The sequence below is a fragment of the Arthrobacter sp. BF1 genome, from assembly GCF_056680215.1.
This window is the reverse complement of the sequence record NZ_CM155271.1, coordinates 2,967,432-3,024,461: the sequence shown is the minus strand read 5'-3', so window position 1 is coordinate 3,024,461 and position 57,030 is coordinate 2,967,432. Positions and strand designations below refer to the sequence as shown.

Below are 57,030 nucleotides of genomic sequence, written 5' to 3'. Positions count from 1 at the left end.
TCAGCCCTGTGGCGCCGTTACAGCTACCGTATCGCCGACGGGCCGGCCCTGTGGGACCCGCTGGAACGTTACTTCACGCTTTGGCACAAGAACCCGCTGGACGTGGACCTGCTGAACGAGGGCGCCTCGAAGCTGCTCGGGCTGCAGAACTTCCTGTCCTACTGCAAACCGCGGGAGGGGGCCACCACTGTCCGTGAACTCCAGCGCTTCCAGTTTCACCGCAGTGAAGACGGCGTCATCGTGGCCACCGTCCAGGCCGACGCCTTCTGCCACAACATGGTGCGTTCCCTGGTGGGCTCCGCCCTGTTCGTGGGCGAGGGCGAGGAAGAACCGGGGTGGCTGCATGACCGGCTCATGGCCAGGAAGCGGGACGCCAAGTCAGTCCTTGCCGCGCCGCACCCGCTGGTGCTCGAGGAAGTGGCCTACCCGTCCGACGACGAGATGCTGGCCCGCGCCGAACTGACAAGGGCCGTGCGGAAGCACTAGAGCCTGGCTAGAACGACGGCGGCGGACCGTCGGCCGGCAGCGTCACCGTAAAGGTGCTGCCCTTGCCCCGATCGCTGGTGCACGCCACTTTGCCGCCGTGGCGTTCCACAATCATCTTGGTGATGGACAGGCCAAGTCCCGCTCCCGGGATGGCTGCCTCCCGGGCGGAATCGGTGCGGAAGTAGCGGCGGAAGACGCGGGCGGCGTCGTCCGTGCTCATTCCCATCCCGGTATCGCGGACACGAAGCTGCACCCAGTCCCCGCTGGCGCCCGCACTGATGTCCACCACGCCGCCGTCGGGGGAGTACTTGATGGCGTTGGACACCAGGTTGTCCAGTGCCTGCCCGATCCGCAGCGGATCCGCGTACGCCCACAGAGGTGACGGGATGTCCGCGGCGAGGCTTACGCCGGATCGGTCTGCCTCGGCCCGGGCGGAGTTGAGGCTGGTTTCCACGAGACTGGCAAGGTCGGTGCGCTTCGGGTGGACTTTCAGGGCAGCGGAGGCGGTTGCCGACAGGTCGGTGAGGAGTGCCAGCAGCCGTTCCGAATTCCGTTGCACCACGGTGAGCCGCTGGGCAGTGAGAGGGGACAGCTCGGCGGCATCCTCGAGAACGAGGTCCACATTGCCCAGGATGGCGTTCAGCGGCGTCCTGAACTCGTGGGAGACGTTGGAGATCAGTTCCTCGTGGGCGGCCAGTGCCTCCACCCAGCCGGTCACATCGCTGTACACCACCACCGCACCGGTCAGAGTGCCGTTCTCGCCCGTCAACGGCCGCGCGGCAGTGGAATAGGCACGCCGGACCGGTTCCTCCCCGGCCCAGACCAGGTAGTCGGCAAAGGATTCACCGGCGATGGCCCGGTTGATGGGCCGTTTCCCGGATGGCAGCAGGGTCTGCCTGTCCTGCCCGAAGATGAGCTGGTGCCCTTGGCCCGGCATCTCATCGGCCACGCCAGTGGCCTGCCGGAAGATGCGCTGCCGGTTGTTCGTGAGAATGTAACGTCCGGAGCGGTCGACGGCGGCAACGGCGACGTCGGTGGCGTCCAGGATGGTGGTCAGCAGTTTCTCGCGTTCCCGGCTTTCCGCGAGCAGTTCCCGGAGTTCCGCACCCATGGCCCGCAGCTCCCGCTGCTGAACGCGCATATTGACGCTGGCGAAGCGGATGGCCAGCGCAACGGCCAGCATCATGAGCGGGAAGAGAACCAGGGACGTGATGTCCGCAGCCGTGAGGTAGGGAAACCTGACCACAGCTGAGGGGAGCATGATGAGGAACGAGCCCAATGCGGTGAGCATGAGGGTGGTGCGGACCCGCATGTCCGAGGCGGCCAGCCAGATGATTGGAAATACCACCAGGATTGCCAGTCCGGGCAGATGGGGTGCGGCGCCGTTCCGCAGTAGCCCAATCGCCAGCAGGTCAAGCACCGGAATGACCAGATAGGCGCTGGCGGGAAGCTTTTCCCAGGGGGTCACGAAGCAGGCGGCGAACAGTACGAGGTGGAGGCCAAGTCCGGCCGCGTAGGCGGGGCTGCAGAGGAGTGATGGCCAGGTGAACGGTGTGGCCACGCCCAGGACGCTGACAAGCAGGGACAGGGGAAGCTGGCACAGCGCCACCTGGGTGCGGCGGCCCAGCCTCCTGAAGAACAGCGCAACGCCTCGCGGCGAGGGGCGAACAGCCATAGGGATCTCCAAATTTCCCGACGGCCCCCCTCCGTCACCAATGAATACTGCAGCCGGTCTTCTGAAGGCTGCCTCACTCCATCTCATGAATCGCAATGTGCATGTGCTGTCATAATAATTGACTTTTCAAAAGTAAACACCGGCGGGCGTGTCATCTACCGTTCATGCTTGTACGGTATAGAGAGTTGGAGTGGATAAGGGATTGGCGCTGGGCTGATGGGGGCCTTTTCCACCTGGCATCAGGGATAGCAATGGAAGATCTTGGGGTAGCAGTAGTAATTGAAGACGACGTGGATATACGCAACCTCTTGGAGGGTGTGCTGCGTCAGGCCGGATTTGTGGTCCATACCGCGGCTGGGGGACGGGAAGGCGTGGAGGTGGTCCGGAACAACATGGCCCAGGTGGTCACGTTGGACATCGGCCTCCCGGACATTGACGGTTTTGAGGTTCTGCGGCGGATCAGGAATTTCAGTGACGCCTACGTGGTGATGCTGACCGGCCGGACGGAGGAGCCGGACCTGCTTTCGGCCCTGAATGCCGGTGCGGACGACTACATTGCAAAGCCATTCCGGCCGCGCGAGCTCAGGGCGAGGGTGGCGGCAATGATGCGCCGACCCCGCCACGAGATCAGCCGGCCGCTGCAGGCTCCGCGTTCCTGGGCTGCGGCCCCGGCGGCACCGGCATCATTAAACCCGTCCTTGGGCCATATTCCATCCGGGCCGTCAGCGGTCCAGGCGGGCGTCCTGCAGCACAACGGACTGGTCCTGAATTACCGGACGCGCACTGTGGTGGTTGGCGAGACAAGCCTTGGGCTCACCCGCAGCGAGTTCGACCTGCTGCACACCCTGCTTCGGGGCGAGGGTGCTGTGTGTACACGGTCAGATTTGGTCCGGGCGGTCCGCGGTGACCTCTATGAGCCCGACGCGTACATCAGTGAGGCTGATGAGCGGGCCGTGGAGGTCCACATCGGGAATCTTCGGCGCAAGCTCAAGGAAGATTCCCAGTCACCGCGTTGGCTGCAGACCGTGCGGGGAGTTGGCTACAGGCTGGCCCCGCAGCGGACGGACGCGCCGGCGTGGCCGGGGCAGGGCTGACCGCGCTAGTTTTTGGGGATGTAGGTGGTTTGGAGCTCGGAGACGGTACTGATTCCGTGCTCGGCCACACCGGCCAAGAGCTCCTGCCCGTGGACGAAGTTGTCCTTACGGATGGCGTCCTCCAGCGATTGGGCCAGCGTGGCCAGCCGGACTCCGCCCACCATGGCGGAGGCGATCCGCAGGCTGATGACGGCGTCCAGAGCGGCCTTGTGGTCGTGGGCCTGGACGGCGGCAGCCAGGCGGCTGAAGCGCTGGTCCCACGTGGCGGCATAGTCGCGGGCGAATCCCTGGGCGAGCTCGGGGCCGTCCAGTTCGGACTCCAGCTCGGCCAGAACTTCCAGCTCAACCCACCGGGCAGGTTCCCCGCCCGCCGTCGGCACGACTGGATGCACGCCACCGTTCACGTCCGCAGCGGATCCCGGAGCCGGCGGCTCGGCGGGAACACCCCCGCTGCTGGAGGTGAGTGGTGGGCTGTCCATGCTTCAAGGCTACTTCCTGTAAACCGATGAGGGTCCATCTTCAATGGATCCTGTGGAAACCTTGAGTCATCCTTGCCCTGTTTTGATTCGCGGTTACTGGCCGCTGAACGTGACAACCGTGTTGATAACCGCGGGACCAAGAATTGCGATGAAAAGCACGGGAAAGATGAAAAACAAGAGGGGGAACAGAATCATCACGGGCAGTTTCATGGCCTTTTCCTCGGCCCGCTGGCGGCGCTTCACGCGCATGACCTTGGCCTGGATCCGCAGCACCCGGCTGATGGCAATGCCGTAGGTGTCGGCCTGGACCACTGCTTGGACGAAGCTCCGCAGCTCAGGAATGTTGGTCCGCTCAGCCAGCGCCTGGTAGGACTCCCGGCGGCTGCGGCCCACCTGCATGTCCTGCAGGGTGCGGACCAGTTCCTCCGCCAGCGGGCCCTTGCCGTTCTCGCCGGCGCGGGCCATGGCCCCTTCGAAGCCGAGGCCGGCCTCCACCGAAATCAGCATCTGGTCCAGGGTGTTGGCCAGTTCCAGCTGCATGGCTTTCTGCCGCTCCATGCCCTTGCTGTACAGGAGCAGGTCCGGGATGAAGTAGCCCAGGAAGAGGAGGAAGAGGCCGGCCAGCTTGATGATGGGCTGCGGGCTGCTGGTGCTGATGAGGAAACACAGCGCGGCGCCAACAAGTCCCAAGACGGGTTTTGCTATCAGGATGCGGCCCAGCGGCCAGCCGCCCGGTCTTCCCGCCAGCGCAAGCAGTCTGTCCAGTTTGCGGACATATGCAGGCGGCGTCAGCCGGTAGCCCAGACCTGCCAAGAGGCTTGCGGTCTTCTTTTCCGGTGTTTCGACAGCTCGCCGGCCGCGGTTCAGGATGGCAACCGTGGCCGTCCGGGCTTTCCGATCGACGGAGAGGATGGACCAGGCCAGGTAACCGATGGGCAGCGACACCAGCAGCAGCGAGGAAATCACAAGTGGACTCATGGCATCCTCAGAACTTCAGGTCGATGATCTTGCGCATCCACAGGCTGCCGATCGTCATGAGGATGACGGACGCCGCGATCATGCCCCACCCGAGCGGGTGGGTGAACATCGAGTTCATGTAGCCGGGGTTTACGGCCATGAGCATCAGGACAATGCCGAACGGCATGGCGATGAGGATGTAAGCGGAAAACTTGCCTTCTGCTGCAAGGGACTTGATGTGGCCCTTGATCTCGCTGCGCTCGCGGATTGTCTCGTTGACTTGGTCCAGGACCTCCGCCAGGTTTCCGCCTACTTCGCGGTTGATCTGGATGGCCTGGGCGATCCAGACGAAGTCCTCGTTCTGCATCCGCTCAGAGGTGTCAGTCAGCGAGTCGAGCAGGTCACGGCCCAGACTGGTCTCGGTGATGACGCGGCGCATTTCTTCGGACGTCGGGCTTTGTGACTCTGACGCGGCGGCGTCGATGGCTCGAAGGATGCTGTGGCCTGCCCGCAGCCCGCCGGACAACAGCTGCAGGGTGTCGCCCAGCTGCTGATCGAACTTCGCGCGCCTTTTGCCGGCCAGGAATCCTAGGACCAGATGGCCCACGAACGGCGCAACGATGACCAGGAGGACGGAAACAAACGGTACGCCGATCACCAGTCCCACCAGCGCGCCGACGATGGCACCGGCAATGACCAGCACCATGAACTCAGCCTGGCTGAGGCGGACGCCGGCGTTCTCCAGAGCCTCGCGGTTGTAGAGCCGGACGTTCCTGATGGCCAGGAACCGGTCGAGGGCACCTACGGTGGTGCCGGCCAGCCGGGTAAGGCCCGACGGCGGTTCCGCCTCATAGGGCCGGCGGCGGTCGAGCGCAATGTCGGGGACCTTGGGCAGCACCAGTGCGAAGCCGACCAAGATGGGGGCAAGAAAGAGGAGGGCAGCTCCCACAATTATCATCATGACGGCCTATCCCTTACCGTCACCGGCTGCTGCCGGGCTCAGGGGAGAAGCGAACACTGCAGGCGACACGTGGATGCCCAAATCCTCGAAACGGTCAATGAACCGTGGACGGATTCCTGTAGCGACAGGCTTGCCGAGGAAGCGTCCGTGGGCGTCCACACCGGCCGAGTAGTCGAAGACAAACGCGTCCTGAAGGGTCACGATGTCACCTTCCATTCCTTGGACTTCGGTCACGTGGGTGATCCTTCGTGACCCGTCGCGGAGCCTGGAAATCTGCACGATGAGGTTCACGGCGGATGCTATCTGTTCGCGGATGGCCCGCAGCGGCAGGTCCATGCCTGCCATCAGCACCAACGTTTCCAGACGGGCCACCGCATCGCGCGGCGAGTTGGAGTGCACCGTCGAGAGCGAGCCGTCATGGCCGGTGTTCATGGCCTGGAGCATGTCCAGTGATTCACCGCCGCGGACCTCGCCCACCACGATCCGGTCCGGGCGCATACGCAGGGAGTTCCGGAGGAGCTCGCGGATGGTCACCTCGCCTTTGCCCTCAGTATTTGGGGGCCGGCTCTCGAGCCGAACCACATGGTCCTGCTGGATCTGGAGTTCGACTGCGTCCTCGATCGTCACGATCCGTTCGTTGGCCGGAAGGAATGATGACAGGACGTTCAGCAGCGTGGTCTTGCCCGTTCCTGTGCCGCCGGAGACGATGATGTTCAGCTTGGCCTTGACGCACGCGTTCAACAGTTCCGCCATTTCGGGCGTCAGGGTGCCAAAATCGATGAGGTTCCGGACTGTGAGCGGTACCTTGCTGAACTTACGGATGGTAAGCGACGAACCGCCTACGGCAAGGGGAGGGATCACGGCATTGACGCGCGAACCGTCCTCGAGCCGGGCATCCACCAAGGGGGAGGACTCGTCGATGCGGCGGCCCACCTTCGAGACGATGCGCTCGATGACCCTGCGCAGGTGCTCCTCCGAGCTGAACCGGGTCTCCACCAAGGTTAGGTGTCCTTTGCGCTCCACGTAGATCTGGTCCATCCGGTTGACCATGATTTCTGTGACGGCAGGATCGTCGAGCAGCCGCTGCAGGGGGCCGTAGCCCAACACGTCATCGGCCACGTCCTGAACCAGCCGCGTCCGCTCGTCGGCCGACAGCGGCACCTGTTCGGCGTCGATGATCTTGGTGAGTTCGTCGCGGGCGGATGACTTCAATTCCTGTTCCGTGATGGAGGAGTCATTGAATCGTGCGCCGAGGTGCTCGAACAACGCAGTGGCGGCCCTTTCCTTGAGTGCTGCAAAGACGTCCACCGGCTGCTGGGCTTTCGGCCGCACCTCCTCGGGGAGGTCGACGACGGCGACCGCGGCGGCGGCGGCGGGGGGCGTCGCCGTCGTCGGTCCTTTTTCTGCTTTCTGTTCAAACCACTGCACCCGCCGTGCGGGAACGTCCGGCCGCGGCAGTTCGAGCGTGGGGGATGAGGCCCGGGCGGGCACCGGCTCGGCGCCGGGCTGGGCTCCGGACTGGACCCGCGACTGGGCAGCGCTGATGCGCTCAGAAAGTTTCATCTAGACCACTACCCTTCGGTGCAGCCGGCGCTGGGATTTCTCCCGGCGGGCGGGGTTGAAGCGTTCCACGAGTTGGTTGAGCCCCTTTGTTGCCGGATCCTTTTGCGGTTCCTGGAGCACTGGAATTCCGCGGTTAGTCGAGAGGGCGACAGCGCGGGAGCGCGGGATGCTGACGTCGACGGGTGCGCCGATGGTGGATTCAAGGTCCTGGACGGTGAGTCCGATTTTGGGATCGGCCATGTTAAGCACCACGTGCCGGGATTCGGGAAGGATGTCCAATTGGCGCAGGATTTCCAGGCCGGAGCGCAGGCCCCGCGCGCTGGGAATGTCCATGGCGCTGACCCAGACCACGTCGGTGCATTTTTCCATGGCGGCAAGTCCAATTTCGGGGAGTCCCGGGGCGGTATCCACCACAACGTACTGAAACTGTTCCGACAGTTGTTCCAGCAGCCGGCTGACCTGTTCCGGCGTGATTTCGTCTGCGTCGATAGGGCTTGGCGGGGCGCACAGTGCATAGATACTGCCCGGGTGGACCGTGAGGAAGGCTTTCAGGACGAGGGAGTCCAGGCTCGCAGCGGGGGAGACGGCGTCCGTGACCGTGTGCTCGGGGTCCAGGTAGAGCCCGGAGGCGACGTCGCCGAACTGGAGGTCGAGGTCAACGATCACCACGCTCATGGGCGCCACTTTGCCCAGCCCGATGGCGATGTTCGTGGCAATCGTTGTTTTGCCTACCCCGCCCTTGGGCGAGAAAACGCCGATGACCACGCCCTTGTTGTTCTCGGCCGGTTGTAACGGGGCCGGTGTGCGGTGGCGGCTGGCGAAGGACTGGCTGGCGCGCTCCAGGAGTACCCGCATCTGGGCGGAATCGGAATCAGGGGCGATGATGTCCCTGACACCGGCCCGCATGGCCTGGATGAGGAAATGGGGGTCAGGTTCGGCGGACAGGATGACACTGAGTTCGGGGAACCTGACGCTGATCACGGTGGCAAGGCGGAGGGCATCATCGATAGGGACGTCGGGCCCCAGGACGAGGACCTCGGGCTGTCCCTGGTCCAGGTGCGCGAAGAGTTCGAACGGATCGGCGGGGAGCAGATTGGTGAAGAACGTCTGCACGCCGCCTTGGAGCCCGCCGGCAACGGCCTGGCGGAGCCGGGCGTCGAAGTCGACGTCGGGGGTGATGAGGACGAAGCGGCTCATTTGTACAGGTCCGTCCTGGTTATGACCCGCGGTCCGCTGTCAGTCGCGTCGAGGGGTTCCCGGCTGAGCCAGAGGGATGCGTACTCCGCGGCAAACACGATCTTGCCGGCGTTGACGTCGTTCACAGCCACGGTGACCATGAGCAGTCCCGTGGGAAGGTTCACATCGCGGGGATCCGGCTCTGCCGCCGCGCTCGCCGCCGGGGCAGGCTTGGCGGTTGCTCCTTCGGGCGCGCGCTGCACGGCTGTGACCAGGGCCTTGTGAATGGAGAGTTGGACGGCTTCCTTGTCCGCTTTCCCCTCGATGCCGCCGGTGGCGGTGGAGATGAAAATGCCGACGTTGTCTCCGGGTGCCAGCCGCCCGCCGATCACGCGCTGCGGTTCGAGCTGGAAAGAGACTTCCTGAAGGCCTGCCGGGACCGGCACCGAGCCGGAGGTCTTCAGCTCTTCGGGGGAGACGAGGCGTTCGGCGATCAGTTGCTCGCCGGGCACAAGATCGCCTGAGGTGACTTTGCCGGCCGACCCGTCCAGGGTGGTCAGCGCGGTCTTCCCGACGGCGGTGCCCGGCAGCTGCTGAAGTGCCACGGCTGCCTTGAGGGCTTCCGCAGTGGAACCGGCCGGCACCTTTTTGGTGACCACCAGGACATCCAGGGGGTCCAGGCCTTTGACGGCGCGTTCATCCGCGCCCTGGGCGTAGGACACGACGATGACCGCCCCGACGATGGCCAGCAGCACTGCCACCACTCCTGCCAACAAACGTGACTTCACTGACTGCTCCTGTTGATTCGGTTCTTGCTAGGGGGTGAGGCGGACAATTGCCGCGCCGAAGTCCGGGGTGTTGCCAAGTTCGAAGGCCTGGGCCAGAGAGACGAACTTGACGAAGTAGCCGCGGATCGATTTGTTGTCCACCTTGGCTCCGGTGGTCCAGCCGATGCTTGGAAACTGGTAACCCGTGACGTGGAAGGCGGCGAAACCCTTGATGTAGTACTTGCCGCCGGAGCCCGTTCCTGTAGCCCAGTCGTAGAGCGGCAACAGCACCGTTTGATCGTTCATTTGGCTGAAGTCGGCAGCGGTGCATAGTGAAGGTGTGTTGGCCCCGGTGTTGCTGGTGAACCACACCCCGGCATCGGTTGACGCTCCGGCCTTGAGTGTCAGGCCGCACTTTGTTGCGCTAGGAGTATCGATCCAGCCGAATCCGCCCGGTATCCCCCCGCAATCGTTGACTGCCTGTTGCAGAACCTGCACGGCGCCGGTCGGGGAACCCGCCGGGGTCAGATCCAGCCGGCAGGAGGGGATTGCAAGCGGCAGGATCACCGGTCCCTTGGATGGAACCCCCCACTTTGCTGTGGAAGTGGCAGTCACTTCCGCGGTGTTAATGCCAAGGACCCGCGCGAAAAAGAGCGACACCTGGTTCGGGGTGTGACCGGTCTCTTGGGCGCCAACAGTGACTGTCACGGTGTTGGGCGTATTCAGGTCTATCGACTTCAGGTTGCTGAGCTTGTCGTTGGCATTGCTGTTGGCCATGGTCGCTGCAAGGGTTGCAGGGCTGGTGCAGCCCACATTGGTGGGATACTTCGCACAAGTCTGCGCGACGGCCAAGGAGGCCGCATCGGCGCCATTCCGCAGCTGAGTGCGCTCGGCAAACATCATGGACACGTCTACTGCCATGGCCCCAAATCCCAACAGAACCACCAGCGACAGAGCGACTATGACACTTACCGCACCGCGCTCGCCGACGTTGTTTTTTGTCAACCGCCGCACAGCATGGCTCCGGTTCCGCTCATTTTGAAAGGGCCCGCGATGCCCGTGACGGTTGACAGGGTGTAGTTGATCGTGAGTGTCGTTTGCGGGCTTGTGCCGGGAGGAATTGTGGCTGGGCACGGTGTGCCGAAAGTAAAATCTGTGTCCTTCAACGCCGGGGTAAGGGAAGAGGCGGAGTTCTTGGCTACGCTTTTGGCGGTTGGCGCGTTGCCCGTGATGGCCAGGACCCGGACCCCTTCGCGCGCTGCTGCGGACAGCGAGGCCTGGACGTTGTAGACCCGGCTGAATTCCATAATTCCCAGAAGCAGCATGACCAGAACGGGCGCCACGATCGCAAACTCAACTGCAACGGCCCCACGCTCGGATGCCCTGGACTTTTCCATGTCTTTCAGTCCCATCCGTTTCGTGTAGGAACGCGGTGCGGCGGCAGCATGAATGCCGCCGCCGCCCTAATGCTTGGGACACAGTCAGTTTTGGGACGTATCCAAGCCCCTAGCGATAACTGGAGCAAAAACCAGCGATTGAGTTTGGGCTACGGGACGGCGGTCGGCTTGGTGGTCGGCACAGAGGTGGCCACGTTGTTGAACATGGTCTTGAGATTGTCGCCAAGGAGCGTGACTGCAATGATGATCACGACGGCGATGAGTGCGACCATGATGCCGTATTCGACGGCGGTGGCACCCTTTTCTTCACGGCGAAGTCGGATCATCAGGTTGGTGTAGAGAGAAAGCATGGGGACTCCTGAGCGAGTTTGGATGGCTGGTCCTGCACCAGCACAACCACGAAGCTAGCAACCGGTTTCTCCTCTCACGTGCGATCTGAGACTATCCTGCGCGAAGACTGCACATATACGGCGTACCCTGCGGATTTTCTCGGAAAAGGCTGCGGAAATCCTTACAAAGAAGCACTTCCGGGCAAACAAGCGGACCCCCTCGGTTCTGGGTTCCGAGGAGGTCCGGTTCTTGGGGCGCTGGATGACGCCGTGGGGGAGGCTTGAACGTATGTCTGCTGTTACGGGATACCGAGTGCAGTCTTGAGGTCGTTGCCTAGACCTGTAAAAACGTCGTTAAGGGCAAGCCCGAAGGCCCCCACACCAGCAACAATAACTAGCGCGATGAATCCAACCATGACGCTATACTCGGTCGCCGTCGCGCCCCGTTCCTCGCCACGAAAGCGCTGAGGCCAAGTCCAGGCTGGAGAAAAAAGCTTTAGCAGTAGTTTCATGGCTCCTCCTAGGAAAACGCTGCGACGATGTTCATGATTGCGGGACCGAGCAAGATGATAAACAGGGTTGGGAAGATAAAAAAGATGAGGGGAAAGAGGATCTTCACCGGGATTTTCATTGCATGCTCTTCGGCCCGTTGGCGGCGCTTCAGCCGCATCTCCTGAGCCTGCGACTTCAGAACTTTGGCAATGGCAATACCGTAAGCGTCCGCTTGGACAATGGAACGGATAAAGCTTCGTAGATCCGGAACATCTACCCGATCGGACATAGACAGGTAGGCTTCCTTACGCGAACGTCCCACCTGGATGTCCTGGAGCGTACGTATGAACTCCTCCGCGAGCGGCCCCCGTCCGTTCTGGGCAGCCCGGGCCATGGCCGCTTCAAACCCCAGCCCTGCTTGAACTGAAATGAGCATCTGGTCCAAGGCGTTGGGCAGCTCCTGCCGAATCGCGTCCCGTCGCTTCTGGGCATTGGTCCGTAAGAGCAGGTCTGGGGCAAAGTAGCCGAAGGCTATGGCCCCGAGAAGGACGGCGAAACGGCTGGGAGATGGGTCGGCCATCAAGTAGAAAAGCCCAAGCACTCCGCCAGCAAGGCCAAGGAGAGGTTTGATGGCCAGTATCCGGTTTAGAGGCCATTCCTTAGGACGGCCGATGGCGGCTAGCTGTTTGTCGAGCCATGCTTCATAGCTTCCGGGCGTGATCCGCCGAGTCAGCCCACTGAACTGCTCTGCGAAGCTTTGTTGAGTTGTCTCACGGGCACGCTGTCCAAGATTGGCCTGAATATTTCGAATAGCAGCCCGGTCGGTCCCAAAAGCAATCCAAACCAGGAACGAGATGGGAAGAACGATGGCAAGCATTGCGCTCAGTGCGATAGGTGACATGTCGCTCCCCCTAGTACTTCGGCTTAATAAGACGGCTGAGCCAGAATCCGCCGGCAGTCAACATAACGCCTGCAGCGCCAAGCATCATGAACCCCGGAACGGTGGAAGTGAAGGTCTTGGCGTACGAAGCGTTGATCAGGATAAGAGCGAAGAAGAGCACGATCGGGAGTGCCATAAGAACCCCGGCCGACATCTTTCCTTCTGCGCTTAGCGCCTTGACCTGGCGCCGTATTTGGTTCCGATCGCGGATCGTTTCGCCCACGTGGTCGAGCACTTCGGCCAGGTCTCCGCCAACTTCCCGATGGATCTCGATTGCCTGCGAGATCCAGCTAAAATCTTCACTTGATGTTCGGTCAGCAACATCCTGCATGGAGTCACCCAGATCCCGTCCGATCCTGGTTTCGTTGACGATTCTGGTTAGTTCTTCGGCCATCGGCGCGTCGGTCTCCCGGGCAGATGCGTCGATGGCCCTCAAAAGGCTGTGGCCAGCGCGCATGCTGCCGGTGAGCATTTGGATGGTGTCCGGCAACTGTTCATCAAACTTTGCGCGTCGCCGGGAAGTCAGCAGCGAAAGGTAAGTAAGCATGCCGGCCGGAACTGCAGCCAACAGCACGATTGCGAAGAAGAAGCCGCCGGCTATAAACCCAAGAATTGCTCCGACAAGGGCTCCGGCGCCCATCATCAACAAGAAGTCTGCGGGCTGAGTTTTGAGCCCGGCCCGCTCCAGCTTGTCACGATCCACCAGGAAGCCGCTGTTGCTGCCTTTGAGCCGCTTGTTGATGGCCGCCACAGCTGAATCCGTCAGCCGGGTCAGTCCGCTTGCGGCCGTGACCGCAACATCCGGCCGCCGCCTCGAAACCGGTAGGACGTTCTGGGGTTTTAGGACAACGGCGAATACGAGCACGACTGCCGCGAACACCAACACTATCCCGGCCGCAAAGAAGGTTACTGGTACCTCGGAGGCGTCCATCACCGACTCCTCGCTGGTTGAGCGCCGAAGACGGCGGGGGAGATCTGGATCCCCAGCTCAGTAAACCTGTCCGTGAAACGTGGCCGTACGCCTGTGGGAATTGGCTTCCCGAGGAAGCGGCCGTTGGCGTCTATGCCAGCCGAATAGTCGAAGACAAAAGCGTCTTGGAGGGTGACGATATCGCCCTCCATGCCCTGGACCTCCGTGATGTGAGTGACCCTCCGGGAGCCATCCCTGAGACGTGAAATATGGACGATCAAATTTACTGCCGACGCAATTTGCTCCCGAATGGCTCTGAGTGGGAGATCCATCCCTGCCATCAGTACAAGGGTCTCAAGACGGGCGACTGCATCTCGTGGCGAGTTTGCGTGCACCGTTGAGATCGAACCATCGTGGCCGGTGTTCATCGCTTGAAGCATATCCAGCGATTCACCGCCTCGAACTTCGCCCACCACTATCCTGTCTGGCCTCATGCGGAGGGAGTTGCGGACCAAGTCGCGAATCGACACCTCACCTTTGCCTTCAATGTTGGCAGGACGGCTTTCCAGACGAACCACGTGGTCCTGCTGGAGTTGCAGTTCCACCGCATCTTCGATCGTCACGATGCGGTCAGTCGCAGGGATGAAGGAAGACAAGACATTCAGCATCGTGGTCTTTCCCGTACCTGTTCCACCCGAGACGATGATGTTCATCTTGGCGAGCACACACGCCTGAAGCAGCTCCGCCATCTCCGGAGACAAGCTCCCGAAGCTGATGAGTTTCTGGACAGTGAGCGCTTCACGGCCGAATTTTCGGATGGTCAGGGAGGCGCCATTGACGGCCAGTGGCGGGATGATGGCGTTGACGCGGGAACCGTCGGCCAAACGAGCGTCCACCAAGGGGGATGACTCGTCAATTCTGCGGCCGATCCGAGTGACAATTCGCTCGATCACGCGCCGGAGGGCGTCCTCACTGGCGAACTTTGTGTCCGTCAGGAACAGTTGACCGTGACGCTCAACGTAGATTTGATCGGCGCGGTTAACCATAATTTCTGTGACAGAAGGATCATCCAGATACCGCTGCATGGGACCGTGCCCCAAGACGTCGTCAATGATCTCCCGCGTCAGTCGCTGCCGCTCTCCCGTCGACAGCGGCACTTGCTCCTCGTCGACCACCACTTTCAGTTCATCTTTCACGAACTGATGTAGTTCGGACTCTTCCATGGAGGAATCGGTGATCCTGGATCCCAGACGCTCGTACAGTGCTTGGCTGGCCCGTTCCTTGAGGCTCGAAAGGGCTTCGCTCGCGCTACCAGCTGTGACTTGGACATTCACCGGCACAGCTGCTTGCTCAGCGGCTTGAGCTTGCTGGATTGAGCTGAGTGTGGAAGGTGCACTCGGCGGCATGACAGGTATGCCGCCGGCAAATGTGCCCTCGGGCAAAGCGTGGTCGTCGTCCCCGCGCAACTTGGCAAATCGGTTAGAAAGACTCATGACACTACCGCCCTTCGGTGCAGCTTCTTGTGGGGACGCGCTTCCCAATTGGGTTTGAATCGCTCAACGAGCTGTCGAAGGCCCCTAGCGGCGGGGTCTCGGCTACCGTCCTGAAGGAGCGGTACCCCCTTGTTAGTGGAAAAAGGTACGGTCCTTGAGCGGGGGAGAACGACGTCGACCGGGGCGCCGATGGTTGCCTCGACGTCCTGGACTGTGAGCCCGGTCTTGCGGTCGGCCATGTTCAGTACCACGTGCCGGTTATCCGGCAGGAGATCTAGTTCCGAGAGAATCTGGAATCCGGTCCGAAGTCCCCGAATGCTCGGAATGTCCATCCCGCACACCCACACAGCGTCAGTTGCCTGCTCGAGTGTCGCGAGGACGTGCTCGCCTAGTCCTGGCGCAGTGTCCACTACTACATACTGGAATTCGGATCGTAACTGCCGGAGCAGATGACTAATGTGCTCGCCGGTGATCCGGTCCATCTCAATCGGGTTCCGTGGTGCACACAGCGCGTAAATGTTCCCGGGGTGCATGGACAAGTACGTCTTGAGGACCATTGCGTCCTGGCTCGCTGCACCCACCACTGCATCTGTAATGGTGAATTCCGGGTCGAGCATGAGGCCGCTGGCCACGTCGCCAAATTGGAGGTCGAGGTCGACGATTACCACGCTCATTGGGGCTATCTGTCCCAATCCGATGGCGAGGTTGCTCGCGATGGTGGTTTTCCCAACGCCGCCCTTTGGCGACATGACGGCGATGATTCTGCCACCATCCGCGCCGGTTCCCTCCCCTGCGGTCGGGGCCAGACCTCGGCGACGGCCGGCAGCAGAGAGGCTGGCTCTTTCCACCAGAGCGCGTACTGCATCGGAATCGGCCGACGGCGAAATGATGTCGCGGATGCCCGAGCGCATGGCGTTCAACGCAGTTTCGCCGTCGTCCTCTGCAACCAGAACGATACTGATTTCCGGGTACTGAAGGTCCATGACTGCAGCGAACTTGAGGGCCGCATCAAGGGGGAGTCCGGGCCCCAGGATTAGAACCTCAGGCGGCTCGCCGGTTTGCTGTCTCAGGATGTCCTCCGGGGCGTCAGGCAGATACGCCGCCTGGTAGAACTGCAGCGAGCCCCGGAGGGGTGCGATGGAGCCACGGACCGTTCGCTCATAGTCTGCTGAGGGAGAGATCAAAATGTAGCGGCTCATCGGAATACCCTTGTCTGATTGACCACGCCGTTGGTGCCTTCGGTAGCATCAGCCGGCTCCTTTGAGAGGTAGATCTTTCCGAACTCGGCGGCGAACACCAGCTTCTCGGCATCGACAGCGTTTCTCGCGAATGTAATCAAGTACGAATCGCTCGTCGTCGGTTTGGCTTCGCTGCTGGAGTTCAGCGCGCCCGTGGAGCTCGCCTGCGTGGCCTCCGCCTGGGTTTGTGCTGCAGCTCCGGAGCTGAACTGTACTGCCGTCACGAGAACTTTATGAAAAGTCAACTGAGTAGCGTTGGTGCCAGCGGCGGCGGCCCCGTCGCTGGGGGCGGCAGCGTCCGCCATGGAAATGAATACCCCGACGGTGTCGCCGGCCTGAACCCTGCCACCCACAACCCGCTCAATGCCGAGGCGGAGCGTGATCTCCTGGAGGCCGGCAGGTACTTCTACTCTGGCGGGCCCGAGGTAGGCATTTGCGTCCACAAGGCGGCTATTAAGGAGCTGCTCACCTGGAACGAGTGCCACCGAGGTGACTTTTGACCCGAGGGAGTCGAGATTTTCGACTCCCTCGGCGGCCACTGCCGTGCGCGGCACAGCCTTTGTGGTGACGTACTGTGCGAGTTGGCTGGCCGGTGTTCCGGCAGGGACGTCCTGTTTGACTACCAGGACGTCCTGGGTTTCTGTATTTGCCAAGGCACGGCGATCAGCGCCTTGGACGTAGGTGAAGAGAAGGACGGTGCCAATGATTGCTACAACCAGTGCGGCGATGCCTCCCAGTAGGCGTGCTTTCATTTCTTTCCCCTTAGATTTCTTTACTTGACCAAATGTGGCGGCAAATCGGCGCCGCCGCCGGCATAACCGCCGCCGCCATAGAGCGAAGGGTCGGCGACCCATTCGACGAACTTTCCTCGGACACCGCGGTCAGATCCCCCGAGGCCAGTCAGATCGCCACCATCCGCTCCCGGAAAGCTGTATCCGAGGAGAAGGAACGCTGCGTAGCCCTTGATGTAATACTTGGCATTACTGCCGGTTCCCACGACCGATGAGAAAACCGGGAAGAGGATGACCTTGTTGAGGTAGGTGGGAATGAGGGCCTTGCACTCATTCGGCAGGTTGAGGCCGGTGTCTGTCTTCGCGTAGGGATCAACAAGTCCAGCCGTTGCAGGATCGTCCGGATAGACGGTGGCCTGGCATTTGCCCGAATCAGGGGTCAACCATTCAAAGCCGCCCGGGATGGCCGCTCCGGAAGGACTGTCACTGACACAGTTAGCACTACCGTGAGTCAGTATTGTGTGGACGCTCCCACCTACATCGAACTGGCAGGGTGCGAAGGTGATGGGAAGCGTGGCCGGGCCCGAGCCGGGGGAGCCCCAGGCAGCAGTTGCGGTGGCTCCCACCGTTGCGGGTCCCGCGCTGGAAAGCGCACTCGCGAACATCTTCGAGAGGAAGCCGGCGCCTGTTGCACCACTTTCCGTGGAGGTGGTCACGGTCACCTGGCCGGCAACGCTGGTGTCGATTTTCTTTACTGCGGAGGCACCGTCGTTGGAATTCGCGTCGGCCAGTGGCTCGGCAATCGAACTCGGGCCGGTGAGGGCCGTTTTACAGCTTCCGTCTGCGCAACTCTTCGCTACCGCCACAGCAGCTGAATCTGCGGCGTTCTGCAATTGCGCCCGCTCGGCGTAGATCTGACCGGTGTCCACGGCCAAGGCCCCGGCCCCTATTAGTACGAGGAGCATGACTGCCACCGTCACGCCGGCAGCGCCTCGTTCGGCATGATCTGCTTCATGGCATGGTCCACGCATTAGCCACCGCATTGCATTGCCCCCTCACCTTTGATTTTGAAGCTGCTTCCGAAAAGACCGGTCAATGCGGCACCCTGGTAGGTGACCGTCAGCTTCACGGTGGTTCCAGCCGTGCAGGTCGCGGTTGAGAATGCAAACGGAGTGGGGTTGGCGCCCGAAGCATTGAACCCTGAGGGCGATATTCCAGGGGCCCCCGCCTTGGCTGCGGCCGTGGCGAGTGCCTGGTCGTTCTTGATGGCCATGGTTCGCGCTCCCTCTCGGGCCGCTTGTGTCACAGAAATTTGCATGTTGTAGAAGTTGGAGAACTCGACGATGCCGAGCACCAGCGAGATAAGGATGGGAGCAACCAGAGCGAACTCAACGGCGACGGCGCCTTTTTCGCTCCTATTGGTTCTGCTGCGGCTGCTTTTCAACGGGTCCCCCTGGACGGTTGCAGCTTGAATGGGTGCGGTGTGCCGCGCTTTGCCGCGCGGCACACCAGTAGGGTGAGGTCACCAGCCGCTTACGGTCGTACCCAGCGTGCTAAACCACTTGTTGAGTTCAGTGCCGAAGAAGCCGACTCCGACTACGAGTACGAGGGCAATAAGTCCAACGAGAAGTGAATACTCGGTGGCTGTTGCGCCCTTCTCAGACTTCAGACCTGACTTGAGCAACGTTTCGATCGTGTAGAGCGCTAGAATTATGTTTTTCATTTTGTCCTCCGAGACACGCTGTACTAGAAGCCGTTTTTGACGGTCAGGCCGAGGTTGCTGAACCACTTGTTGAGTTCGGTGCCGAAGAAGCCGACGCCAACAACTAGAACCAATGCGATCAGCCCTACGAGCAGGGAATACTCGGTGGCTGTTGCGCCCTTTTCGGAAGAGAAGCGATCCTTTACGCCGGACACAAATGCCAACATAGAGACCATGAGAGTAGTCATTTTCGTTCCTTAATTCGGTGAAATTAATGTGAGTGCATTTCAACGAATTTCCAGCTGCCCCCATAATTTCCTAGCGGCTGGACTTCGCTAAGAAGAGATTGTCATTGGCGGGTTCTGGCAACAATGCGTAGGGGTACTCGATTTTCTCATGACCATTTCAAGGACGTACTCGAAACATAATCCTGAGTACTCGCAGTAGTGGTGTAAGTACGCAGGCCACTACTTGGACGCGGCGGCGTGAGTGATCGCCCGCTGTGTCGAGTGTCTGTCGCGGCCTAAGCCAACAGGAGTGCAACGCCCGCGGCTGCGGCAAGCATCGACGGGCCGTGGGGCACCTCAGAGGTACTTACTGCGCGGTTTTTGCGCAGAACGAGGATAGTGACGACCCCATTCAAGATGAATCCCAGGAGGCCGCCGTACAGCAGGTGGCTCCAGCCTAGGTACCCCAAGTAAAGGCCGATAGGTGCAGCGAACTTGACGTCGCCCATTCCCATACCCCTAGGGGAGATAATCGCCAAAGTCAGGTAGATGAAGAAGAGAGTTACCCCGCCGGCCACTGCGCGCAGCACATCTGTCCACTGCGACCCGCCAAAAATTGCGGCCAGAAGGCAAGCGAGCCCCCCTAGTAGAAGGGATAAAACCAGAGGGTTCGGCAGAAGATGCAGCGAAATATCAATCCTGGCCAGTTGCGTCCCGACAACGGCAAGCAGTACGAAGGCCGGCAGCCCGGCGTCCGCTCCGAAGCGCATAGCAAAAGCGGCGCAGAGGAGGCCGGTGATCCCCGCCGTCGTAGTCCGTACTGGCAAAGCTGGCAGTCCACCGATGCGGGGGAGGAGCTTAGCAATCAGCAGCTCGGCGACAGGTGACAGGAGGAGGCCCAGAAGTCCGATACCAGCCAAAAACAGTGGCATCGTTGAACCGGCGTAGCCCAAAGAAGTCATCGAGTCCCCCTGCATGCGTCAGGCCGGCGGGCTGCGAATAGCGTCCGGCTCACCCATTTTGACCCTGAGGCCGGGTTCAAGCTAACATTGGTAGTCGTTGTGCGTGTCCTTTCTCGATGATGCGTGCCCGCTTGAGAATCCGGTTGCAGGATAGCTACTCAACGAGCACATTCGAGACCTCTGGATGACTGGTTACATAGAGCCCTCACCTCTGTTCCGGTAGCGCATAGATAGTAGGTGCACACGATTGAGTGACACCTAAACAAGAACGCCAGAACAAGAACGAGGCAAAAACCGTGCGTACGTACACCCCGAAGCCCGGCGATATCAACCGCCAGTGGCACGTCATTGACGCCACAGACGTTGTCCTTGGTCGTCTTGCCAGCCAGACCGCAATCCTGCTGCGCGGCAAGCACAAGGCCACCTTTGCGTCCCACATGGACATGGGCGACTTCGTCATCATCATCAACGCTGAAAAGGTAGCCCTCACCGGCGCCAAGCTGGAGCAGAAGCGCGCATACCGCCACTCCGGCTACCCGGGCGGCCTGACCTCTGTCAACTACGCGGAACTCCTGGAATCCAACCCGGTCCGCGCTGTTGAGAAGGCCATCAAGGGCATGCTCCCCAAGAACTCCCTCGCTGCACAGCAGCTGGGCAAGCTGAAGGTGTACCGCGGTGCAGAGCACCCCCACGCCGCCCAGCAGCCCAAGACTTTTGAAATCACCCAGGTCGCCCAGTAGTCCTGGCCACCAAACAACTTATCTATACAAGGAGAACCGTGGCTCAGAACGAAGAGACCACCGAAGCCGTTGAGGCTGAGGAAACCCTGACCAGCTACACCTCTGAAAGCGGAGCTGCGGAAGCTGCTGCGCCGAAGAAGGAGCGTCCGGCCCTGACCGTTGCCGGCGCAGCTGTTGGCCGCCGCAAGGAAGCTGTTGCCCGCGTCCGCGTTGTACCGGGTTCCGGCAAGTGGACCATCAACGGCCGCGCGCTGGACAACTACTTCCCGAACAAGCTGCACCAGCAGGACGTCAATGAGCCCTTCAAGATCCTTGATCTCGAAGGCGCCTACGACGTCATCGCCCGCATCCACGGCGGCGGCATCTCCGGCCAGGCCGGCGCCCTGCGCCTCGGCATTGCCCGTTCATTGAACGAGATCGATGTCGACAACAACCGCGCCACCCTGAAGAAGGCCGGTTACCTGCGTCGTGACGCGCGCATCATCGAGCGCAAGAAGGCTGGTCTCAAGAAGGCCCGCAAGGCCCAGCAGTACTCCAAGCGCTAACCGCTTGCGCAGAAGCCCGTCCCGCCATTGGCGGGGCGGGCTTCTGCCGTGTACACCTATCGTGAGTATTCTGGAGACGGGACTGCCCCCGGTTTTGTTGACTCCTTTACCTAGCGAGCTTGTGCTCGTGGAAGGATGTTGACCATGCCCACGGCTTATGGGGAGGAGTTCCGCCAGGATGTTATTGATGTGGCCCGCAAGGGCGAGGCGCCGCTGGCGCAGATTGCTAAGGATTTCGGCCTTCGGTCACGACGTTAAAGCGCTGGATTGCTATCGCTGAACGTAAGGAATCCTGGGCCGGCCCGGCAGCGTCGGAGTCGGCCGAGATGCGGGAGCTGAAGAAGCGCAACCGCCTGTTGGGGCAGGAGAATGAGATTCTGCGCTGGGCGGCTGCCTATCTGGCCAGGGACATCAACACAAAATGATCTACCCGCTGGTCACGGACCTTGCCGCCGACGGTGTTCCCGTGGCGGTGACCTGCAGGGTGTTGGGATTCAGCAAGCAAGGCTATTACCGGTGGAGGGCCAGTCCGGTGACGGAACGCGATTGGATCGATGCGCACCTCGTCAACGCCGCCCTGGACATCCACGCCGACGACCCTGCATTCGGGTACCGGTTCATCGCCGACGAACTCCCGGAGAAGGGCATCACAGCGGGCGAGAACAGGGTCCAGCGCTTATGCAGGGACCACGGCATCTGGTCGGTGTTCTCGAAGAAGCGTGGCCTGAACCGCAGACCCGGGCCGCCGGTCCACGACGACCTGCTCGAGCGGGATTTCACCGCCGCGGCGCCGAACGAGCTGTGGCTGACGGACATCACCGAGCACCCGACGGCCGAGGGCAAGCTCTACCTCTGCGCGGTGAAGGACGTCTATTCCGGAAGGATCGTCGGCTACTCGACGGACTCGCGGATGAAGTCCTCGCTTGCCGTCGCCGCACTGGAAAACGCGGTGCGGGCACGCCGCCCGGCAGGAACAGTGGTGCACTCGGATCGAGGGTCCCAGTTCCGGTCACGCCGGTTCGTGGAATCACTCCGGCACCCGGGCTCACCGGATCGATGGGCAGGGTCGGTGCGTGCCCGGACAACGCCGCGATGGAATCGTTCTTCTCGCTGCTGCAGAAGAACGTCCTGGACCGGCCACGCTGGCTCACCAGGCAGGAACTCCGACTGGCCATCACGACCTGGATCGAGAGAACCTATCATCGCCGGCGACGGCAAAGAAGGCTGGGCAAACTCACGCCCATCGAATATGAAACAATCAACCGGACCGCGCTCACAGCGGCCTAAGACCCCGAGTCAACAAAGCCGGGGCAGTCCCGACCTGCGATGGTCGTCTAGCAACTAGGTCACAGCGGGCAGACAGGGTATGACTGCCGTTGTGGGACTCGCCCTCACCCCACGCACCGGGTCCGCAAACCCGTACTGCGAACCTGCCTGAGCTCCGGATCAGGGCGGATGGCGACTACGAGTGCGTCAGCACGAACCCGGCGTGTGGCCGCCGACCAAAGCCACCATTCTCCCCTGGTCTTTGGCAGCCGATCGTAGGCAGGACAATGACTCATCTTCGTTGAGTATCACGCGATGGTTTTCAGGATCCAGCGAACCATCATATGCGATCCGCCAGTATTGGGACGGGTCCTCAAACCCGTCCCAGCTCGCCTCTTCTGATTTGTTATTCCCTCGTCAGGTGAAACACGCTAGTACTTCCGAGCTTTTCCGAACGGAAGTTGTTCTGAACCCAATTGGAAATTGCAACTACGGTTGAATCATCCGACTGAACTTCTACGAATGGTTCCTGCTCAACGAAATAGCATATTTCTCCGGCGGCTACCTTTTGCTTAAATTCGTCAAGTGTGGGTGAAGAATCGGTCCCGGCGAAGCCGCCCAGCGGCATGACTGGGCGCCCTGACTCCAACTGCAGACGCGCTGCAGTCTGGCTCGCGTAGGTGGCACCAGCCCATGTACAGCTCGTGGTATGGGCCAAAGCGTTCACGGCCTCGGGATCGGGATCCCTCCCGAATGCTATGTCGTGTGCCCAGGGAATCTCTTTATTGCGCAGTTGCTGCAGCAGTGTGCTGATCGTTGCCGGGTTTTTCGAAACAGGACCAGATAGAGGATTAGAGCCGTTGTAACCAACAGTGACATTGTGGACCGATGTGATGACTGGTCCTAGCAGAAGGGTCAGACCAAGAATTAAAGCGGCGATCGCTTCCACCTTCAGACTGGGTGGTTTCACGCTCAGTGCAGATATTGATGCTATTCCAACGCCGAGAACAGCGGTGGGCAGCCATTCTGGCCATCCCATCGTCCCAGCCAGAATAAGCCAAGATGACAGCAACGCAGTTAGCACGACAACCGCTCCACTAAGTCGAAATATTAGCGACGAGCGTCTCGCAACCAACACGTCGAGCGTTATGCCCAGGACCAAGGCGAGCGGAGGTGCTAGTGAAGCGGTGTAGTAGGTATGGATCTCGTTGCTCATGAAGCTCAGTAGAAGAAAGACTGTCAGCAGCCACAGCCCGGAACTTAGGACCAACGCTTTGGCGAGGGGCTTGTTTCGCAGCGCCCCCCAGTTCATAGCTAGGACAGCGAGTGACAAAACGCCTGCAAAAAGCAGCCACGTGGCTTCTTGATTGAAGTTGGCGTTTAGGAGTCGAAATAGGCCAGCATCGCCATCGACGGGTCGAAATTGGGCTGGAATCTGCATGCTCCCGGGAACAGTTCCGCTGCCGGCGATTCGCTCGACGCCGTTGTAGCCAAGAGTAAGTTGCCAGACGCTGTTCGTGGGGGAACCTCCCACATAGGGACGCTGATTTTCGGGAGTCAGGTCGACAATTGTCATCCAAAGCCCGCCCGTGAACAAGAGCGCGCCCAAGCTGACGGCCGCCGTGCCCAAGCGCCTGGGCCACTGCTGGGGCGCGAACAGCATGAACGCTAGCGCGGTCGCAGGGAAGCTAAGGAGTCCCTGTAGTTGCTTCGTCATGAACGCGAAACCCAGCATTCCACCAGCGAAGACCAAGTAACGACCGCGGCCAGTTTCGATACTTCGCAACATGAACCAAACGGCTGCCACCATTAGCAACAGCATGAGCGGATCCGGGTTGTTGTACCGGGACATCAGAGTCACAATTGGCGTCGTGAAGAATATCGCGGCGCCAAATAGGGCGGAGGCGCCGGAGACACAGCGTCTGAGGATCAAATAGACAAGTAGCGTGGTCCCAACACCCATGAGTACCTGGGGAAGCAGCATGGCCACGGGGCTGAACCCAAACAGACGAACCGAGATTCCCATTATCCAAAGGCTTAACGGCGGCTTGTCCACCGTAATTGAATTGCCCCAGTCGGATGATCCAAAAAAGAACGACTCTGCGCTCATGGTGCCAGCTTGAACAGCGGCACTGTAGAAGTAGTTGGCCCAACCATTGATACCTAGGTTCCAGCCGTACAGGGTAGCGTTGGCGGCCAAGATCGCGAGCAGCGCTGGACGTTCCCACGCTGGGTCTTGAGAGCGTCCACGCCAGAGCATGGAAAGAACTGACCAGCCCCTTGCGCGACCGGCAGACCGCATCTTCTGAGACGAGTTGTACCTGTTGCTAACGCCGGAGATCGTAGAGGCGGACACCTTCAACCACCTGTTCCCTAAAGTTGGCCCGGACCCATTGACTGATTTCCATAGTTTCGGCGCTAAGCTCTCCTCGATCCACCAAATCCTGTTGCCAGATGAAGTATGCGATGCGGTTTTTGGCCACGAGGTCCTGGAACTGAACCAGGGTCGGCGCCGGGTCGGTTCCTAGCCATCCGCCAAGAGGAATCACTGGACGTCCGGACGCCAGCTGATACAGTGCTGCGTTTTGTGCAGAATATGTAGCGGCAGCCCAAGTTTGGCCAATGGTCTCGCTGCGCAACAAACTGGTAACTGCCGACGTCGGGGACGCGCCTATTGCTATTTGCTGGGCCCAGGGAGGTTGCCCTTCCCTGACCGCCAGCATAAGTTGGGACATTGACCTAGGGTCCTTCCCCACTGGTCCTGACAGAGGATTCGTGCCCGTCTGGGGCGTAGAAATGGTGGCGACGTCCACTGCTACAGGCGCGGTTAATAGGGCGGCTGTCAAAACAGCGGCGGTTACGACTGAGACTTTCTTTCCGCTGGATTGAGTCAGCCAAAGGGCTGCGGCTACCAGGCCCAGGCCGCCGACTGCAAGCCGAATCCACACTGTCCATGCGTCGCTATATTCCATCACTCGGAGTGCCATATAGGCGGATGAGCCAACAAGTGTTGACCCCACTGCCCGGAGGACGATTCGGTGGCGGAGGTGCCACAAGGAGGAAAAACCTATAGCTACCACGATCGCCAAGGGCGCACCCAACGAGTAGGTGTAGTACGTATGAATCATTGTGCCCATGAAGCAAAGCACCATTAGGGCAGATGCAAACCAAATGGTCGCTAGAGCGCTTACATTACGTTGAGTGGGCGAAAAATTGACGGATCGGTTCAGTACCCACAAAACTGCACAGCAAACTATGCCAGCGAACAGTAACCAGGCGATCTCGGGCGCGAAGTTGCCGTTGAATAAACGCGTGAAACCACCGTCATAGGGCGCAGTGTCGTCTTGTGCGGTGGCCCTGCCGCCTTCTTCATTCATCGGAATGTGGACGAACCGGGCTAACCCGTTGTAGTCCAGAGTGAGTTCAATGGCGCTATTGTCTGCGGAACCGCCGATGTAGGGCCGTAGGGCGCTCGGAAATAGGTCCACGGCCACTAGCCACGCACCACCCGTGATGGTGAGGGCCGCCGCTGCTACCAGCAACTGACGGATTCTTTGCGTTAATCGGCCGGAGCCAAATGCCAGTACGACCGCGAACATGGCCGGAAGTACTAAGAGAGCTTGGACCTGTTTGGCCATGAACGCTAACCCTAGGAGCATGCCTGCGGAGGCAAAAGCTCTGAATCGACCTGAATCTATGGCTTTCAGCGTTACCCACACGGACGCCACCGTGAGCAAGCCCATGAGGGGTTCTGGGTTGTTGAAGCGGGACATCAGAACAACCACGGGCGTTGTTGCATATGCGCCGGCCGCAAAAAGCGCCGTCCGGGGACCAAATCCCCGTCGAACGATCCGATAAATCAGAAAGGTGGTTGCGACACCGATTGCCGCCTGAGGTAGCAGAATGCTCCAGCTGCTGAGACCAAAAATACGCACAGAAATGGACATAACCCAGATGCTCAGCGGAGTCTTGTCGACAGTGATCAGATTGCCCCATTCCAGGGAGCCGAAGAAAAAGGCTTTCCAATCTTGGGCCCCGGCTTGGGCCGCGGCCGAGTAGTACGGGTTGGCCCATCCGTTGGCATCCAGTCCCCACATGTACAACACGGTGGTCCCGGCCATCAAGGCGAGGAGCGCTGGACGTTCCCACCGCTCGGCTAGAGAAGGGCCTCGCCACAACCTGCGAAAAGTTAAAATGACACGGCTGCCCTCATCTGGTCGTCGGGGAACACGTGCCCGGGCACCGTGACCCGGTTTTGCGGAAGCATCCGGTGACTGCAGAGACGTGCTCATAGTGCACGGCCACTCGCCGCCAGCGTCGCGCTGACCGGCGAAGGAGAACGATCGTGAGGTCCCCGTGCACGGAATACCCAGAGGCGCAGGAGCACAAACCGCATCAGCGTGGCGAATATGTTGGCGGAGGTGAGGACCAAGAGTTCCGTACTTGGGGCCGCGTCCACGTTCACGGCGTGCAACACCAATAGCGACGACGACGTGATGATCCACGCAAGCAGGAAGACGATAAGGCCTTGGAACTGTTGGGTGAACAATTTGACTGGACCAGTGATGCCGAACGTGAACCGCCTATTGGCGGCTGTATTGCCTACGGCTGTCAGAAGCAGCGCCAAGAAGTTCGCCTGCTGTGCACCGAAGGGGGCTTGCAGGACTAGATACAACAGCGCAAATGCAAGTGTTGAAATGGCTCCAACGAGGCCGAACCGAATGACTTGGCCGAAGAAGCTGGGCCTGCCCGGGGGCACGATGGGCCGGCGGCCAAGTTCGGCGTAGATGGCCGCGACTGGTATGGATCCCTTGATCAGGGAGCCGGCCACGCGAACCATCCCGCGGATATCATCTAGAGCTGTCTGCTTGATGTTTACGCGACTGTCCGGATCATCAATCCAATCAACGGGAATTTCGTGAATTCGCAGCCCGGAACGTTCTGCGATGATCAGCATTTCCGTATCAAAGAACCAGCCGTTGTCCTCGATGTGCGGCAGCAGACGCCTTGCCACGTCAGAGCGAATTGCCTTGAACCCGCACTGTGCATCGGAAAACCTCACCTGCATGGTTCGCCGCAGCAGGAAATTGTAGGAACGCGAAATAAATTCTCGCTTCGGTCCGCGGCTCACCCGCGAGCTCTGACCAAGGCGGGTGCCGATGGAAATATCGGAATGTCCGGACAGCAGCGGTGCCACAAGTGGCAGGAGAGCGGCAAGATCAGTGGAGAGGTCAACGTCCAGGTAGGCCAGGACTCTCGCTTCCGAGGCGCTCCAAGCATCCCGTAAAGCAAACCCGCGTCCTTTGACCTCAAGACGGCGGTACTCAACGTTGGGCAGTTGCTCGCTAAGTCGAGCCGCAATCACCGGAGTCCGATCAGTGCTTGCGTTGTCGGCGATGGTTATTTTCCACGTCGAAGGCATTTCGTGCGTCAAGTATTCGGCGAGCCTTGTGATGCTGTTCTCGAGTACCGATTCCTCATTGAATACCGGTACTACAATTTCAAGCGCCAAGCCCCCAGTGCTAGGTGTCATGTTTGGAATCGTAGGTTGGGGGAAAGCCAAGGGCGAGGCTTTCTCCTGAAGTCGAGTACTCATGGGCAAAAAACAAGTAGTCTGGACCCCTGCTGGCTAGGGGAGTTGGCTGACTACCTATTCCCTGAGTGGCCTACCCGACTACCGTCGCGGTGAGCCGGCGTAGACCCACCGCGACCGCGAAGCCACCTCTCAGCTGGTTTTTCCACTAATTCATGGAGGAGTCCGGACAAGGCTACTGACACGATGACTACGAAGACTGCGACGGTACTAGTTTCAGCTACCGACAAGGCTGGGAGGACCGGTCGAGTGAGCCTTATCACCAATTCGTGGACCAAGTAGAGAGCGAACGACCACTGCCCAAGCCTGACGACAATCTTTGAACCCAGTGGAGTACGAATTCCCAAGACGTCACTTCTGGCAGCTGAGGCGATTAGCGCTAGATATCCGGGCAGCATCATGAAGTTCGCGTAAGTGACAGGCATGGGATCACCTCCGTTGAAGCAAGAGGACATCACGACTAGTAACGCACCAAGCAGCGCTGTGAGTGCGACTGCTCGGCCAAGGCTGATCGGCGGTCTCCAACCCCGCTTCATCAACATCGCGAGGCACATACCCAGCACGAACTCTCCCAGACGATATAGAGGAGAAGTCCCCATTAGGTAATCGGCTGTTCGCACCGATGTAAGCAGGGCCAGCGCGCCTCCTGCAACGAGTGAAAGCAGAACTACCATCCCGCAGAACCGGATCAGTCGCATCCTTTTCAGGTCCCTAAAAAGTACGGGAAACAGCAAGTAGAAGAACGCTTCACATGACAGCGTCCACGAAACGCCATTAAATGCATTGAGGGAGCTGCTCAATGGGATCCATGCCTGCGTGAGAGTAACTACGGGTAAGAAGGACTGCCAACCCGTCGTCGAGGCAGCGATCAGCGGCGGCATCCAGATGGCTAAAACCATAGTCAGAACATGCAGGGGCCAGATCCTGGCGAAGCGATTCCAATAGAAGCGTCGAGCACGAACGTTCGGTCGGTGCGACCAGGTCAGGACGAATCCGGACAGTATGAAGAAAAAGCTCACACCCGTGAAGCCGTGGCTAAATATGGCAAGGCCATCCGATACTGCGGGGAAGTAAAGATGGAGGTGATAAAGTACGACGGCCATCGCTGCGAAGAATCGAAGGCCGGTCAGGCTGTTCAATTGAATGCGTTGAGTTGGCATGGCGTGGGTCCCCTAGTAGCCGTCGGTCCAGATTGCTGGACCGAGCATAACTTGTGACACGCGTAACCGAATGCGGACCCTCTAGAACAGGCAAATCCGGCGGGGACGAACTCTGCCAGCCAGCCTAGGAACCCCACATCCCCTAGACTTGACCCCGATGTCTAGATTATTTGGAACAGATGGAGTCCGGGGCCTGGCTAACGGCCTGTTGACGGCGGAGCTCGCCATGCAGCTCGCCCAGGCAGCCGCCGTCGTGCTCGGGCATGACCGCAACACCAGCGGCACGCGGCCCCGTGCCGTGGTGGCACGTGACCCCCGCGCCAGCGGCGAGTTCATCGCCGCGGCAGTTGAAGCAGGGCTCTCCAGCTCCGGCATTGACGTCTACGACGCAGGAGTACTGCCCACGCCGGCTGCTGCCTACCTTGTCGCCGATCTCGACGCCGACTTCGGCGTCATGATCTCCGCGTCCCACAACCCGGCGCCGGACAACGGCATTAAGTTCTTCGCCCGGGGCGGCCAGAAGCTCCCCGACGAGGTCGAAGACGCCATCGAGCAGCAGATGAGCAAAGAACCGACGCGCCCTGTCGGTGCCGACGTCGGACGCATCCAGCGCTTCTCGGACGCCGAAGACCGCTACGTTGTCCACCTGCTCGGCACCCTGCCGCACCGCCTCGGCGGCCTCAAGGTCGTCCTGGACTGCGCTCACGGCGCCGCCAGCGGCTGCTCACCGCAGGTCTTCAAGGATGCCGGGGCTGACGTCATCGTCATCGGCGCAGACCCGGACGGCCACAACATCAACGACGGCGTCGGCTCCACGCACCTGGGCCAGCTCAAGGCGGCAGTCATCGAACACGGCGCCAACTTCGGCATCGCCCACGACGGCGACGCCGACCGCTGCCTTGCCGTGGACCACGAAGGCAACGAAGTGGACGGCGACCAGATCATGGCGATCCTGGCCGTCGCACTCAAAGCCTCAGGCAAGCTGGTGGACGACGTCCTCGTCGCCACCGTGATGAGCAACCTGGGCCTGAAGATCGCGCTCCGCGAAGCCGGCATCAGCATCCGCGAAACCGCTGTGGGGGACCGCTACGTCCTGGAGGGCATGCGCGACGGCGGCTACAACCTCGGCGGCGAACAGTCCGGACACGTCATCTTCTCCGACTATGCAACCACCGGCGACGGCGTCCTCACCGGTCTGCAGTTGGGGGCCCAGATCGCGCTGACAGGCAAAACCCTCAAGGAACTGGCCGCCGTGATGACCAAGCTCCCTCAGGTCCTCATCAACGTCAAGGGCGTTGACCGCAGCCGCGTGGCCAGCTCGGACGTCCTGCAGCAGGCCGTTGCCGTGGCTGAAGCGGGACTGGGTGACACCGGACGCGTCCTGCTCCGCCCGTCAGGCACGGAGCCGGTAGTCCGCGTTATGGTGGAAGCCGGCGACGAGGCCACGGCCCAGTCCATCGCCGAACGGCTCGCCCAGGTGGTCCGCACCGAACTCGCGCTCGAACTCGTGACCGACTAATCAAAACTTAAACAACTGTGGCCCGCCTCCGTCAGGAAGCGGGCCACAGTTGGTTGGTGCTTAGGAGAACCTAGCGTGCACGGTTCTGCAGGGAGTCGCGGATCTCGGTGAGCAGGGCGATCTGCGGGTCTTCTGCAGATTCTTCCTTGACGTCGGGGTCGATGCCGAGCCGGCGGTTGCGGCGCTCGATCATGTGGTTCATCGGGACGATAACAATGAAGTAGATGGCGGCAGCCACCAGCAGGAAGGAAATGATGGAGGAGATGACGGATCCATACATGAATCCCTCCCACTGCATTTCTGCAATGCCCTTGGCACTGAACAGACGGCCGATCAGCGGTGTGAGCAGGCCCTCGACAATTGAGGTCACGACGGCGCCGAAAGCGGCACCCATCACGACGGCGACGGCAAGGTCTACGACGTTGCCCTTCATGATGAAATTCTTGAATCCTGTCAACATAGGACCAAAGCTAGCGCACTGCAGTGAGGCCGGACATAACGGGAAAGTAATTTCTTCGCCCGTGTCGGGAACCAAACAGGCGCGTATCTCGTTCAGGCGTACCCCGGCGCCGCTTCCACCCCGAAGTATTCCTCCAGAGTGCTGATGCCCCGGTTGGCCATGTCGGTGGCGGCCTCCACTCCGATGTACCGCAGGTGCCACGGCTCGTAGTAGTAGCCGGTGATCGGGTGGAGCCACCACGGGTACCGCACTACAAAGCCGAACCGGTGGCCGTTCGCTTTTGCCCACACCGCGGCCGGCTGGTCCGCGAAGCAGGGCTCGAAGCCGCACGCCCCGCCACCGTCGCCGATGTCGAACGCCCACCCGGTCTGGTGCTCCGAGTAGCCCGGCCGGGCGCTGGCCGTGTCGGCGTCCGCCTGGCCGCGCGACGCCACGTAGCCGTTGTACGTGGTCACCTGCGTGGCGTAGGAGCGGTAGCCGCTCGCGAGCACCATGACCACGCCGTCCCGCGCGGCCGCGGCGAACATCGCTTCCGCAGCCGCCGCCGTGGTGCTGTTCAGCAAAGAAGCCTCGCCGGACACGGCCAGCGGCACGTTCGGCTGGACCAGGTCCGCCGGCGCGTAGTTTGCCGGCTGCAGCGGACGGTGCTTGTTCACCACCACCCAGGGGCTCGCCGGATCCGTCAGCGAAAACTGCCCGGGCAATGACGCAGCCGCCGACGGCGGAACGGGAACCTGCGCAGGCGTCTCAACTGCCGCCGTCGTACTTTCCACCGCGGCGGCAGAGGGGGTGGTGTATTCGGATGTAATGGTTGGAACGGGGACGGGCGACGGCGGGGCCACCGCCACCGGCGGGGGCTCCGGCGTGCACGCTGCCAAAACAGTCAGTCCAGCTCCCGCGGCGAGGAAGCGCGCGAAGGCCCGGCGGCTCGCTCCTGCGGACGAGGAGCCGGCCACGCAGTCGTGGCACACGTGGGTTAAACCTTCCGCAGGAGCATGCGGCGGATGGAGTGGTCCGCGTCCTTGGTCAGCACCAGCTGGGCCCGGCCACGGGTGGGGAGGACGTTTTCCTCCAGGTTCGGCTCGTTGATGCGCTTCCAAATGTCCCGGGCCGTGCTTTCGGCCTCGCTGGGGGACAGCGACGCGTACCGGTGGAAGTATGACTCCGGCTGCGCGAACGCCGTGCTCTGGAGCCTGCGGAACCGCTCCACGTACCACTCCTCGATGTAGGCGGTCTTGGCGTCCACATAAATGGAGAAGTCGAAGAAGTCACTCACCGCCAGGCCCTGCCTGCCGTCCTGGCGCGGGCGGGCCGGGGCCAGGACGTTCAGGCCCTCCACAATCAGCACGTCCGGGCGGCGGACCACCACTTCCTTTTCGGGGACGATGTCGTAGGTGACGTGGGAGTACCACGGGGCCCGGACCTCTTCCGCACCGCCCTTGACCTCGCTCACAAAACGCAGCAGCGCACGCCGGTCGTAGGACTCGGGGAAGCCCTTGCGTTCCAGCAGCTGCCGGCGCTTCAGCTCAGCCAGGGGATAAAGGAAGCCGTCGGTGGTGATCAGCTCAACGTTCGGGGTGCCGGGCCAGCGCCGCAGCATCTCCCGGAGCACGCGGGCAATAGTGGACTTCCCCACAGCCACCGACCCCGCCACGCCGATAACGAACGGTGTGCGCTGCGTCTTCTCACCCAGGAAGGTGGTGGTGGCCGAATGCAGCTGGCCCGCCGCCTCGACATAAAGGTGCAGGAGCCGGGACAGCGGCAGGTAGACCTCGCGGATCTCCTTCATGTCCAGGGGATCGCCGAGGCCACGCAGACGGACAATGTCCTCTTCGTTAAGGGGCTGCTCCATCTGGGCGGCGAGCCGGGACCAGGTCTGGCGGTCCAGCTCAACGAACGGGGAGACACCCTCACCGTTCGCTTCGTTGCGTTGCAAAGTCACTTTAGAGATTCTGCCCCGCGCGCGGCTGAGAGCGAAATGCCACGCCCGAGGTTCAGATCTCAACCCGGCTGCCGATAAGCTGTAGCGCATGTGTGGAATCGTGGGATATGTGGGTCATGCTGATGGCCGGGCAAATGTCGGTCACAGTGCGTTGGATGTGGTCCTTGAAGGATTGCGCCGCCTGGAATACCGGGGTTACGACTCCGCAGGCGTTGCCATGGTCTCGGACGGGGCCATCGAGTCCCGGAAGAAGTCCGGCAAGCTGAGCAACCTCCGGGCCGAGCTGGAGGAGCACCCGCTGCCGGAGACGATGACCGGCATCGGCCACACCCGCTGGGCCACGCACGGCGGACCCACGGACCAGAACGCGCACCCGCACCTGGCCGACGGCGGGAAGCTGGCCCTGATCCACAACGGCATCATCGAAAACTTCGCCGAGCTCAAGCTGGACCTCGTGGACAAGGGATACAAGTTCGCGTCCGAAACGGACACCGAGGTCGCGGCCGTACTCCTCGGCGATATCTTCCGCAACCAGCTGAACGGCAACGCTGCCGACGGCGGCCTCGCCAAGGCCATGCAGCTCGCCTGCCAGCAGCTGGAGGGTGCGTTCACCCTCCTCGCCGTGCACGCTGACCAGCCGGACGTTGTCGTCGCTGCCCGCCGCAACTCCCCGCTGGTGGTTGGCCTGGGCGAGGGCGAGAACTTCCTGGGATCGGACGTGTCCGGGTTCATTGACTACACCCGCCGCGCCGTGGAACTCGGCCAGGACCAGATCGTCACCATCACCGCCGACTCCGTGGAGATCACGGACTTCTTCGGCGCCCCGGCCGAGGGCAAGGAATACCACGTTGACTGGGATCCCGAATCGGCCACCAAGGGCGGCTTCAGCTCCTTCATGGAGAAGGAAATCCACGATCAGCCCGACGCTGTCCGCCAGACCCTGCTGGGCCGCTCGGACCTCAACGGCAACCTGACCCTGGACGAACTCCGCATCGACCCGGAGGAGCTCAAAAAGGTCAACAAGATCATTGTGCTGGCCTGCGGCACCGCCGCCTACGCCGGCACGGTGGCGAAGTACGCCATCGAGAACTGGTGCCGGATCCCCACCGAGGTGGAGCTCGCGCACGAGTTCCGCTACCGCGACCCGATCCTGGACGACAACACCCTGGTGGTCTCCATCAGCCAGTCCGGCGAAACCATGGACACCCTGATGGCTGTTCGGTACGCCCGCGAACAGGGCGCCAAGGCCATCTCCATCTGCAACACGAACGGGTCCACCATCCCGCGTGAATCCGACGCAGTGCTCTACACCCACGCCGGCCCGGAAATCGCCGTCGCCTCCACCAAGGCATTCCTGGCGCAGATCACCGCAGCCTACCTGCTGGGCCTGTACCTGGCGCAGCTGCGCGGGAACATGTTCTCCGGGCAGATCAAGGACGTCCTCGCTGACCTGGGCAAGATCCCGGACAAGATCCAGACCATCCTCGACGGCGCCGGCCCCCTGCGCGAACTGGCCCGCAGCATGGCCAACGAGCAGTCCGTCCTGTTCCTAGGCCGCCACGTGGGTTACCCCGTTGCACTGGAAGGCGCGCTGAAGCTCAAGGAAATCGCGTACATCCACGCCGAGGGCTTCGCAGCCGGCGAGCTCAAGCACGGCCCCATCGCGCTGGTCGAGGAAGGCAAGCCAGTGTTCGTAGTGGTCCCGTCCCCGCGCGGCCGCGACTCGCTGCACGCCAAGGTGGTCTCCAACATCCAGGAAGTCCGCGCCCGCGGCGCCCGCACCCTGGTCATCGCCGAGGAAGGCGACGAAGCCGTGAAGGCCTACGCCGAGTTCGTCTTCTACGTCCCCGAGACGCCGACGCTGCTGATGCCGCTGCTGACCACCGTCCCGCTGCAGATCTTCGCCGCCGAACTGGCCGCGGCCAAGGGCTACGACGTGGACCAGCCGCGCAACCTCGCCAAGAGCGTCACCGTAGAGTAACCGCGGACTGACCGGCCCAACGCCGGTTGTACCGCACCGAACCGGAAGCCCCGGCCCTGTTGGGGCCGGGGCTTCCGTCATATGCCCCGCCGCCGCCCGGCGTCACCGTAGAGTAGAGCCATGATTGTTGGCATTGGGGTAGACGTTGTAGACATCGAGCGATTCGGCCGTCAGCTTGAACGGACACCGGGGCTCCGCGACCGGCTGTTCGTCCCGGCGGAACGCGAGCTGAACACCCGGTCCCTCGCGGCCCGGTTCGCGGCCAAGGAAGCGGTGGCCAAAGTACTCGGTGCGCCGGCCGGCATGAACTGGCAGGACTGCTGGATCGGCCTGGACCAGCACGGCCCCACCATCCAGGTGAAGGACACGGTCCTGGCGGTGGCCGAGTCCAAGGGCGTCAAGCGCTGGCACGTGTCCATCAGCCACGACGGCGGGATCGCCACCGCCACGGTCCTCGCCGAAGGCTGAGCGTCCCTACGCCGGGACGCCCAAGGACCTGACCCCATGATCAGCGCCTACACCGGAACTCAGATCAGGGCAGCCGAACAGCCGCTCCTGGCCACCGGGATGGGCGCCGTCCTGATGCAGCGCGCCTCCTACGGGCTCGCCAACGCCGTGGTCCACGAACTGCGGACCCACGGCCGGCGGCTCTACGGCGCCAGCGTTGCCGTCCTCGCGGGCAAAGGCAACAACGGGGGAGACGGCCTCTTCGCCGCGTCGTTCCTCGCTGCAAGGGGAATGCGTACGACGGCGGTACTCACCGGGGACTCCGCCCACCCCGAGGCGCTGGCTGCTTTTGCGCGTGCCGGCGGGCGGGTGCATTTCCTCACCGACAGGAACGCCCACGAGCTCGCCGCGCACGTGGCGGGTGCCGACGTCGTGATTGACGCTGTGCTGGGGACGGGCGCCCAGGGCGGGCTGCGGGGAGCGGCTGCCGGCCTGATAAAGGGTCTCTCCGACGTTCGGTCCGGGCAACAGCTGGTGGTGGCCTGCGATATCCCCAGCGGGGTGGACGCCGACACCGGGGAGGCCCACGCACCGGTGCTCTCCGCCGATCTGACCGTCACCTTCGGCGCCGCGAAGGCAGGTCTGCTGGCCGACCCCGGCGCTGACCACACGGGCCGCGTCCATGTGGTGCCCATCGGCATCGAGGAGCACCTTCCCTGGCCGGCCCTGCGCCGCCTTGAACCCCTGGACCTCGCACGGCTGCTGCCCCGGCCCGGGAGGCGCTCACACAAGTACACCCGAGGGGTTCTGGGCGTCGTCGCGGGATCTGCCGACTACCCCGGCGCCGCCGTACTGGCCTGCCGGGGTGCGCTGGCCGCCGGTGCGGGCATGGTCCGCTACCTCGGGCCGCCCGCGGCGGCAGACCTGGTGCGCCAGTCCTGCCCCGAGGTGGTCTGCAGCACCGGCTCCGTGGCGGACACCCGTGTCCAGGCCTGGCTGGTTGGTTCGGGCATGGGTCCCGGCGACTCGGAGCAGCTCCAGCGCGCCAACGACGCCGTCGAATCGGGCCTGCCGGTGATCGCCGACGCCGGTGCCCTGCCGGCCCTTCCCGACGTCCTGGCGCCGCAGGTGGTGCTGACTCCGCACGCCGGCGAGTTGGCAGCGCTCCTGGACCGGCTCGGCGCTGACTACGAACGCTCCGCAGTGGAGGCAAACACGTTGGGCGCAGTCCGTCGGGCGGCCGTGCTGACCGAGGCGACAGTCCTCCTCAAAGGCGCCACCACACTGGTCGCATCGCCCTTCCAGGACTTCTACAGCCAAGCGGACGGCACGCCGTGGCTCGCCACCGCGGGGAGCGGCGACGTCCTGGCCGGGATCATCGGGGCGCTGCTCGCCCAGGTGGGGTCCGACGTCGGGCGCTTCCGGAACGCGGGCATCGATCCGGACGAGCGCTGGGCAGCGATCGCCGCGATGGGGGCCTGCCTCCACGGCCTGGCGGGGACCGCCGCGGCCGCCGGGGGACCGCTAACCGCGGGGCGGATTGCTGACGCCGTGCCGGGGGTTTGGGGCAGGCTGGTGGCCGGGCCGGACGTGTAGACCGGATGCTTGGGTGAGCGTACGATTTGCTCACCGGCCGCGCTGCTGGCCGACATCTTTGGGGAGGCGTCGTGGCCGAAACATCAGCGCAGAACGTGGCGAGTGGGGCTCCCCAGACCGGTGGTCCGCGAGTCTTGGAACTTCGCGTCCACGGAATCAAAAACACCGCCCCGCACGATCTCATCGGCTGTGACCTGGACCAGATTGTGCCGGTAGGCGACCGGGATTCGCTCAGTGGTTTCTGGACGGAGAAGAGTCCTCCGGCTGGGTCTCCGACGCGAGTCGAGGCCTACAGCTGGGGCAACTTGGCGAGGAGTTCACCATCGTCTTCGTTCCTCAAAGGCGTAGGGCGCGTGTTTGGCCAGGCTCTCTGGTTTCTTGTTGTCCCCTTCGCCCTGACCAACGCGGCTTACTGGGCGCGGAAGTTGCCGGCCCCGGGCACGGGGAAACGTGCCCTGGCTGCCGGAACTGGCGCCGGAACGGTCAGGCTCTTCGCACTGTTGCTCAGCCTTGTTTACACCACCACGTTCTGCGCTGTGGCGTTTGGACTGTTCGCTGTGGAGTGTTTCCCCTCCACCGGGCTGAGCAAGCCAATTGCCATGTGCAAGCAGTTGCCGGAAGCACTGGACTTCATGACCGGTTGGACCCGCGGTCAGCGCCTTGCCTTCGCGGCGCTGGTGCCCATCGCGGCGATCCTTGCCGTTTTCGTGACGGCGAAGCTGGCCGTGGTCAGGAACCTCGCTCCGGCCAGGGTCAAATGGAACGAGGAAGCGCCGGCATCGGGCACTGAGGACTCTGAATCGAAGCCTTTTCTTGCTTCGCCCGGCTTATGGACCCGCCCCCGTGTCTCCCCGTCAACTGGCAGAATTCACATTGCGGCATGCCTTGCCTTGGTTTGTGTGCTGCTTCTGTCCGACGACATCGAAACGCTGTGGCCCCGCGATTGCCAAACCGTGCTAAGGAGATTAGACGGCGAATGCATCCAGGAGTTGTGGGTGGAGATTGGCCGGGATGGCTTGGCGGTGTGGCTATTGATCATGTCGATCGCGCTTCTCCTGGCGTCGATGATCATGGTCGCGTTTTTCTACCCCGAGGTGCGTGCGCACACGGAATATGGGGCCGGTAATACGTGGTCACACGTCCTCTTGGTCAGTGGAGGGATCCTTGTGCTCGCCACGGCTGGTCAGCTGATTTTCGGTTCCGCTCAAGGAGGAGTTGACGGCAAGGACCGAATGTTCGCGGGAACATCAGTGGCTTCCCTCTCGTTGCTGACTGCCCTCGTGGTGCTGGCGGTTGCAGGGCTGTTCATGCGCCGCGGACGTGTGACTTATTTGGTGACTGCTGCCAGCTCGCTAAGTTCGGTGGTACTGGTCGTGTGGGCGATCGGAAAGTGGGAAGACTTTGTGTTGGTCGTTCCCCTGCTCATCACTATCATGTTGGCCTTTTTCTACTTTCGCCTGGCTTTCCTGGACGGCGCCAAGAAAGTGGGATGGGACGGCCGGGGTCCCGGCATCTTTATGTTTGCTGCAATCCTCGTTGCCTTCTTTCTGTCCAGTGCCTTGGTCCTGGGGACCAAAGAATTTTTAGGATGGCCGATGGATAAAGATCTTCCCGCACGTCAGCAAGTGTTTTGGCGGGGTCCGAATGGTGCCTCGTTGACTCTTGACGAGACCTTAGACATTCCTCCCGTTTATGGCGTGACCGGAGGATTGCTCCTTCTTGGCATCACCGTGTCACTCGCTGGGGTTCTGCCTGCGTGTCTCTGGTTGGTGCTCCGGGGAGGTCTGCTGCCTATGCGTCCTCCAGAATATTTCGGGGAGGGTCCGAGGCTTCGTCAACCACCCACTTACTTCAGTGACATCGATGTGGATCCAGGGTTGCCAGCTCAACTGCCAGGCAGAGAACGCCAGAACCTGACTTACCACCGTCGGAGGGTGTCTGCATTGGCACAGCGGGGGGAAGCCGCATTCGGGCTTCTGACGTTGCTCATTTGGCTGGCCGCCGTCCTGGCGATTGCCGCCAGCGCTTTCCGGAGTAGCAGCGAATCTGGTTCAACGTTCAATCGCGGTGTGTTGGAGGCTGTCGCAGGTTTAATCCACAACAATCTTTCCGGATGGGGCATCATCCTGGCGGCAACCCTGATCTTAGCATTTATGGTCAAGAATGCGGCAACCTCCAAAGAAGAAAGGCCTCTTGCCATCCTCTGGGACATCATGTGCTTTCTTCCCAATGCCGCCCACCCGTTCGGCGCCCCCAGTTATTCCAACCGCGTGGTTCCCGAGCTTGCACGGCGCATTAGCGACTGGATTGATCCGCAGGCGGGCGCGGGACGGAATAACAGGGTGCTGATGTCGCGCACAGCCTCGGCGCAGTTGTGGCCATCGCCGCGATCTTCCATCTCAAAGCAAGCAGACCGGACCTGGACTTCTGCCGGATCCGCCTGCTCACCTATGGCGTCCAGCTGCGCCCGTACTTCGGCCGGTTCTTCCCGGAATTGTTCGGCCCTGACGTTCTTGGCAACTGCCCAACCCGGGGACCGGGCCTGTTTTCGGCAGATCCGTGGAAGAAGGCAAGGGAACGGGAAGTGCTGGAGCCCGGGTCGGCGGATCTGACCCTCATCGCTCTCCTCTGCGGCCCAGATAAGGAGCAGACATCCCCGGTTTGGAAGAACATTTGGCGGAGGACCGACTATCTGGGGTTTCCGGCCTACGCCCATTCCGGCCAGGACAACGACCTTGACGTTTATGCCGTGGAAACTGAGCCCAAGCATTCCCAGTTTGTGGTGGCAACCCACGGCAACTACACCGCGACCACCACCTACTCCAAGGTCCGCGAGGAAATGCTCGCCGATTGGCCATGCAAACGTTCTTGGCCGGCCGCGCTTTCCTGCTCGCGGTCGCGCCAGCGCCGGCGGCGCGCTGACGGCTGATTGCTGCCATAGCAGAGGTTTGCGGTAAAGTCAGCCTGCTTAGTAAACGCGGGGCTAGAAACGTAATAGTCACACCCACCCGCTACCGTAGGCATAGGTTCTGCACCGGCTGGGTGGCGAGGCGATGATTTCGCCCGCCCCGATGTCGAACAACAATGAGGAGCACGCATGATGGAAATCTGGCCCGGAACGGCTTATCCGCTTGGCGCCACTTTTGACGGTACTGGCACAAACTTTGCGCTGTTCAGCGAACGCGCCGAAAAGGTGGAACTGTGCCTCTTCGATGACGACGGCGTGGAAACGCGGTTCAGCCTGGATGAAGTGGACGGCTACGTGTGGCACGGCTACGTCCCGCAGGTCCAGCCCGGCCAGAAGTATGGCTACCGCGTCCACGGTCCTTACGATCCCGAATCCGGCAACCGGTTCAACCCGAACAAATTGCTCCTGGACCCGTACGCCAAGGCCGTGCACGGCCAGATCGACTGGGACCCCGCACTCTTCACCTACAACCTGGGCGAAGAGCCGGACACCATCAACAACGACGATTCCGCGCCGCACATGATGATGGGCGTGGTCATCAACCCGTTCTTCGACTGGGACGGCGACCACCTGCCCCGCGTCCCGTACCACAAGTCGGTCATTTACGAAGCCCACGTCAAGGGCCTCACCCAGCTCCACCCCGAGATCCCCGAGGAGCAGCGCGGCACCTACGCCGGCGTCGCGCACCCGTCCGTCATCTCACACCTCCAGAAGCTGGGCGTCACCGCCATCGAACTGATGCCGGTGCACCAGTTCGTCAACGACGGAACCCTGCAGGACAAGGGCCTGAACAACTACTGGGGCTACAACACCATCGGCTTCTTCGCCCCGCAGAACACCTACAGCTCCACCGGCGACACCGGCCAGCAGGTCCAGGACTTCAAGGCCATGGTCCGCTCGCTGCACCGGGCCGGCATCGAAGTGATCCTGGACGTGGTGTACAACCACACCGCCGAAGGCAACCACCTGGGCCCCACCCTGTCCTTCAAGGGCATCGACAACCAGTCGTACTACCGCCTCATGGAGGGCGACGAGAAGCACTACATGGACTACACGGGCACGGGCAACTCGCTCAACGTCCGGCAGCCCCACTCCCTCCAGTTGCTCATGGACTCGCTGCGTTACTGGGTCACCGAGATGCACGTGGACGGCTTCCGGTTCGACCTCGCCTCCACCCTGGCCCGCGAGTTCTATGACGTGGACAAGCTCTCCACGTTCTTCGAACTCATCCAGCAGGACCCGGTGGTTTCCCAGGTCAAGCTGATTGCCGAGCCATGGGACGTCGGCCCCGGCGGTTACCAAGTGGGCAACTTCCCGCCGCAGTGGACGGAATGGAACGGAAAGTACCGCGACACTGTCCGGGACTTCTGGCGCGGGGAGCCGGCCACCCTCGGCGAATTCGCGTCCCGCATCACCGGCTCCGCCGACCTGTACGAGCACTCCGGCCGCCGCCCCGTGGCGTCCATCAACTTCGTCACCGCGCACGACGGCTTCACCCTCGCGGACCTGGTCTCCTACAACGAGAAGCACAACGACGCCAACGGCGAGGACAACAACGACGGCGAATCCCACAACCGGTCCTGGAACTGCGGTGCCGAAGGCCCCACCGACGATCCGGCTGTCCTCGGGATGCGCGCCCGCCAGCAGCGGAACTTCATCGCCTCGCTGCTGCTGTCCCAGGGTGTGCCCATGCTGCTGCACGGCGACGAACTGGGCCGCACCCAGCAAGGCAACAACAACGGCTACTGCCAGGACTCTGAACTGACCTGGATCAACTGGGACAGCATCGACCAGCCCCTCGTTGAATTCACTTCCGCGGTCAACGCGCTTCGCGCCAAGCACCCCACCTTCCGCCGAAGCCGGTTCTTCGACGGCCGCCCAGTGCTGCGAGGCGAAGGCGAGCGGCTGCCGGACATCGTATGGCTGGACCCCTCCGGCGAAACCATGAAGCCGGAAGCCTGGGACAGCGGCTTTGGCCGTTCCGTCGGTGTGTTCCTCAACGGCGACGGCATCCAGGGCAAGGACGTCCGCGGCCGCCGCATCACGGACGTCAACTTCGTCCTGTACTTCAACGCCCACGACGACATTGTGAACTTCACGCTCCCGAACGACGAATACGCGCCCGCCTGGGACATCATCATCGACACCGCCGGCCACAATGCCGATACAGAACCGGTCAAAGCCGGTGAAGCACTGCCGGTCGCTGCGAAGTCCCTGGTGGTGCTCCGTGCCCACATGCTGGAGGAGACCGAACCGGACCACTCCGTGGCCGCGTCGCTTGCCGCGCTGTCGCAGACCGCCACCGCGGAAACCGCCGCCCTGAGTACGCCCACCGTGCCGGAGCCCAAGAAGACAAAGAAGGTCAGCAAGCCGAAGGGTGAGGCTAAGTGAAGGCTCCGGCGTCCACTTACCGGTTCCAGATCCGCAGCAGCTTCACGCTCTTTGACGCTGCCGAAACGGTTCCATACCTGAAGTCACTGGGCGCCGACTGGGTCTACCTCTCTCCGATCCTGACCGCCGAACGCGGGTCCGATCACGGCTATGACGTGACGGATCCGTCGTCGGTGGATCCGGACCGGGGAGGCCCTGCAGGGCTGCGGGCGCTTTCCAAGGCTGCCCGCGCCCATGGCATGGGCGTGTTGGTGGACATTGTCCCCAACCATGTGGGTGTGGCCTCGCCGGCGCAGAACCCCTGGTGGTGGTCGCTCCTCCGGGAGGGCCGCGGCTCGCCTTACGCGGAAGCGTTCGACGTCGACTGGGAGCTGGGAAGCGGCAAGGTCCGCCTCCCGATGCTGGGCTCGGACGCGGACCTGGACCAGCTCGAAATCAGGGACGGGGAGCTCCGGTACTACGACCATCGCTTTCCGCTCGCAGCGGGCTCGTATTCCGAGGGCGATTCGGCGCAGGATGTCCACAGCCGCCAGCACTATGAGCTGATGGACTGGCGCCGCGCGGATGCCGAGCTGAACTACCGGCGCTTCTTCGCCGTCACCACGCTGGCGGGCATCCGGGTGGAGGACCGGTGGGTTTTCGACCAGGCCCATGCCGAAGTGAAACGCTGGTTCTCTGAGGGCCTGGTGGACGGGCTCCGCGTGGACCATCCCGATGGCCTGGCAGATCCTGCCGGGTACCTGCGCTGGCTTAAGGAAGTCAGCGGCGGCGCGTACGTCCTGGTGGAGAAGATCCTGGAGCCGGGGGAGGAGCTTCCGGGCGATTTTGCCTGCGAGGGCACCACCGGCTACGACGCCCTGGCGGACGTGGACCGGGTCCTCGTGGACCCTTCGGGCGCACCGGACCTTGACGCGCTGGACGCCGCCCTGCGGGGAACCGGCGCACCGGCCGACTACGCGGAGATGATCCGCGGCACCAAACGGATGATCGCGGACGGCATCCTGCGGGCCGAGGTGCTGCGGCTGGCGCGCCTGGTGCCCGCTTCGCACGGGCTTGCCCTGAACGTCACGGCGGATGCCATCGCCGAAATCATTGCTTCCTTCCCCGTCTACCGCACGTACCTGCCGGCGGGGGCGGAGATCCTGAAGGAAGCCTGCGGGTCGGCGGCGGAGCACCGTCCCGATCTCGCCGCGGCTGTGGAGACGCTCCTGCCGCTGCTGCTTGACCCCGCCAACCCCATAGCCGTGCGCTTCCAGCAGACTTCGGGGATGGTCATGGCCAAGGGCGTGGAGGACACGGCGTTCTACCGTTACACGCGGCTGGGCACGCTGACCGAGGTAGGGGCGGAACCCACTGAGTTCTCGTTGCCCGCGGAGGAATTCCACCACCGGATGAAACGCCGGCAGGAGGAATTGCCCCTCTCCATGACCACCCTGTCCACGCACGACACCAAGCGCAGCGAGGACGCCCGTGCCCGGATCTCGGTCATCTCCGAAGTCCCGGAGGAGTGGACGGCAACCCTGAACACCCTCCGCGAATTGGCCCCGATCCCCGACGGCCCGTTCGAGAACCTGCTGTGGCAGGCCGTGGTCGGCGCCTGGCCGGCTTCGCGGGAACGCCTGCAGGGCTACGCGGAGAAGGCTGCCCGTGAGGCGGGCAATTCCACCACCTGGACGAACCCGGACGAAAAGTTCGAAGCGAGCGTCAAGGCCGCTGTTGACGCGGCGTTCGACGACGCCCGGGTCACCCGGGTGGTGGAGGACTTCGTGGCGCGGATCGACGCCGCCGCCGCGGCCAACTCACTCGCGGCCAAGATCATCCAGCTGACCATGCCCGGCGTGCCGGACGTGTACCAGGGGTCCGAGTTCTGGGAGCGGTCGCTGACCGACCCGGACAACCGGCGGCCGGTTGACTTTGCCCTGCGGGTCAGGGAGTTGGCAGCGATCGACGCCGGCACCCTACCTGCGGCGGGTACCGAAGCCAGCAAGCTGCTGGTGACCTCCCGCGCATTGCGGCTTCGCCGCGACCGGCCCGAACTCTTCCAGGGCTACAGCCCGCTGACCGCATCCGGCGCGGCGGCGCAGCATCTGCTGGCGTTCCACCGCGGCGGGGAGGGCGCGTCCGGGATCATCACCTTCGCCACCAGGCTCCCCCTGGGACTGGAACGCGACGGCGGGTGGCGGGACACCGCCGTCGAACTCCCCACCGCGATGAAGGATGAGCTCACCGGAACCAGCTACGGGGCCGGTACCGTTTCGGTGGCCGCTGTCCTGGGTACCTACCCGGTGGCTTTGCTGGTGCCGGTGGATGGAGAAAACGCATGACCCTGATCAATGCAGGATCCGAACGGTTCGATGTCTGGGCGCCGGACACCTCAGCGGTGGTCCTGCTCGCCAACGGGCAGCAGTACCCGATGAAGCAGGTGGCCGCCGCCCCCGGCGCGGAAGGCTGGTGGTCCGCGCCGGACGCCCCCGCGGACGCCGAGGTGGACTACGGCTACCTGCTCGACGGCGAAACCGAGCCGCTGCCGGACCCCCGGTCACGGCGGCTCCCTGACGGCGTCCATGCCCTGTCCCGGACCTACGATCCCGCCGCCCACGCCTGGCAGGACTCCGGTTGGCAGGGGAAGGAACTGCGCGGCTCGGTTATTTACGAGCTCCACGTGGGAACCTTTACCCCCGAGGGGACCTTGGACGCGGCGGCCGGCAAACTCGGCTACCTCGCGGAGCTTGGTGTCGATTTTGTGGAACTGCTGCCGGTCAACGGGTTCAACGGAACCCACAACTGGGGCTACGACGGCGTGCAGTGGTTTGCCGTGCACGAAGGCTACGGCGGGCCTGCCGCCTACCAGGGGTTTGTGGACGCCGCCCACGCTGCCGGGGTGGGCGTCATCCAGGACGTGGTTTATAACCACCTGGGCCCCAGCGGGAACTACCTGCCCAAGTTCGGCCCCTATCTGAAGCAGGGCGACGCCAACACGTGGGGGGACGCGGTCAACCTCGATGGCCCGGGCTCCGACGTCGTGCGTGAATACATCCTGGACAACGCTGCCCTGTGGCTCCGCGACTACCACGTGGACGGCCTGCGGCTGGACGCCGTCCACGCGCTCCGTGACGAGCGCGCCGTGCACCTGCTGGAGGACCTCGGAGCGCTGGGCGATGCCATCTCGGCCGAGACCGGGCTGCCGAAGACGCTGATTGCCGAGTCGGACCTGAACGATCCGCGGCTGATCTACCCCCGCGAGGCCAACGGCTACGGCCTCGCCGGGCAGTGGAGCGACGACTTCCACCACGCCGTGCACGTCAACGTCACCGGCGAGACCACCGGGTACTACTCCGACTTCGCGTCCCTCGGCGTGCTGGCCAAGGTCCTCAAGGACGGCTTCCTGCACGACGGCAGCTACTCCAGCTTCCGCGGACGCCACCACGGCCGGCCCATCAATGGCTCGCTGGTCCACCCCGCAGCCTTGGTGGTGTGCAGCCAGAACCACGATCAAATCGGCAACCGCGCTGTGGGGGACAGGCTGTCCCAGTCTTTGGGGTACGGTCCGCTCGCTGTGGCCGCGGTGCTGACGCTGACCTCGCCGTTCACGCCCATGCTGTTTATGGGTGAGGAATATGGCGCCACCACGCCGTGGCAGTTCTTTACCTCGCACCCCGAACCGGAGCTGGGCAAGGCGACGGCGGAGGGCAGGATCCGCGAGTTCGAGCGCATGGGGTGGGATCCCGCCGTCGTGCCCGATCCGCAGGATCCCGAAACGTTCCGCCGCTCCAAGCTCGACTGGGCGGAAGCTGACAGCGGTGACCACGCGCGTCTCCTGTCGCTGTACCGGTCCCTGACCGCGCTTCGGCGCGAGCATCCCGAACTGGCCGGGTTGGGGTTCGCGGAAACTGACGTCACGTTCGACGACGACGCCGGCTGGCTGCGTTTCCGGCGCGGGCGCGTGGAAGTGCTGCTGAACTTCTCTGCGGAGCCGGTTCGGCTGGAGAACGCCGGCGGAACGGTTCTGCTCAGCACCGATGACACTGCGCGGCCGGAGGGCGGCTCGCTCAGCCTCCCGGCATGGAGTGCCGTCATCGTGCAGGTCTAGGGTGATTGGCCGCGGGCTGGCTTCTGTCAGCCCGCGGCGTAACACCGGCCTCCTGTCCTGTTGCCTGCGTCACAGGTGGCAGGATAGAACGTATGACTTATTCAGCCGCGGAAAACCGTTATGAATCCATGCCCTACCGCCGCGTCGGACGCAGCGGTCTGAAGCTCCCGGCCATCTCACTGGGACTCTGGCACAACTTCGGTGACGACAAGCCCTTCGAAGTGCAGCGCGCCATCCTGCGCCGCGCCTTCGATCTGGGCGTCACCCACTTCGACCTCGCCAACAACTACGGTCCGCCCTACGGCGCAGCCGAAACCAACTTCGGCCGGCACTTCAAAGACGACTTCAAGCCGTACCGCGACGAACTCATCATCTCCAGCAAGGCGGGCTACGACATGTGGCCCGGACCGTACGGCAACTTTGGCTCCCGCAAGTACCTGCTGGCCAGCCTGGACCAGTCGCTGCAGCGCATGGGCCTGGACTACGTAGACATCTTCTACAGCCACCGCCCGGACCCGGAAACGCCGATGGAAGAGACTATGGGCGCGCTGGACCAGGCGGTGCGTTCAGGCAAGGCGCTCTACGCCGGCATCTCGTCCTACACCTCGGAGCAGACCCTGGAAGCGGCGCGGATCCTGAAGGAACTGGGCACGCCGCTGCTGATCCACCAGCCGAGCTACTCCATGCTGAACCGCTGGACCGAGAACGGCTCGCCCAACCTGTATGAGGCTCTTGACCAGGTGGGCGCGGGCTCCATCGCGTTCTCGCCGCTCGCCCAAGGGATGCTCACTGACCGCTACCTCAAGGGGGTGCCCGCCGATTCGCGCGCGGCGCAGGACAAGTCCCTGGACCAGGGCATGATCACGGACGAGAACCTTGACCGGATCCGCGGGCTTAACGCTATTGCGGAAGGCCGGGGCCAGACGCTGGCGCAGTTGGCGGTTGCCTGGATCCTGCGCGAGCAGGGCAAGGGCTCTTCGGTGACCTCCGCCCTCGTTGGCGCTTCCAGCGTCCGGCAGCTCGAAGACAGCCTCGCAGCCGTCAACAACCTTGATTTCACGGACGACGAACTGCAGGCCATCGACGAGTTCGCCGTGGAATCGGACATCAACCTCTGGAAGCAGAAGTAACCTAACTGCACTTTCGACGTTGCGGGGGCCGGGAACAATCCCGGCCCCCGCGTGGTTGGGTAAGATGATAAAGCGCCGATTGGCGCACTGCCAGCGCGCCGCCGTCGTAGTTTCCGGTGTTGACCGTCCTGGCGGCTGAGGTTGTCTTCAAAGGAGTTCCGTGTCTGCAAATCCGATTCGTGTTGCCATTGTTGGTGTAGGTAACTGCGCCGCCTCGCTCGTCCAGGGTGTGCAGTACTACCGCGACGCCGACCCCCAGGCCACGATCCCGGGGCTGATGCATGTTGAGTTCGGCAAGTACCACGTCAACGACGTCCAGTTTGTTGCCGCGTTTGATGTGGACGGCAAGAAGGTGGGCGTTGACCTCGCCGACGCCATCCTGGCCAGCGAAAACAACACCATCAAGATCGCCGAAGTTCCCCCCACCGGCGTGACCGTCCAGCGCGGCCCCACCCTGGACGGACTCGGCAAGTACTACCTCGAGACCATCGAGCAGTCCACCGAAGAGCCCGTTGACATCGTCGCAGCGCTGCGCGAAGCCAAGGCCGACGTTATGGTCTGCTACCTTCCGGTTGGTTCCGAGGATGCTGCCCACTTCTACGCGCAGGCTGCCATTGACGCCGGCGTGGCCTTCGTCAACGCCCTGCCTGTCTTCATTGCCGGTACCAAGGAATGGGCCGACAAGTTCACCGCTGCCGGCGTCCCGATCGTGGGCGACGACATCAAGAGCCAGATCGGTGCCACCATCACGCACCGCGTGATGGCCAAGCTTTTCGAAGACCGCGGCGTCACGCTGGACCGCACCTACCAGCTGAACGTCGGCGGCAACATGGACTTCAAGAACATGCTGGAGCGCGACCGCCTCGAGTCCAAGAAGATCTCCAAGACCCAGGCCGTCACCTCCAACGTCGAAGCCGAACTGGCTGCCAAGGACGTCCACATCGGCCCGTCCGACTACGTCCAGTGGCTCGATGACCGCAAGTGGGCCTTCGTCCGCCTCGAAGGGCGCAACTTCGGCGACGCCCCGGTGTCCCTCGAATACAAGCTGGAAGTCTGGGACTCACCCAACTCCGCCGGCGTGATCATCGACGCCATCCGCGCCGCCAAGATCGGCTTGGACCGCGGCATCGGCGGCCCGCTGCTCTCCGCCTCCAGCTACTTCATGAAGTCCCCGCCGGAGCAGTTCAACGACGACCTCGCCCGTGACAAGGTCGAGGCCTTCATCCGCGGCGACCTGGAGCGCTAACCCGCCGCCTCCCCCGGACGCTCTCTCACTTAATGTGGGTTTTTTGGAGATCCTCTCTCACTTAATGTGGGGTTTGACGTGACGCTCTCTCACTCTGGTGGGGGAGCGTCACGGCTTTAAGCGCCATCCGCGGAGACGCACGACGGCGTCAGTCGCCGCTGCGGGGTCCCCGCCGATCGTTGTCGCGTAGTTTTCAAGCCTCAGAACCACGCGCTGAACCGCGGCGAGGAGATCAAGGCGGGGCACGCCGTCGTCGGCCATTTTCACGAGGAGGCGGATCTGCCCGATGTTCCGGCCGACGATCCGCCGGAGTGCCTGGATCAGTTCGAGGGGGAAGTGCAAAAGGGTTTCCCGAAAACCCACATTAAGTGAGAGACGATCGCCGGAAAACCCACATTAAGTGAGAGAGCGTCCGGGTTAGGTGAGGCCCACGGGGTTGCCGGCGTCGTCCACGTCCATGCGCATGGCGGCGGGGGCGGCGGGGAGGCCCGGCATGGTCATGACCGCGCCGGTGAGGGCCACGATGAAGCCGGCACCGGTCTTGGGGATGAGGTCGCGGACGTGGATGGTGAAGCCCTTCGGTGCGCCGAGCCGGGAGGCGTCGTCGGTGAAGGAGTACTGGGTCTTGGCCATGCAGACGGGCAGTCCGGACCAGCCGTTCTTTTCGATGTCCGCCAGCCGCTTGAGGGCCGGGACGGAGAAGTCCACGCCGTCGGCACCGTAAATCTCCTGCGCGATGGTCCGGATCTTTTCCTCCACAGGCAGGTCCAGCGGGTACAGGTGCCGGAAGCTGTTGGGCGCCGCAACCGCAGCGGCCACCTTCGCGGCCAGTTCGTCCCCGCCGTCGCCACCGCCGCCCCGCCCCCACACATCGGCAACCGCGGCCTGTACGCCTTCCGCGGCGCACCACTCCAGCAGCCAGTCGAGTTCCTCCGCAGTATCGGACGAGAACCTGTTGATGGCCACCACCGGCACCACACCGAACTTCTCCACGTTGTGCACGTGCCGCCGGAGATTGGCGACGCCGGCCTGCAGCGCCTCGAGGTTGGGTTCGGTGAGCCGGTCCTTGGGTACGCCGCCGTGCATCTTGAGCGCGCGGACAGTTGCCACCACCACGACGGCGGACGGCGCCACGTCAGCAATCCGCGCCTTGATGTCCATGTACTTCTCCGCACCCAGGTCGGCACCGAAGCCGGCTTCCGTGACCACAATGTCGGCGAGACGCCGGGCCGTCTGGGTGGCGATCAGCGAATTGCAGCCGTGTGCGATGTTGGCGAAGGGGCCGCCGTGAACCAGGGCAGGCGTGCCGGCGATGGTCTGGACGAGGTTCGGCTTGATGGCTTCCTTGAGGAGCAGGGTCAGCGCGCCCTGGACGCCGAGGTCCGCAACTGTGACCGGAACCCGGGCGTAGGTGTAGCCAAAGGTAATCCGGCCCAGCCGCTCGCGCAGGTCGGCCAGATCCGTGGCCAGGCAGAAGACGGCCATGATCTCCGAGGCCACCGTGATGTCGAAGCCGTCCTGGCGCGGCACACCCTGGGTGGGGCCGCCGAGCCCGATGATCACCTCGCGGAGTGAGCGGTCGTTCATGTCCAGAACCCGCTTGAAGGTCATCCGGCGCGGGTCGATGTTCAGCTCGTTGCCCTGGTAGATGTGGTTGTCCACGAGGGCCATCAGGGCGTTGTTCGCTGAGGTCACGGCGTGGAAGTCGCCCGTGAAGTGCAGGTTGATCTCGTCCATGGGCAGCACCTGGGAATAGCCGCCACCGGTAGCCCCGCCCTTCATGCCCAGCACCGGACCGAGCGACGGTTCCCGCAGCGCGATCATCACCTTGTGTCCCGCCCGTGCCAGCGAATCTGCAAGCCCCACCGTGGTGGTGGACTTCCCCTCCCCGGCCGGAGTGGGCGACATGGCGGACACGAGAACCACCCGCCCGAAGGGCTCAGGGGCCGTCAGCCGGGACGGATCAACCTTGGCTTTGTACCGGCCATACAGTTCCACAGCTGCGGCGTTAATACCCGCTTCGGCCGCAATTTCCTCGATCGGCCGGATGACGGCCTGCCTCGCGATTTCGAGGTCGCTCAGGGGAATCAGGCCAGTCATTCCAGCTCCTTAGGTCGCAGCGACAGCCGCGGCCGCCGCAATCGGTGAAACCGCCGGGGCCGGCCGTCCGGCCAGTTTTTCTTCGACCGCGGCGTGGTACGTCTCCAGCGTGATGGCGACGGTGCGGTTCCACCCCAGGTTCTCCGCCCGGATGGAGGCCGCGCGCCCCATGTCGGCGCGCGTGTCCGGATCGTCGTACATGGCTTCGAGAGCGTCAGCCCAGTCCTTGGCGTGGTGGCCATCCACCAGGAGCCCGGTCCGGCCATGCTGGATGGCCCGCGACAGGCCACCTACCCGCGTGCCCACCACGGGGGTTCCGCACGCCTGCGCTTCAATGGCCACCAGCCCGAATGACTCGCTGTAGGAAGGCATGACCACAACGTCGGCAGCCCTGAACCAGGACGCCAGCTCGGCCGCGGTGACAGGCGGAAGGTGCGTCACGACGTCGTCCATTTCAGACTCGGCGATCAGCTGCCGGAGGTTGAAGTCCTTGTTGCCGCTCAACGCCCCAAGGATGGTGAGCCGGAGGTCGATCTCCGGACGCCGGGTGCGCAGCAGCGCCGCGGCCTTGATCAGGACCTGCGGGCCTTTCAGCCGCTGGATGCGGCCGGCGAAGACCAGATGGAAGGTCTCCGGCGGGACGCCGCGCTCCGCCCGGGACCGCGCGCGGAAGGCGGGCGTGAAGGTGCTGAGGTCCACGCCCGGCGGGGCCACATCGATCCGGTCGGGATCGGCACCGTAGTGCGAGACCAGTTCCGTGGCTTCGGCGCTGGTGTTGGCGATCAGGCGTGTGGCGCCGTCGACGATCAGGTGTTCGCCTTCTTCTCGGCGCCGCGGCTCGGGCTGTTCGCCTGACTCCAGCAGGAGGTTCTTGACCTTGGCCATGGTGTGCATGGTGTGGACCAGCGGCACACCCCAGAGTTCGGCGAGTTCCAGGCCGGCGATCCCGGACACCCAGTAGTGCGAATGGATGACGTCATAACGGCCGTGCGGCTGGCGCTGGCGGATCTGCTCGATTTCGGCCACCATGCTGTGCAGCAGCGCGGGCAGTTCTTCCTTGGGGATTTTCCGCGGCGGCCCGGCGAGCACGTTGTGGACGCACACACCCGGGTCGGGGTGTTCGACGGCGGCCTGTTTGGCTGAGGTGGAGCGCGTGAAGATCTCCACTTCGACGCCGGATTCGGCCATTGCGGACGCCAGTTCGCGGATGTAGACGTTCATTCCGCCGGCGTCACCGGAGCCCGGCTGCTCCATGGGGGAGGTGTGGAGGGAGAGAAGCGCGACCCTGCGGATCGGTGTCATGGCCCCTCCTTCCCGCCGCCGGCGCGGCTCCTGGCCCGGCTGTTGTTCACTCGGTAAAACACTACTCCTGCCGCCAGAGTGCACCCAGCGCGGGGAAGTCGCGCTCATACCCGGTCAGCAGCGCCGCCCCGAGTTGGGCCGAGTCCACCAGCGGATGCCGGCTGAATGCTTCGCCGGCGGCAGCCCGGTCGCCGTGCGTCGCAGCGCGGACGGTGAGCTGCTCCACCTCCTTGACCCGGCGCAGCAAGGCAAGTTCCTCCGGGCCCGGCGCTTCCTGGGGAAGCGGCACCGCGCCATCGGGCGTCACCGTGCAGGGGACCTCGACGACGGCGTCCGCGGGCAGTCCCGGAATGGCCGGCCTAGGTGAGGCTTCTCCCGCCGGACTTGCCCCGGCGGGGCCGGGCGGAAGGGTGTTCGGGGTGTTGAGGATGAGTTGGGTGTCGCGCTCGCCGGGTTGGGCGCCCGGGGAAGTTCCGGGTGAACCGCCGGCCAGTGCACGCATCACGGCAAGGGCGACCCGTTCGTAGCCGCCGCCGGCGAGATCGGCCTCGTCGCGCTGCTCCCCGTGGGTCCGGGCCTCGGCGAGGTAGCCTTCCTCGCGGGAGCGGCGGGCGGCGTCCCACAACCGGTAAGCGTCAGGTCCGGAAGAAGCGAGCCGCGGGTACAGCTCGGCCTGCTGGTGGTGGATGGACTCGCCGCGGGTGACGGCCATGGCCCGCATGGCCGCAGCCGCACCGTCCCGCTGGTAGTAGTAATAAAGGTATTCATTGGGCAGCGCCCCGAGCTCCGCGAGGAAGGGTTGAGGGAAGAGCCGGCCTTCCTCAAAGGATGCAAGGGCCGCCGGGTCGGACAGCAACCCGGGCAGCAGATCACGGCCGCCGGACTCCAGCCGGTAAAGCCAGCCGAGATGGTTCAACCCGTAGTAGCCCACGCCGTCGAGCCTTCCATCGCGCAGGGACAGGCCGGCTGCGCGGGCCGCACGGTGAACCAGCCCGCCCGCGGAATCGCAGATCCCGATGACCTTGCGGCCGAGGACGGGCACCAGAGCCTCCGTGACCATGCCCGCCGGGTTGGTGAAGTTGATCAGCCAGGCGTCCGGGCAGTGTTCCCGCATTTGCCGTGCCAGGTGCAGCATTTCCGGGATGGTCCGCAGGGCGTAGGAGATGCCGCCGGCGCCGGTGGTTTCCTGGCCAAGCAGGCCGAGGTCCTGGGCCACACGTTCGTCGGCGACCCGGCCCGCCGTGCCGCCGGGGCGGATGGCCGCGAACACGAGGTCCGTCCCGCGCAGGGCGTCCGGCAGGGACGTGGTGGTACGGACGGCGGGCGGCCGCGCGCTGAGGCGAGCGCCGCCGTCGGGAGCCTCCCTGCCTGAAGTAGCCCCGCCGGCGGGCGTTGGCATGGCCCGCAGGACCGCGGCGATGGCACTCAGCCGGGCGGGGTCGACGTCGAACAGCACCAGTTCGCTGACCAGCCCGGCGAAGGGGCCCGAAACCAAGGCCCGGTACACAAGAGGCACGCGGAACCCGCCGCCGCCGGCAATCATGAGCCGCATAGTCAGCAGTGTAGGCCGCGCCGCGGGCCCGCCCCTATCGCGGCGCGGCGGCAGGGCGTAGTCTGCCGGACATGGACGCCATCCCGGACCGCCGTTTTGATCCGCTTTCGTCCGTCCGTACGCAGGCCGACGGCGGGTTCGACCTCATCCTGGCCGGCACCGTTTTCCAGGACATCATCTTCACCGGCCTGCCGCACGCGCCCGAGCCCGGCACCGAAATCTGGAGCGAAGGAATGGGCAGCTGCCCCGGCGGCGTGGCGAACCAGGCCATTGCCGCGGCCAGGCTGGGCCTGAAGACCGGGCTCGCTGCCGCTTTCGGTGACGACGGTTACGGCGACTACAACTGGAAGATCCTCGCCGGCCAGGAACACGTGGACCTCAGTTTGTCGCGCCGCGTTCAGGGGTGGCATTCGCCGGTCACGGTTTCGCTCAGCGTCCAGCACGACCGTTCCCTGGTGACGCACGGCCACCCTGCTCCCGTGACGGCGTCCGAACTGATCGGGTCACCGCCGGCGGCGCTCGCGGGCATCGCCGAACTCGGCGTCGAGATTGAACCGTGGGCCCAGGCTGCGCACCAGGCCGGGGTCAAACTGTTCGGGGACGTGGGCTGGGATCCCAGCGGGGAATGGGCGCCGGTCCGGCTGGAGAACCTGCAGTACTTCCACGCGTTCCTGCCCAACCAGCGCGAGGCCATGGCGTTCACCGGGAAGGACAACCCGTGGTCGGCGCTGTACGCCCTGGCCGACCGCGTGCCGGTGGCCGTGGTGACACTCGGCGCGCAGGGTGCCATGGCGGTGGACTCCGAAACGGGCGAGGAGGAGTGGGTGCCGTCGCTGCCGGTCACGGCCTTCGATCCCACGGGCGCCGGTGACTGCTTCGACGCGGCCTTCATCGTGGGCAGCCTCGCGGGCTGGCCGCTGGGGAACCGGCTCCGGTTCGCCAACCTTTGCGCGTCCCTGGCGGTACAGGAAGTGGGCGGCTCGCTGGCGGCGCCCGGCTGGGGCGATATCGCCGACTGGTGGAAGCGCGCCAACGCCCGGCCGGAACGCCAGAGCAGCCAGTGGCTCCGCCGCTTCAGCTTCCTCGCGGACATTGTCAGCGACGTCCCGGTGGCGGCACAGCGCCGGGCCGCCGCCACCATCGCGCACCTCTCGGACGCGTAAAGCCCGACGGCGGTGCGGCGCCCCGCGGGTGCCCCTGCGGCGCCTAACCGGCGCTGCTTCAGTGCTGCGGCGGTGCTGCGATTATCCGGCCCTGACAGCCAGCACTAGAATCACTAGGGTGACTTACCCCGCAGAAACCGGTGACTCCAGCGCGTCCTCACGAACGGATCCTCTGTACGAGCGGTCCGCCGTGATCGACCTGGATGCCATCCGCCACAACGTCCGCCGGCTCGCCGGCGCGGCTTCACCCGCCAAGGTCATGGCCGTGGTGAAGGCCGACGCCTACGGGCACGGTGCGGTCCCGGTGGCCCGGGCCGCCCTCGAAGCCGGAGCCTCCTGGCTGGGTGTCGCGCACATCTCCGAGGCCCTGGCACTGCGGGCGGCGGGCATCGACGCGCCCCTGCTGGCCTGGCTGCACACCATCGAAAGCAACTTCGCCGCGGCGGTGGCTGCCGGCGTCGACATCGGCTGCTCCGGCTGGGAGCTGGAACGCATTGTGGCTGCCGCGCGTGACCAGGAGCGCCCAGCACGGATCCACCTGAAAGTGGACACGGGCCTGGGCCGGAACGGTGCAACGCTCGAATCCTGGGACCAGTTGGTGGGTGCGGCCATGGAGTACCAGGACCAGGGCCTCCTGCGCGTAGTGGGCATCTTTTCGCACCTGTCCGTGGCTGACGAGCCCGAACGGCCGGAAACCGACGAGCAGTTGGCCGTCTTCCGCGAGGTGCTGGCTGTGGCTGAGGACGCCGGCGTGGACCCGGAGGTCCGCCACCTGGCCAACACCCCGGCCACGCTGTCCCGCCCGGACACACACTTCGACATGGTGCGCGTGGGCCTCGGCATCTACGGCCTCTCGCCGTTTGAAGGCCAGACCTCCGCTGAGCTGGGCCTCCGTCCCGCCATGACGCTCCGCACCCTCGTGTCCCAGTGCAAGGACGTCCCCGATGGGCAGGGCGTGTCCTACGGCCTGCGCTACCGCACCAGCGGCCCCAGCAGCCTCGCACTGATCCCGCTCGGCTACGCCGACGGCATTCCCCGCATCGCCACCGGCGGCCCCGTCCGGGTGGCAGGCCGGACGTACCCCGTGGTGGGTCGGATCGCCATGGATCAGATGGTCATCGACGTCGGCAACATCGGCGCCGCCGGTGCTGACCTCTTCGGTGCCGAGGCGGTGCTGTTCGGAAACGGGGACGACGGCGGGCCCACGGCAGACGACTGGGCAGCCGCCGCGAGGACGAACAACTACGAGATTGTCACCCGGATCAGCCCCCGGGTGCCGCGCCGGTTCATTAACGAAAGTCCCGCCGTCGGGCATTCTCCTGCTCCGCAGTCTGCTGAAAAGGTCACTCCGTGAGCGTGCCGACCCAGTTGCCCGCGTGGGAACAGACGCTCAGGGTCACGACGGCGGACCAGACCCACGCGCTCGGCGCCGCTTTGGGGGAGGTGCTGCAGGCGGGGGACCTGCTGGTGCTGACCGGCGAGTTGGGTGCCGGGAAGACCACGTTCACACAGGGACTCGGTGAGGGCCTGGGCGTGCGCGCAGGCATCATCTCGCCCACGTTTGTCCTGGTGCGGATCCATCCCAACCTGCCTGACGGCCCGCGGCCCGGCGGCCCCGACCTGGTGCACGTTGACGCGTACCGGCTGGGGTCGGCGTCGGAAATTGACGACATTGACCTGGAAAACACACTGGACTCGTCCGTGACAGTGGTGGAGTGGGGGCGCGGCCGGGTGGAGCACCTGAGCGAAAGCCGACTCGAAGTGGACCTGCACCGCGCCATCGGGCTGGACGCCGTGGGTGCCTCGGAACCGATCCCCGGCCACACTGACATCCTGGACTTTGACACCGAGGACGACGACGAGCCCCGCACCATCGTGATGCGCGGCTTTGGGCCCCGCTGGAGCACCAAGCCAGTCCTCGGTTGCGCCTTCGAAGGGACACTCTGATGCTCATTCTTGCCATCGACACCTCCGCCGTGGCCAGCGCCGCCCTGGTCTCGGACGACGCCCTCGAAGGCGAAGTGGCCAGCTTCGCCACGGAGGACACCCGCAGCCACGCCGAAGTACTGGCCCCCGGCATCGAGGACCTGCTTTCTTCCGCCGGAGTCAGCGGCCAGGACATTGACGCGATCGTCACGGGCGTTGGTCCCGGCCCGTTCACCGGCCTGCGCTCGGGGATCGCGACCGCGCGAACCCTCGCCTTCGTCTGGGACAAGCCCTTGTACGGCCTGATGAGCCTCGACGCCGTCGCCCTGGAAGT

General features: G+C 63.4%; 51 protein-coding genes and 1 pseudogene (2 of these 52 running past the window's edge). 20 read left to right on the top strand and 32 right to left on the bottom strand.

The features are described 5' to 3' along the window. Positions 1 to 486 carry the 3' portion of a tRNA pseudouridine synthase A gene (locus AC1MCD_RS14120; protein WP_498672869.1) on the top strand. The gene continues 408 nt to the left of window position 1, outside the view, so 486 of the gene's 894 nt are visible here — the last part of the coding sequence; its start codon lies off the left edge, out of view; its stop codon occupies positions 484 to 486. Between the two features lie 7 nt (positions 487 to 493). On the opposite strand, the gene AC1MCD_RS14115 is transcribed toward AC1MCD_RS14120, so the two are convergent. Next, the gene (locus tag AC1MCD_RS14115) at positions 494 to 2,161 is read right to left on the bottom strand and encodes a sensor histidine kinase (protein ID WP_498672868.1); all 1,668 of its coding nucleotides are present in this window, start codon (positions 2,159 to 2,161) and stop codon (positions 494 to 496) included. 251 nt (positions 2,162 to 2,412) lie between these two features. On the opposite strand from AC1MCD_RS14115, the gene AC1MCD_RS14110 reads away from it, so the two are divergent. Beyond that, a complete protein-coding gene (locus AC1MCD_RS14110) occupies positions 2,413 to 3,255 on the top strand; it encodes a response regulator transcription factor (RefSeq protein ID WP_498672867.1) in 843 nt (280 codons plus the stop codon). Positions 3,256 to 3,260: 5 nt separating this feature from the next. Here the strand turns inward: AC1MCD_RS14110 and AC1MCD_RS14105 are convergent, their stop codons facing one another. The 20 genes from AC1MCD_RS14105 to AC1MCD_RS14010 form a co-directional block, all read right to left on the bottom strand. Beyond that, positions 3,261 to 3,734 carry an Hpt domain-containing protein gene (locus tag AC1MCD_RS14105; protein WP_498672866.1) on the bottom strand — a complete coding sequence of 158 codons (474 nt, stop codon included), beginning with the start codon at positions 3,732 to 3,734 and terminating at the stop codon, positions 3,261 to 3,263. A gap of 93 nt (positions 3,735 to 3,827) precedes the next feature. After that, positions 3,828 to 4,712 (bottom strand): type II secretion system F family protein, encoded by an 885-nt coding sequence (locus AC1MCD_RS14100; RefSeq protein ID WP_498672865.1) that lies wholly within the window; start codon positions 4,710 to 4,712, stop codon positions 3,828 to 3,830. A 7-nt stretch (positions 4,713 to 4,719) separates the two neighbouring features. Next, positions 4,720 to 5,652, bottom strand: coding sequence for a type II secretion system F family protein (locus tag AC1MCD_RS14095; protein ID WP_498672864.1), 933 nt, complete (start codon positions 5,650 to 5,652; stop codon positions 4,720 to 4,722). A gap of 6 nt (positions 5,653 to 5,658) precedes the next feature. Beyond that, positions 5,659 to 7,215: a TadA family conjugal transfer-associated ATPase gene (locus AC1MCD_RS14090; protein ID WP_498672862.1), complete on the bottom strand. Its 1,557-nt coding sequence runs from the start codon at positions 7,213 to 7,215 to the stop codon at positions 5,659 to 5,661. Next, positions 7,216 to 8,412, bottom strand: a complete 1,197-nt coding sequence (locus tag AC1MCD_RS14085) for a CpaE/TadZ family protein (protein ID WP_498672861.1) — start codon at positions 8,410 to 8,412, stop codon at positions 7,216 to 7,218. It lies immediately after the preceding gene. After that, positions 8,409 to 9,179 carry a Flp pilus assembly protein CpaB gene (gene cpaB, locus AC1MCD_RS14080; RefSeq protein ID WP_498672860.1) on the bottom strand — a complete coding sequence of 257 codons (771 nt, stop codon included), beginning with the start codon at positions 9,177 to 9,179 and terminating at the stop codon, positions 8,409 to 8,411. Before cpaB (AC1MCD_RS14080) ends, AC1MCD_RS14085 begins: the two co-directional genes overlap by 4 nt. Before the next feature lie 27 nt (positions 9,180 to 9,206). Continuing rightward, positions 9,207 to 10,079: a Tad domain-containing protein gene (locus tag AC1MCD_RS14075; protein WP_498672859.1), complete on the bottom strand. Its 873-nt coding sequence runs from the start codon at positions 10,077 to 10,079 to the stop codon at positions 9,207 to 9,209. Between the two features lie 80 nt (positions 10,080 to 10,159). After that, complete coding sequence (locus AC1MCD_RS14070) at positions 10,160 to 10,570, bottom strand: TadE/TadG family type IV pilus assembly protein (protein WP_498672858.1); 411 nt, start codon at positions 10,568 to 10,570, stop codon at positions 10,160 to 10,162. A 134-nt stretch (positions 10,571 to 10,704) separates the two neighbouring features. Next, entirely contained in the window at positions 10,705 to 10,905 is a 201-nt protein-coding gene (locus AC1MCD_RS14065) for a Flp family type IVb pilin (RefSeq protein WP_498672857.1), read from the bottom strand. A gap of 278 nt (positions 10,906 to 11,183) precedes the next feature. Then, a complete protein-coding gene (locus AC1MCD_RS14060; RefSeq protein ID WP_498672856.1) occupies positions 11,184 to 11,396 on the bottom strand; it encodes a Flp family type IVb pilin in 213 nt (70 codons plus the stop codon). A gap of 8 nt (positions 11,397 to 11,404) precedes the next feature. Further along, positions 11,405 to 12,277 carry a type II secretion system F family protein gene (locus tag AC1MCD_RS14055; RefSeq protein ID WP_498672855.1) on the bottom strand — a complete coding sequence of 291 codons (873 nt, stop codon included), beginning with the start codon at positions 12,275 to 12,277 and terminating at the stop codon, positions 11,405 to 11,407. Positions 12,278 to 12,287: 10 nt separating this feature from the next. Next, the gene (locus tag AC1MCD_RS14050) at positions 12,288 to 13,247 is read right to left on the bottom strand and encodes a type II secretion system F family protein (protein WP_498672853.1); all 960 of its coding nucleotides are present in this window, start codon (positions 13,245 to 13,247) and stop codon (positions 12,288 to 12,290) included. Continuing rightward, the gene (locus AC1MCD_RS14045) at positions 13,247 to 14,719 is read right to left on the bottom strand and encodes a TadA family conjugal transfer-associated ATPase (RefSeq protein WP_498672852.1); all 1,473 of its coding nucleotides are present in this window, start codon (positions 14,717 to 14,719) and stop codon (positions 13,247 to 13,249) included. Before AC1MCD_RS14045 ends, AC1MCD_RS14050 begins: the two co-directional genes overlap by 1 nt. Further along, on the bottom strand, positions 14,716 to 15,918 hold the full coding sequence (locus tag AC1MCD_RS14040) for a CpaE/TadZ family protein (RefSeq protein ID WP_498672850.1): 1,203 nt from the start codon (positions 15,916 to 15,918) through the stop codon (positions 14,716 to 14,718). Before AC1MCD_RS14040 ends, AC1MCD_RS14045 begins: the two co-directional genes overlap by 4 nt. Then, positions 15,915 to 16,709: a Flp pilus assembly protein CpaB gene (cpaB, locus tag AC1MCD_RS14035; protein ID WP_498672849.1), complete on the bottom strand. Its 795-nt coding sequence runs from the start codon at positions 16,707 to 16,709 to the stop codon at positions 15,915 to 15,917. Before cpaB (AC1MCD_RS14035) ends, AC1MCD_RS14040 begins: the two co-directional genes overlap by 4 nt. A gap of 20 nt (positions 16,710 to 16,729) precedes the next feature. After that, entirely contained in the window at positions 16,730 to 17,668 is a 939-nt protein-coding gene (locus AC1MCD_RS14030) for a pilus assembly protein TadG-related protein (RefSeq protein ID WP_498672847.1), read from the bottom strand. A 50-nt stretch (positions 17,669 to 17,718) separates the two neighbouring features. Then, a complete protein-coding gene (locus tag AC1MCD_RS14025) occupies positions 17,719 to 18,195 on the bottom strand; it encodes a TadE/TadG family type IV pilus assembly protein (RefSeq protein WP_498672845.1) in 477 nt (158 codons plus the stop codon). A gap of 15 nt (positions 18,196 to 18,210) precedes the next feature. Then, a complete protein-coding gene (locus AC1MCD_RS14020) occupies positions 18,211 to 18,411 on the bottom strand; it encodes a Flp family type IVb pilin (protein WP_498672842.1) in 201 nt (66 codons plus the stop codon). A gap of 23 nt (positions 18,412 to 18,434) precedes the next feature. Then, positions 18,435 to 18,638 carry a Flp family type IVb pilin gene (locus AC1MCD_RS14015; RefSeq protein WP_498672840.1) on the bottom strand — a complete coding sequence of 68 codons (204 nt, stop codon included), beginning with the start codon at positions 18,636 to 18,638 and terminating at the stop codon, positions 18,435 to 18,437. A 275-nt stretch (positions 18,639 to 18,913) separates the two neighbouring features. Beyond that, positions 18,914 to 19,579 carry a prepilin peptidase gene (locus AC1MCD_RS14010; RefSeq protein ID WP_498672839.1) on the bottom strand — a complete coding sequence of 222 codons (666 nt, stop codon included), beginning with the start codon at positions 19,577 to 19,579 and terminating at the stop codon, positions 18,914 to 18,916. Positions 19,580 to 19,875: 296 nt separating this feature from the next. On the opposite strand from AC1MCD_RS14010, the gene rplM reads away from it, so the two are divergent. The 3 genes and pseudogenes from rplM (at position 19,876) to AC1MCD_RS13995 (ending at position 22,151) form a co-directional block, all read left to right on the top strand. Beyond that, positions 19,876 to 20,319, top strand: coding sequence for a 50S ribosomal protein L13 (gene rplM / locus AC1MCD_RS14005; protein WP_015937805.1), 444 nt, complete (start codon positions 19,876 to 19,878; stop codon positions 20,317 to 20,319). A gap of 38 nt (positions 20,320 to 20,357) precedes the next feature. Continuing rightward, positions 20,358 to 20,864: a 30S ribosomal protein S9 gene (gene rpsI / locus AC1MCD_RS14000; RefSeq protein ID WP_164205955.1), complete on the top strand. Its 507-nt coding sequence runs from the start codon at positions 20,358 to 20,360 to the stop codon at positions 20,862 to 20,864. Positions 20,865 to 21,008: 144 nt separating this feature from the next. After that, a pseudogene (locus AC1MCD_RS13995) lies at positions 21,009 to 22,151 on the top strand (IS3 family transposase). A gap of 385 nt (positions 22,152 to 22,536) precedes the next feature. On the opposite strand, the gene AC1MCD_RS13990 reads toward AC1MCD_RS13995, so the two are convergent. The 4 genes from AC1MCD_RS13990 to AC1MCD_RS13975 all read right to left on the bottom strand — a co-directional run bounded on the left by AC1MCD_RS13990 (position 22,537) and on the right by AC1MCD_RS13975 (position 28,826). Then, on the bottom strand, positions 22,537 to 24,240 hold the full coding sequence (locus AC1MCD_RS13990) for an ArnT family glycosyltransferase (RefSeq protein WP_498672836.1): 1,704 nt from the start codon (positions 24,238 to 24,240) through the stop codon (positions 22,537 to 22,539). Positions 24,241 to 24,457: 217 nt separating this feature from the next. Further along, positions 24,458 to 26,227 carry a glycosyltransferase family 39 protein gene (locus AC1MCD_RS13985; protein WP_498672834.1) on the bottom strand — a complete coding sequence of 590 codons (1,770 nt, stop codon included), beginning with the start codon at positions 26,225 to 26,227 and terminating at the stop codon, positions 24,458 to 24,460. Between the two features lie 191 nt (positions 26,228 to 26,418). Next, positions 26,419 to 27,663, bottom strand: coding sequence for a bifunctional glycosyltransferase family 2/GtrA family protein (locus AC1MCD_RS13980; protein WP_498672832.1), 1,245 nt, complete (start codon positions 27,661 to 27,663; stop codon positions 26,419 to 26,421). Positions 27,664 to 27,776: 113 nt separating this feature from the next. Beyond that, positions 27,777 to 28,826, bottom strand: coding sequence for an acyltransferase family protein (locus AC1MCD_RS13975; RefSeq protein WP_498678354.1), 1,050 nt, complete (start codon positions 28,824 to 28,826; stop codon positions 27,777 to 27,779). 214 nt (positions 28,827 to 29,040) lie between these two features. Here AC1MCD_RS13975 and glmM point away from each other — a divergent pair, with 214 nt between their 5' ends. Next, complete coding sequence (gene glmM, locus AC1MCD_RS13970; protein ID WP_498672830.1) at positions 29,041 to 30,402, top strand: phosphoglucosamine mutase; 1,362 nt, start codon at positions 29,041 to 29,043, stop codon at positions 30,400 to 30,402. A gap of 70 nt (positions 30,403 to 30,472) precedes the next feature. On the opposite strand, the gene mscL is transcribed toward glmM, so the two are convergent. The 3 genes from mscL to coaA form a co-directional block, all read right to left on the bottom strand. Continuing rightward, positions 30,473 to 30,862 (bottom strand): large conductance mechanosensitive channel protein MscL, encoded by a 390-nt coding sequence (mscL, locus tag AC1MCD_RS13965; protein ID WP_498672828.1) that lies wholly within the window; start codon positions 30,860 to 30,862, stop codon positions 30,473 to 30,475. 92 nt (positions 30,863 to 30,954) lie between these two features. After that, the gene (locus AC1MCD_RS13960) at positions 30,955 to 31,833 is read right to left on the bottom strand and encodes a M15 family metallopeptidase (RefSeq protein ID WP_498672827.1); all 879 of its coding nucleotides are present in this window, start codon (positions 31,831 to 31,833) and stop codon (positions 30,955 to 30,957) included. Between the two features lie 5 nt (positions 31,834 to 31,838). Next, complete coding sequence (gene coaA / locus AC1MCD_RS13955; protein WP_275212272.1) at positions 31,839 to 32,804, bottom strand: type I pantothenate kinase; 966 nt, start codon at positions 32,802 to 32,804, stop codon at positions 31,839 to 31,841. An 88-nt stretch (positions 32,805 to 32,892) separates the two neighbouring features. Here coaA and glmS point away from each other — a divergent pair, with 88 nt between their 5' ends. The 10 genes from glmS (at position 32,893) to AC1MCD_RS13905 (ending at position 48,653) form a co-directional block, all read left to right on the top strand. Next, entirely contained in the window at positions 32,893 to 34,785 is a 1,893-nt protein-coding gene (glmS, locus tag AC1MCD_RS13950) for a glutamine--fructose-6-phosphate transaminase (isomerizing) (protein ID WP_498672824.1), read from the top strand. A 120-nt stretch (positions 34,786 to 34,905) separates the two neighbouring features. Further along, on the top strand, positions 34,906 to 35,253 hold the full coding sequence (locus AC1MCD_RS13945; protein ID WP_190987278.1) for a holo-ACP synthase: 348 nt from the start codon (positions 34,906 to 34,908) through the stop codon (positions 35,251 to 35,253). A 36-nt stretch (positions 35,254 to 35,289) separates the two neighbouring features. Beyond that, positions 35,290 to 36,828 carry an NAD(P)H-hydrate epimerase gene (locus AC1MCD_RS13940; RefSeq protein WP_498672822.1) on the top strand — a complete coding sequence of 513 codons (1,539 nt, stop codon included), beginning with the start codon at positions 35,290 to 35,292 and terminating at the stop codon, positions 36,826 to 36,828. A 353-nt stretch (positions 36,829 to 37,181) separates the two neighbouring features. Continuing rightward, a complete protein-coding gene (locus tag AC1MCD_RS13935; RefSeq protein WP_498672820.1) occupies positions 37,182 to 39,440 on the top strand; it encodes a hypothetical protein in 2,259 nt (752 codons plus the stop codon). Next, complete coding sequence (locus tag AC1MCD_RS13930) at positions 39,413 to 39,757, top strand: hypothetical protein (RefSeq protein WP_498672818.1); 345 nt, start codon at positions 39,413 to 39,415, stop codon at positions 39,755 to 39,757. Before AC1MCD_RS13935 ends, AC1MCD_RS13930 begins: the two co-directional genes overlap by 28 nt. A 171-nt stretch (positions 39,758 to 39,928) precedes the next feature. Then, complete coding sequence (gene glgX, locus AC1MCD_RS13925) at positions 39,929 to 42,187, top strand: glycogen debranching protein GlgX (protein ID WP_498678352.1); 2,259 nt, start codon at positions 39,929 to 39,931, stop codon at positions 42,185 to 42,187. Continuing rightward, entirely contained in the window at positions 42,184 to 44,511 is a 2,328-nt protein-coding gene (gene treY / locus AC1MCD_RS13920) for a malto-oligosyltrehalose synthase (RefSeq protein WP_498672816.1), read from the top strand. Before glgX ends, treY begins: the two co-directional genes overlap by 4 nt. Continuing rightward, complete coding sequence (treZ, locus tag AC1MCD_RS13915) at positions 44,508 to 46,277, top strand: malto-oligosyltrehalose trehalohydrolase (RefSeq protein ID WP_498672814.1); 1,770 nt, start codon at positions 44,508 to 44,510, stop codon at positions 46,275 to 46,277. The genes treY and treZ overlap by 4 nt, the downstream gene beginning before the upstream one ends. A gap of 92 nt (positions 46,278 to 46,369) precedes the next feature. Next, complete coding sequence (gene mgrA / locus AC1MCD_RS13910) at positions 46,370 to 47,407, top strand: L-glyceraldehyde 3-phosphate reductase (protein WP_498672812.1); 1,038 nt, start codon at positions 46,370 to 46,372, stop codon at positions 47,405 to 47,407. A gap of 160 nt (positions 47,408 to 47,567) precedes the next feature. Further along, a complete protein-coding gene (locus AC1MCD_RS13905) occupies positions 47,568 to 48,653 on the top strand; it encodes an inositol-3-phosphate synthase (RefSeq protein ID WP_498672810.1) in 1,086 nt (361 codons plus the stop codon). Between the two features lie 108 nt (positions 48,654 to 48,761). Here AC1MCD_RS13905 and AC1MCD_RS13900 read toward each other — a convergent pair whose 3' ends face one another. The 4 genes from AC1MCD_RS13900 to AC1MCD_RS13885 all read right to left on the bottom strand — a co-directional run bounded on the left by AC1MCD_RS13900 (position 48,762) and on the right by AC1MCD_RS13885 (position 53,607). After that, entirely contained in the window at positions 48,762 to 48,995 is a 234-nt protein-coding gene (locus tag AC1MCD_RS13900; protein ID WP_498672808.1) for a MerR family transcriptional regulator, read from the bottom strand. Between the two features lie 75 nt (positions 48,996 to 49,070). Further along, on the bottom strand, positions 49,071 to 50,753 hold the full coding sequence (locus AC1MCD_RS13895; protein WP_498672807.1) for a formate--tetrahydrofolate ligase: 1,683 nt from the start codon (positions 50,751 to 50,753) through the stop codon (positions 49,071 to 49,073). Between the two features lie 9 nt (positions 50,754 to 50,762). Continuing rightward, positions 50,763 to 52,055: a D-inositol-3-phosphate glycosyltransferase gene (mshA, locus tag AC1MCD_RS13890; protein WP_498672805.1), complete on the bottom strand. Its 1,293-nt coding sequence runs from the start codon at positions 52,053 to 52,055 to the stop codon at positions 50,763 to 50,765. A gap of 61 nt (positions 52,056 to 52,116) precedes the next feature. Further along, positions 52,117 to 53,607: a family 4 glycosyl hydrolase gene (locus AC1MCD_RS13885; RefSeq protein WP_498672802.1), complete on the bottom strand. Its 1,491-nt coding sequence runs from the start codon at positions 53,605 to 53,607 to the stop codon at positions 52,117 to 52,119. 71 nt (positions 53,608 to 53,678) lie between these two features. On the opposite strand from AC1MCD_RS13885, the gene AC1MCD_RS13880 reads away from it, so the two are divergent. The 4 genes from AC1MCD_RS13880 to tsaB form a co-directional block, all read left to right on the top strand. Then, positions 53,679 to 54,770 (top strand): PfkB family carbohydrate kinase, encoded by a 1,092-nt coding sequence (locus AC1MCD_RS13880; protein ID WP_498672800.1) that lies wholly within the window; start codon positions 53,679 to 53,681, stop codon positions 54,768 to 54,770. 118 nt (positions 54,771 to 54,888) lie between these two features. Then, entirely contained in the window at positions 54,889 to 56,124 is a 1,236-nt protein-coding gene (gene alr / locus AC1MCD_RS13875; protein ID WP_498672798.1) for an alanine racemase, read from the top strand. Beyond that, complete coding sequence (gene tsaE, locus AC1MCD_RS13870) at positions 56,121 to 56,717, top strand: tRNA (adenosine(37)-N6)-threonylcarbamoyltransferase complex ATPase subunit type 1 TsaE (protein ID WP_498672796.1); 597 nt, start codon at positions 56,121 to 56,123, stop codon at positions 56,715 to 56,717. Before alr ends, tsaE begins: the two co-directional genes overlap by 4 nt. Then, positions 56,717 to 57,030 carry the 5' end (the start) of a tRNA (adenosine(37)-N6)-threonylcarbamoyltransferase complex dimerization subunit type 1 TsaB gene (tsaB, locus tag AC1MCD_RS13865; protein ID WP_498672794.1) on the top strand. 358 nt of this gene lie beyond the right edge of the window, so the window shows 314 of its 672 coding nt (coding positions 1–314); it begins with the start codon at positions 56,717 to 56,719; its stop codon lies beyond the right edge, outside the window. The genes tsaE and tsaB overlap by 1 nt, the downstream gene beginning before the upstream one ends.

What these genes read in the sequence shown, in the direction of transcription:
- AC1MCD_RS13880 (WP_498672800.1), top strand. Translation starts at nt 53,679, where the DNA reads ATGGACGCCATCCCGGACCGCCGTTTTGATCCGCTTTCGTCCGTCCGT.
- AC1MCD_RS14075 (WP_498672859.1), bottom strand. Translation starts at nt 10,079, where the DNA reads ATGGCAGTAGACGTGTCCATGATGTTTGCCGAGCGCACTCAGCTGCGG.
- treZ (WP_498672814.1), top strand. Translation starts at nt 44,508, where the DNA reads ATGACCCTGATCAATGCAGGATCCGAACGGTTCGATGTCTGGGCGCCG.
- glmM (WP_498672830.1), top strand. Translation starts at nt 29,041, where the DNA reads ATGTCTAGATTATTTGGAACAGATGGAGTCCGGGGCCTGGCTAACGGC.
- AC1MCD_RS14115 (WP_498672868.1), bottom strand. Translation starts at nt 2,161, where the DNA reads ATGGCTGTTCGCCCCTCGCCGCGAGGCGTTGCGCTGTTCTTCAGGAGG.
- mshA (WP_498672805.1), bottom strand. Translation starts at nt 52,055, where the DNA reads ATGACACCGATCCGCAGGGTCGCGCTTCTCTCCCTCCACACCTCCCCC.
- AC1MCD_RS14095 (WP_498672864.1), bottom strand. Translation starts at nt 5,652, where the DNA reads ATGATGATAATTGTGGGAGCTGCCCTCCTCTTTCTTGCCCCCATCTTG.
- AC1MCD_RS14055 (WP_498672855.1), bottom strand. Translation starts at nt 12,277, where the DNA reads ATGTCACCTATCGCACTGAGCGCAATGCTTGCCATCGTTCTTCCCATC.
- AC1MCD_RS14040 (WP_498672850.1), bottom strand. Translation starts at nt 15,918, where the DNA reads ATGAGCCGCTACATTTTGATCTCTCCCTCAGCAGACTATGAGCGAACG.
- cpaB (WP_498672849.1), bottom strand. Translation starts at nt 16,709, where the DNA reads ATGAAAGCACGCCTACTGGGAGGCATCGCCGCACTGGTTGTAGCAATC.
- AC1MCD_RS13945 (WP_190987278.1), top strand. Translation starts at nt 34,906, where the DNA reads ATGATTGTTGGCATTGGGGTAGACGTTGTAGACATCGAGCGATTCGGC.
- AC1MCD_RS13940 (WP_498672822.1), top strand. Translation starts at nt 35,290, where the DNA reads ATGATCAGCGCCTACACCGGAACTCAGATCAGGGCAGCCGAACAGCCG.
- AC1MCD_RS13990 (WP_498672836.1), bottom strand. Translation starts at nt 24,240, where the DNA reads ATGAGCGCAGAGTCGTTCTTTTTTGGATCATCCGACTGGGGCAATTCA.
- AC1MCD_RS13885 (WP_498672802.1), bottom strand. Translation starts at nt 53,607, where the DNA reads ATGCGGCTCATGATTGCCGGCGGCGGCGGGTTCCGCGTGCCTCTTGTG.
- AC1MCD_RS14105 (WP_498672866.1), bottom strand. Translation starts at nt 3,734, where the DNA reads ATGGACAGCCCACCACTCACCTCCAGCAGCGGGGGTGTTCCCGCCGAG.
- glgX (WP_498678352.1), top strand. Translation starts at nt 39,929, where the DNA reads ATGGAAATCTGGCCCGGAACGGCTTATCCGCTTGGCGCCACTTTTGAC.
- glmS (WP_498672824.1), top strand. Translation starts at nt 32,893, where the DNA reads ATGTGTGGAATCGTGGGATATGTGGGTCATGCTGATGGCCGGGCAAAT.
- AC1MCD_RS14070 (WP_498672858.1), bottom strand. Translation starts at nt 10,570, where the DNA reads ATGGGACTGAAAGACATGGAAAAGTCCAGGGCATCCGAGCGTGGGGCC.
- AC1MCD_RS14060 (WP_498672856.1), bottom strand. Translation starts at nt 11,396, where the DNA reads ATGAAACTACTGCTAAAGCTTTTTTCTCCAGCCTGGACTTGGCCTCAG.
- AC1MCD_RS14010 (WP_498672839.1), bottom strand. Translation starts at nt 19,579, where the DNA reads ATGACTTCTTTGGGCTACGCCGGTTCAACGATGCCACTGTTTTTGGCT.
- AC1MCD_RS14110 (WP_498672867.1), top strand. Translation starts at nt 2,413, where the DNA reads ATGGAAGATCTTGGGGTAGCAGTAGTAATTGAAGACGACGTGGATATA.
- AC1MCD_RS13985 (WP_498672834.1), bottom strand. Translation starts at nt 26,227, where the DNA reads ATGTGGGGACTGGATGCCAACGGATGGGCCAACCCGTACTACTCGGCC.
- AC1MCD_RS14020 (WP_498672842.1), bottom strand. Translation starts at nt 18,411, where the DNA reads ATGAAAAACATAATTCTAGCGCTCTACACGATCGAAACGTTGCTCAAG.
- AC1MCD_RS13975 (WP_498678354.1), bottom strand. Translation starts at nt 28,826, where the DNA reads ATGGCCGTCGTACTTTATCACCTCCATCTTTACTTCCCCGCAGTATCG.
- AC1MCD_RS14065 (WP_498672857.1), bottom strand. Translation starts at nt 10,905, where the DNA reads ATGCTTTCTCTCTACACCAACCTGATGATCCGACTTCGCCGTGAAGAA.
- mscL (WP_498672828.1), bottom strand. Translation starts at nt 30,862, where the DNA reads ATGTTGACAGGATTCAAGAATTTCATCATGAAGGGCAACGTCGTAGAC.
- AC1MCD_RS13895 (WP_498672807.1), bottom strand. Translation starts at nt 50,753, where the DNA reads ATGACTGGCCTGATTCCCCTGAGCGACCTCGAAATCGCGAGGCAGGCC.
- AC1MCD_RS14090 (WP_498672862.1), bottom strand. Translation starts at nt 7,215, where the DNA reads ATGAAACTTTCTGAGCGCATCAGCGCTGCCCAGTCGCGGGTCCAGTCC.
- AC1MCD_RS14015 (WP_498672840.1), bottom strand. Translation starts at nt 18,638, where the DNA reads ATGACTACTCTCATGGTCTCTATGTTGGCATTTGTGTCCGGCGTAAAG.
- AC1MCD_RS14045 (WP_498672852.1), bottom strand. Translation starts at nt 14,719, where the DNA reads ATGAGTCTTTCTAACCGATTTGCCAAGTTGCGCGGGGACGACGACCAC.
- AC1MCD_RS14085 (WP_498672861.1), bottom strand. Translation starts at nt 8,412, where the DNA reads ATGAGCCGCTTCGTCCTCATCACCCCCGACGTCGACTTCGACGCCCGG.
- mgrA (WP_498672812.1), top strand. Translation starts at nt 46,370, where the DNA reads ATGACTTATTCAGCCGCGGAAAACCGTTATGAATCCATGCCCTACCGC.
- AC1MCD_RS14100 (WP_498672865.1), bottom strand. Translation starts at nt 4,712, where the DNA reads ATGAGTCCACTTGTGATTTCCTCGCTGCTGCTGGTGTCGCTGCCCATC.
- AC1MCD_RS13980 (WP_498672832.1), bottom strand. Translation starts at nt 27,663, where the DNA reads ATGACACCTAGCACTGGGGGCTTGGCGCTTGAAATTGTAGTACCGGTA.
- AC1MCD_RS14050 (WP_498672853.1), bottom strand. Translation starts at nt 13,247, where the DNA reads ATGGACGCCTCCGAGGTACCAGTAACCTTCTTTGCGGCCGGGATAGTG.